The sequence below is a fragment of the Devosia sp. genome (assembly GCF_965229025.1).
GTDB lineage: Bacteria > Pseudomonadota > Alphaproteobacteria > Rhizobiales > Devosiaceae > Devosia_A.
This window is the reverse complement of sequence record NZ_OZ245853.1, coordinates 1,582,078-1,638,203: the sequence shown is the minus strand read 5'-3', so window position 1 is coordinate 1,638,203 and position 56,126 is coordinate 1,582,078. Positions and strand designations below refer to the sequence as shown.

Below are 56,126 nucleotides of genomic sequence, written 5' to 3'. Positions count from 1 at the left end.
CACTCGGCTGCAAGCAGGCGGTGATCGACGGCGAGATCGTCGTCCTCGACGACAAGGGCATCTCCCGCTTCGCCGCACTGCAGGACGCGCTCTCGTCCGGCGCTGGCGAGCAACTGGTGTTCTACGCCTTCGACCTCCTCTACCTCGACGGCTGGGACCTTCGCGCCGCCCCACTCGAACAGCGCAAGCTCCTCCTCGAGCAGTTATTCGCCGGTCACACCACGCCCCGCTCGGCCATCCAGTACAGCGATCATGTAGAAGGCGATGGAGCAGGGCTCTTCGAGCGCGCCTCCGAGATCGGCCTCGAAGGCATCGTCTCGAAGCGCGCATCCTCCACCTATGTCTCAGGCCGAACCACCACCTGGACCAAGACCAAGGCCCTCAACGTCGACGATTTCGTCATCGCTGGCTACACCAGATCCCCCTCCAATGGCGGGCTCGGCGCCCTGGCGCTGGGGGAATGGGTCGATGGCGAGCTGCAGTATCGCGGCAAGGTCGGCACCGGCTTTGACGCCAAAGCCATCCCCATGCTGCTGCAGCGCCTCGAACCCCTGGAAGAAGGGGCCGTGGCGCTCGATGGTGCGCCCAGGGACATCGTCTGGGTCCGCCCTGTCCACAAGGCGCATATCCATTACGCCACCCGCACCACCGATAACGCACTGCGCCACGCCGTGTTCAAGGGCCTGCGCGAGGCAGCGCTCTCAACGCCTGTCGGTCCCGCGCGTAAGCGTCTGGTTACCGATGCCGACCTCGCCTCGATCTTCGTGACCAACCCGAACCGCCGCATTTTCGGCAAATCCGGCCCGACAAAGCTGGATATCGCGGTCTACTACGCGGCCGTCGGCGACTATATGCTGCCGCATCTGTTCAACCGGCCGGTGTCCCTTGTCCGCTGCCCCACCGGCAAACCGGAGGACTGCTTCTTCCAGCGCCACGCCTTCAAGGGCATGCCGCCCACCATCAATGTCTTCGAAACGCAGAACTCCGACGAGGAAGACCGCACCTACCTCACTGTCGAGGACGCCCGCGGCTATCTCGCGCTGGCGCAATTCGGCGTCGTCGAGTTCCACGCCTGGGGCACCCACCTCAAGCACCTCGAAAAGCCCGACCGCGTGACCTTCGATCTCGATCCGGGCGAGGGGATCGCCTGGCGCGAAATCGTCGAGGCGGCGGTCCACATCAAGGCCGGGCTCGAAACCATGGGCCTCGTCCCCTTCATCAAAACCTCGGGCGGCAAGGGCCTGCACCTGGTGGTCCCGATCAAGTCCAAGCTCACCTGGAAGCAGGTGCACGCGGCCACCGGCGATATCGCCACTGCGCTGGCCGCCACGGCGCCCTCGACCTTCGTCACGGTGATCGGCGAGAAGAACCGCAAGCGCCGGATCCTGATCGATATTCACCGCAATGCCCGCAGTGCCACCGCCGTCTCACCCTATTCGCTCAGGGCGCGCACCAACCTGCCGGCCTCCACCCCGCTCGACTGGCGGGACCTTGAATCCATCGACGCTCCGGAAGATTTGAACTATTCTACCCTTCCGGGACTTTTAACCACGTCAGGCGATCCGTGGGCCGAAATTAACCAGTCAGCTCGGGATCTACCTGCATCATCGAAGTCAGGTCGAAGTATCCGCGCGTAGGAGGCGAAGATGGCACCAAGAGCAAGCTGGAAGGGCTATATCAAGCTCAGTCTGGTCAGTTGCCCGGTCAAGATGTTCCCGGCAACCAGCACGTCGGAGCGCATCAGCTTCAATCAGCTCCACAAGGATACGCACAACCGCATCAACATGAAGCCGGTCGATCCCGAACTGGGGTTGGTCGAGCGGTCCGATCTGGTCAAGGGCTACGAGTACGAAGACAAGCAGTACATCATCATTGATGACGCTGATCTTGAGGCCGTGCGGATCGAATCCAGCCACACCATGAACATCGAGGCCTTCGTCAACGAGGACGAGGTCGACGTCATCTACCAGGACGCGCCCTATTATCTCGCGCCCGACGGCGCCATGGCCGAGGAGACCTTCGTGGTCCTCCGCGAGGCGATGCGCCGCTCCGGCAAGCTCGCCATCGCCCGCCTCGTGCTTTCAAGCCGCGAGCGCGTCGTCACCATCGGTGCCCGCGAGAACGGCATGTTCGTCTGCACCCTGCGCAACCCATCTGAAGTGCGCGGCACCGCCGAGTATTTCGGCAATATCCCGGTCGGCAAGCCCGAGGCGGAAATGCTTGAGCTCGCTGAAAAGCTGATCGAGCAGAAGGTCACCAAGTTCGATCCCAAGGCCTATGAGGATCGCTACGAAGTGGCGCTGATGCAGATGATCCGCGAAAAGCTCAAGGGTCACAAGCCGATCATCGCCGCCGCTCCAGAGCGTGGCAATGTCGTCAACCTCATGGATGCGCTGAAGGCGAGCCTCGGCCAGGCCAAGCCCGCCGCCGCCAGCAAGAGCAAGGCCGACGCACCCGCGCCCGCTGCCAAGAAGCCCTCGCTGAAGGAAGCCGTCGAGGCCTCGAAGGCCGCTGCTGCCAAATCCACCGCCAAGCCCGCTGCGGCGAAAAAGAAAGCCTGATCGCCGCGATGCGGAAGCCCGACACCACCTTCGGCATCGTGGGAGCGCTCAGCGCTTTCCCGCGACGTCTGGCGGCGCGGGCTTTGCAATCAAAGGGCGGCCGGCTCCGCCGTGGTATCACCCGTCATACCAAAAACGTCGTGATCGGCCGGACGCTGCTGGACAAGCTGCCCGACGCCGAAATCGAGCACCGCCTGAGAGCGCTCGCCGAGTCCCATGTCACGCTGCTGAGCGAGAACGGCTTCCTCCGCACCCTCGGCCTGCTGCCCGCCGCCGATAGCGCCAACCTCACCCGCCAGGCGCTGCTCGATCAGTCCGGGCTCGATGCCATCACCTTTGATCGCCTGGCACTCTTTGATGCCTTCGAGCGCGATTTCGAACCCTTCTCGTTCCGCGATCTGATCCTCTCCCGCAAATATGCCGGACTTATAGCGGGCGGTGCCAGTTGGGGCGCCATCGTGCGTTCAGTGCATCGCTCCGGGCCCATCGCCTCGCTCACCGCCAAGTCGCTCCATCCGGGCGGACCCAGCCGCATCCATGCCCTCGACGGCGACACACGCCTCGAACTCGATGGCCAGCGGCTCCTGCCGCTCGACGCGGTCAGCGATGAATCCGAAAGCTATTTCGATCTCGCCGAAGCAGCCGAAGCCTCAGAGCTCTTTGCCGAAGCCGCGGTGCTCTACGGCCACTGCCTCGCCATCGATCCCAACGATTCCGTCGCCGCCTTCAACCGCGCCAACTGCCTCAGGCATACGCACGACCTCGCCGAGGCCGCCGCCGCCTACATCCTCGCCATCAAGCGCGACCCCGAATTCGTCGAAGCGTGGTTCAACTATGCGGGCCTCCTGCGCGAAGAGGGCAAGATCGCCGCTGCGCGGAAACACCTCGAAACCGCGCTCCGCATCGATCCCGACTACGCCGACGCGGTCTATAATCTCGCGACCCTCGAATACGACCAGCACGACCTCGCCGCCGCGCGCCGCTGGTGGCTGCGTTATCTCGAGCTCGACCAGACCTCCGAATGGGCCAAGACCGCCACCCGCGGCATTGCCTACGCCGATCGCGAACTCAGGAAATCAGCCGGGTAGGGCGCTATGGTCGACTTTCTCTTTGATGGCCCGGAGGACGCACGCGTCACCCTGCTGCTCGCGCACGGCGCCGGCGCGGCCATGGACTCAGGCACCATGAACGCCGCCACCGCCGCGTTGGCCGCCGAAGGCATCCGCGTCGTCCGCTTCGAGTTCGCCTATATGGCGAGCCGCCGCACTCCGGCCGGGCCGAAGCCGCCGCCCAAGGCCGAAAAAGTGATGCCCGAATTCCTCGCCGCCGTCGCCGCCCTCGGCCCGGTTGCAGGCCCGCTCCTCATCGGCGGCAAGTCCATGGGCGGGCGCGTTGCCAGCATGGTCGCCGATGGTCTTCATGCCCGAGGCGAAATCGCCGGCCTCGTCTGCCTCGGTTACCCCTTCCATCCGCCCGGCAAGCCCGAACAGTTGCGCACGGCACACCTCATCGGCATGACCACACCCGCCCTCATCGTCCAGGGCACCCGCGACCCCTTCGGCACCAGCGACGAGGTGCCGGGCTATGGGCTCTCCGACCAGATCGAGGTCTTGTGGATGGAAGACGGTGACCACGATCTGAAGCCGCGCAAGGCCATTTCAGGCTTCACCGCCGCCCAGCATCTGAAGACCATGGCCCAGGCGGTCGCCGCTTTCGCCGCGCGCATCGCGCCCTGATCCGGTGAAGCTCGCCACCTTCAACGTCAACGGCATCACCCGGCGCCTGCCTAACCTCCTCGCCTGGCTCGCCGCCACCAAGCCCGATATCGTCTGCCTGCAGGAACTCAAAGCCACAGACCGCCAGTTCCCCCGCGCCGCTTTGGCCGACGCGGGCTACGGCGCGGTCTGGAAGGGCCAGACCAGTTGGAACGGCGTCGCCATCCTCGCGCGCGGGCTCGATCCGATCCTCACCAATGACGAACTGCCGGGCGATCCCGCCGATCGCGAAGCGCGCTACATCGAGGCCGCCGTCAACGGCATCCTCGTCGCCTCGCTCTACGCCCCCAACGGCAATCCGCAGCCGGGTCCCAAATTCACCTACAAGCTCGCCTGGACCGAAAGGCTCATCGCCCATGCCGAGAGCCTCGTCGAAACCGAACTCCCCGTGATCCTCGCCGGCGACTACAACATCGTCCCCGAGCCGCGCGACATCTACCCCTCGCGCTCCTACGACGATAACGCGCTCATCCAGCCCGCGAGCCGCGCCCGCTACGCCACGCTGCTCGGACAAGGCTGGACCGACGCCCTGCGCCATAAGCACCCGGATGAAACGCTCTATACCTTCTGGGACTACCGCCGGAACCGCTGGCTCCGCAACGCCGGCCTCCGCCTCGACCACGTCCTGCTCTCCCCCTCGATCGCCAAACGCCTCAAGTCCGCCGGTATCGACCGCGACGTCCGCGGCGAACCCGAAGCCAGCGACCACGCGCCGGTCTGGGTGGATTTGAAGCGGGGGAGGTGAGAGACCAACAGCAACGGTGGCGCGGTGCGGCGCGCTCGCGTCTCAATCTTGGAAAATTGCAGCCTGACTTGGCTTGGTACGCCCTAGGGGAGTCGAACCCCTCTCTGCACCGTGAGAGGGTGCCGTCCTAACCGATAGACGAAGGGCGCATTAAGCCGTCGCAGTCATCAATGTCTTGGGCATTTCTGCCGCTGGCCGAAGCCACAGTCTATCAGCGATCACGCCGACCGCGTCAATCATACCAGCCTATGCTGGGGATTGGTACGCCCTAGGGGAGTCGAACCCCTCTCTGCACCGTGAAAGGGTGCCGTCCTAACCGATAGACGAAGGGCGCTTCGCGGTGCGGACCGTATAGGGGGCTTCCCAAAAGCTGGCAAGTGCAAATCTTGTGCTTTTCAGCACCCGGAAAACAACACCGGCTGGCGCGCCCCGCGCGGACGGTCGCGCACGTCGACATGGATATAGTTGTGGCCCGGATAGCAGCCCAGCCCGCCCACCGCGCCATTTCGCTTGGCGTAGGCGATCAGCTCCTGCTTGCTGACGCCGGGAATGAAGAAATCCGCGGCCATGCAGCGCATGTGGTAGCTGCTCTCCTTGCCGCCCGCGATGATATTGCGGATCGGGTCGCGATAGCCGGAATTGAGCACGATCTTGCGGCCATAGTGCTGCTCGAACGTATTGAGCGCCGACCGCAGCCGGGGCGAAATGCACGAATTGTCGACGTCGGATGACGCGAGATACATCCCCGCCCGCTGTCCATAGCCGCCATAGAGACTGCTGCTGTCGCCGAAAAAGAAACAGCCGCTCAGCAGCGAGGCGCAGCACAGCACCACGATCAGTCGAATCATCCGCAAGGTCCCCGTCCGGCCACAACTGGCCGCGCACCGGCCTTGCCCGGCCGATGCGTGCTGGAGACGCTACAAACTCTTGGCTAATCGCAGCCTAAGCCGCGTGGTGAACGGGGCGTTACCAGGCGCCGATATTGGGCATCGAGAGCCATGGCTCGGCCGGTGCCAGCGCCGCGCCTTCCTGGATGATCTCGACCGAAATGTTGTCCGGGGAGCGCACAAACGCCATCCGCCCATCGCGCGGCGACCGGTTGATCACTACGCCCATGTCCATCAGGTGCTGACAGAACGCGTAGATGTTCTCGACGCCATAGGCGAGGTGGCCGAAATTGCGCCCGCCCGTATAAACCTCGGGGTCCCAGTTATAGGTGAGCTCCACCTGCGCATCGGGCTGCCCCTTGGGCGCGAGGAAGATCAGCGTGTAGCGGCCCTTTTCATTGTCCGAGCGCCGGATCTCTTCAAGTCCCAGTCCGTCGCGATAAAACTTGAGGCTGGCCTCGACATCGGTGACGCGCACCATGGTGTGCAGATACTTCATTGCGCTTCCTCTTGTGCTCTGACGGCGCCTCAACCCCGGGGCGCGAACTGTAGAGCCGGGTTCGCTAACCGGGCAAGGCGCGATGTTTGCTTTCGCAGTGTATAAGAGCTGCGATTTTGGTAACCAGTCCTTAACTTTTGCCCGTGGATCGGCCATTGTGGCATTTCAAGTAGCGTACCCCGACTAGCGGCGGGGCGAGTACGAAGAGGCTGAAAGGCATGGGGGCCAAATACAATCCCGAGGGCGACGGGCCCGGGGCGCTTGCGCACGAGTCCGTTGATCACAACCATCCGGCGGGTGAAGACGCCGGTCTGGACGTCATTGAAATTGTCGGCGCCATCAAGTGGTTCGATGTCGGCAAGGGCTTTGGCTTCATCGTTCCGGACGACGGCCGCCCCGATGTCCTGCTCCACGTGACCTGCCTAAGGCGGGATGGCTACCAGACCGCCTACGAGGGCTCCCGCATCGTAGTCGAGGCTCTGGCCCGTCCAGGGGGCTTGCAAGCCTTCCGCATCGTTTCCATGGATGACTCCACCGCCAAGCACCCGGCCACCATGCCGGCGCCGCGCACACACGTTACCGTGGAGCCGACCTCGAAGCTGGAGCGGCTTGAGGTCAAGTGGTTCAACCGCATCCGCGGCTTCGGCTTCCTTTCAGCGGGCGAGGGCACCCCGGATATCTTCGTCCACATGGAAACCCTGCGCCGCTTCGGCATCACCGAACTGCGCCCCGGCCAGTATGTGCTGGTGCGCTACGGCAATGGCCCGAAGGGCTTGATGGTTGCCGAAATCCGTCCCGACGGCTGGGGCGACGCTCCGTCTTCGCACTGATCGCTGCGGCGGCCGCAAGGCCGCCCTTTGCGCGCCAGAATTGGCGCGCTATCGTTCGGCCACCACCAACCGGGCGAAAGCGCCGCATGCACCTCCTCAAGACCACAGCCAGCGCCCTGCTGCTGCTCCTCATCCTTCCGCTGGCCGCCTGCGCTGATGACAGCCATCTGGTGATCAAGTCCGCTAACGGCGATCACCCCTTCACCGTCGAAGTGGTCGATACGCCGTCAGGACGGGCCAAGGGCCTGATGTTCCGCACCGCGCTCGCCCCAGATGCAGGCATGCTGTTTGATTTTCACGAAATCCGGCCGGTTTCATTCTGGATGCAGAACACCCTGATCCCGCTCGACATGCTGTTCGTCACGCATGAGGGCAAGGTCGCCAACATCCACGTCAACGCCCGCCCACAGGATCCGACCTCGATCCCGTCGGATGGTCCGGTGGAGTTCGTCCTCGAGATCCCCGGCGGCCGTTCGGTCGAACTCGGTATCGCCGCCGGTGACACCGTAGTCCACGACCGGATCACCGGTGCAAAGTAATCTTTAGGTCCGCACCAGCCGCGCAGTCCTCCCCGTCGCGGGGAGGGTAGCGCAGCTTGGGCCATCAGGCCCTTAGCGAAGCTGGGTGGGGGTGATGAGCCCCATTCCAGAAAACGACACGCGCCTCAGACCCGGCTCAGCACCATCACGTCGAGCATAGAAACCAGTTGTAGGCACGACGCCACGACCACGAAGCCATGCCACACCGCATTGTGAAAATTCAGCTTTTCCCAAATGTGGAAAATCACCCCCACGCTGTAAGTCAGCCCGCCGCCGATCAGCAGCCACAGCGCCATCGGTGGCAGGTGCATGGCGAGCGCCGGCAGGATCAGCACGCCGCTCCAGCCGATCGCCAGATACAGCGCCAGCGCGCCACGTCCGAATCGGTGCGGCACAGTCAGCTTCAGCGCCACGCCGGTCAGCGCCGCTGTCCAGATCACGACGCCGAGCCCGATATTGAGCGGGGTAGGGCCCAGAAATACCAGGAACGGCGAATAGGTCCCCGCGATCAAGAGGAAGATCGCCGCCTGGTCGAGCCGCGCCAGCGGCCGCTTCCACCGCGAGGTGATCGGGCAGAGATTGAACGCCATCGAGATCGCCAGCACCGCCAGCAATGTCGTAAGGTAGGTGATCAGCGCCACCATTTCCGGCACCGACGCCGTCGGGCCCGCCCAGCGCAATAGCAGCGCGCCAAGCACCAGCGTCGCCGCAATGCCGATGCCATGCACCACGCCATCGGCCACCAGTTCGGCGAGCGTAAACGGCCGTCCCCTGGTCCACCAACTGCGGGCAATCACCATGTCTGCGGGCACGCGGCACACCTTTTCTGTGAACAAGCCGTGACATTCCCGTCATCTGACTGTCACAGTCAAGCGCCACGGCGCCCGACGGCTTGACAGGTAACGCCGTTGTTACAACTGTGCGCCGGAACCCTTTGTAGAGAATGCGTTATGTCCCCGGTCGATCAGTTTGCCGCGCTTGCCGATCCCACCCGGTTGCGCGTCATCGAACTGCTGAGCGCCAAATCCCGCCCGGTGCACGAACTGGCGGCCGCCTTCTCGATCTCCCGCCCCGCCATCTCCCGCCACCTCAAAGTCCTCAAGGAGGCTGACCTGGTGAAGGAAGAAAAGCGTGGCCGCGAGAACGTCTACGCCCTGCAGCGCAGTCGGTTGAAGCCAGCGATGGATTGGCTCGAAAAACACCGCGCCAAACCCGATAAGCCGGAGAAGACGCCAAAGCGGGCTCCCGTCAACGTCGTCCCGGCGGTCGCCAACGCCCCGGCCGTCATTCCGGAAGCGATCGCTCCACTACCGAAGCTGGCGCCAAAGCTCGCCCGCAAGTTAGCGCCTGCGCCAGTTCCTCAGGCTGCGTCCGCCCCGCCGCAGCTCTCGTTCGACCTATAGATCGGGACTCTCACGGCCCCGGCAGGATCTGGTCGATCTTCCCGCTGAGGTAATACCCCACCAGTCCCGCCCACTCGCGCGCCGCCACGCTCGCCACCGCCAGGTTGTCGCTGGCCGATCCCGGCCTGAAGGCCAGCCAAGCGTCGCCCGCCGTGAAATAATCGGTAGGCCACGGCAGCACATCGAATCCGGCGCGCCGGAACAGTCCCATGGCGCGCGGCATATGGAAGGCCGAGGTCACCAGCACCCAGGTCTCGCCCGGTTGCGGTCTGGCCAAGTCTAGAGAAAACGCCGCATTCTCTTCGGTGTTGCGCGATCGGTCGTCGAGCAGCAGCCGGCTCCGGTCAATGCCAAACGCCTCGAAAAAGCGCGCCCCGGCCGCGGCCTCGGTCTCTTTCGTCTCCGACAGGATACCGATCCCGCCCGCGATTAGCAGCTTGGCCTCGGGGTGCCGCAGAGCCAGTCGCAGCGCTTCGACGAATCGATCGCCAAACTGGTTCAGTTCCCAGCCGCGATTGGCACCATTTAGATCGCTATCCATGCCGCCGCCCAGCACGACGATGCCTGCAATCTGCGCCGGCTCCCCCACGATTGGAAACTGTCGCTCCAGCGGCCGGATCGCCAGCGCGCCTACATTGGTCGCGCATACGGCGAACAGCAGTACGATCGCCAATCCCGTGAGCGAGCGCGACAGCCGCCGAAACCGCGAAAAGCTCAACGCAAACCCTGCCACCAGCAGGATCACGATCACCGACAGCGGGCTGAACAGAACCCAGAACAGCTTGGTGAGATAAGGGAACATCGGGCACCACCATGCACAAAAACGATCGCGCCGAACGCGGGGCAGTGCGCCGCAATGGCGACCTCGGGAGGATTCGAACCTCCGACCAACAGCTTAGAAGGCTGCTGCTCTATCCCCTGAGCTACGAGGCCGTGGGCGCGGTGTAGCGCAATCGGCGCGGCTTGTCAGGTCTTGTGCGTCCGAACATCAGTTGATCCGTCGTGTGCTCTCGCGCACCACCAGTTCGGCCTTGAGCACGATGTGCACTGGGGCGTCGGCAAGCGAGTTGCCCTCGATGATGTTGATCAACGCCCGCGTCGCCACCTCGCCGATCTGCTGGCGCGGTTGCCGCATCGTGGTCAAAGGCGGCGTCATGTATGGCGACATGGGGATGTCGTCGAAACCGATGACCGAAATGTCCCGCGGACAGTCTACGCCATTCTGGCGCAGCCGATGGATCAGGCCCAAAGCCATCTCGTCATTGGCTGCGAAAACGGCCGTCGGCAATTTCGGTGCGGTCAAAAAATACTCTGCCGCCGCCTCGGCAGAGGTCACCCGGTAGTCGCCCTGATAGACCCACTCGTCCAGCACCGGCAGCCCGGCCTCCGCCATCGCCGCGAGAAAGCCCAGGTGCCGCTCGTTGCGATTGGCATTCCGCGAGGGGCCGATGATATGCCCGATATCCCGGTGCCCGAATTCAACCAGATGCCGCACAGCGCGCATTGCAGCCAACCGGTTGTCAGTAATCACCGAGTTGATCTTTTCATCCGGGATTTCGTCATAGGCAGCCACCAGGGGCAAGGTGCCTTCGCCGTCGAGCCCGTGCAGCCTGTTCGTCTCAAGAGAGCCGTCGAACAGCAACATCCCGTCCGCCCGGCTGGAAAGTAGGTAGTCGCCAATCCACCGGTTGGGATCGTCAGCAATACTCGTTGCCACCGTCACGCTGTAATTGCTCACCGCCGCCTCGCGGATCACCGCATCCACGATGGTTGAATAAAACGCATTGCCCAGGTCCGGCACCACGAGCAGCAGGGCTCGCGCGGTTCGTTGCCGCAGTGAACGCGCTGCCTGGTTGATCGTGTAGCCGGTCTCCCGAACTGCCTGATGTACCCGGTCGCGTGTGGATTCACTCACCCGGCCAGGGGCGCTCAGCACGCGGCTAACGGTTGCTGCGGATACCCCGGCCTGCCGTGCAACATCCTGAATCGTAGGAGCTTTTCTGGGTGTGATCATCGTCTTGAACCGCCCCCTCACGGTCGCCGACTGCAATGCCTATGCAGACATAGCGCAAGTGAGAACACATCGGTGCAAGAATCTGCAATCGATTACATTGACTATTTTCTGCGGTGGTGTACCAAAGTAGTAGCTGTCGAAGGTGATGGGGCCCCTAGGGGTCTCAGGAGCGACAAGCGAATTTTCGTTCCCGGCGTCGTGCCGGGACGAATATGGGAGGACTACATTATGAAGCTCTTTACGACGGCCGCTTTCGCGGCCGCGATGCTCTGTTCTACGTCTGCTTTTGCGGCTGACGTTGAAGTTGTTCACTGGTGGACGTCAGGCGGCGAGCAGGCTGCCGTGAAAGTGTTCGCCGACGAATTCGACAAGACTGGCGATCACTGGGTTGACGGTGCAATCGCGCTTGGCGAAACCGCTCGCGCCACCATCATGCAGCGCGCTCTAGGCGGCGATCCCCCGGATGCCGCACAGTTCAACCCTGGCCGTCAGTACGAAGACCTGATCGCTGCCGGCCTGCTGCTCGACCTCACGCCGCTGGCCGAGAAGGAAGGCTGGGACAACTTCATCCGTCCCGACCAGATCAAGGCGCCGTGCAAGATCGACGGCAAGTGGTGGTGCGTCCCCGTCAACATCCACATGCAGAACTGGGCCTGGGCTTCGGTCGCTGCCTTCAAGAAGGCCAGCCTCGATGTTCCCTCGACCTGGGACGAATATCTTGCTGACCTGCCCAAGCTGAAGGACGCTGGCGTCATCCCCTTCGCCGTTGGTGGTGATGGTGGTGGCTGGCAGATCTCGCTGCTCGCGAACCAGCTCATTCTTGCTCAGCTGGGTGCCGAGACCGTCGAGAAGATCTGGAAAGACAAGGACGTCGCTCTGGCCGGTGGCCCGGAAGTCCTGAAGGCCTTCCAGACCCTCAAGACCCTCGGCAGCTATGCCGACTCCGGTTCGCCGAACCGTTCTTGGGCTGATACCGCTGCTCTCGTCATCAAGGGCGACGCGGCACTGCAGGTCATGGGTGACTGGGCTCAGGGCGAGTTCCAGGTTGCTGGTCAGAAGCCGGGCGTCGATTACGCATGCTTGCTCGGGCCTCTGGTTCCCGATGCAAAGTATGTTCGCACCGGTGGCGACATCTTCGTGTTCTTCAAGCAGAAGGACGCTGAAGTCGAACGCGCGCAGCTCTCGCTCGCTTCGCTGATGGTCAACCCCCGCACCCAGGCGCTGTTCAACAACGCCAAGGGCTCGGCTCCCGTGCGTGACGACGTCGATATGTCGCTCGCCAATGACTGCATGAAGAAGGCCATCGGCGTTCTGAAGCAGCCTGGTTCGGTTGTCCCCGACGCCAACCAGTGGCGTAACGAAGCGTTCACCACTGCCCAGAACGCTATCTTCTCCGACCTGATCTACAACGCTGCCACCACTCCGGAAGCAGCGCAGGCCCAGTTCGTCGATCTGATCAAGAACGCCGACTGATAAGTGAAGCGGTAGCCCGGGCAACCGGGCTACCGTTTTCCGCCGTTTCGGCGCTTAATACCTTTCCGAACAGATTAGGGGTGATATCGCGTGACGAGCGTTTTGACGCACGACGAGCGGTCGGAGGCCGCTAGGGTCAAGTCGCGGGCCATGTTCCGCCGTTTCCTGGGGCGCTGGCCGTCCGTAATTGGCACTTTGCCCATGGCAGCCGTGGCCATCGGGGTTTTCGTCATCGGCATCGCGTTCACCGTGGTGCTTTCTTTCACCAACTCCAAACTGTTCCCCACGTTCAATTTCGTCGGCTGGATGCAGTATGACCGTCTCTGGTCCACCCCGCGCTGGGTCGAGTCCGTCAAGCACATCTGGTTCTACGGCTTCGGCCTCATCGGAATCAGCATGGTGCTGGGCTTCCTGCTCGCGGTCGCCATGGATCAGCGCATCCGGGGCGAGGACACGTTCCGCACTATCTTCCTCTATCCCTTCGCGCTCTCGGCGGTGATCACCGGCCTGGTCTGGAATCTCATGCTGGATCCGATCTGGGGCCTGCAGGCTGCCGTGCGCAGCTGGGGCTTCCCCGATTTCACCTTCGCGCCGCTCGCCGATGGCAACACGGCGCTGATCGGCATGGTCATCGCCGCAGTCTGGAACGGCGTCGGCGTCACCATGGCAATCCTGCTCGCAGGCCTCCGCGGCGTCGATGACGAAATCTGGAAGGCGGCCCGCGTCGATGGCATTCCCGCCTGGCGCACCTACGTGTCGATTGTCATCCCGATGATGCGCGGCTCAATCGCCACCGCCCTGGTGCTTCTCACCGTCGGTGCCGTCCGCACCTTCGATATCGTCATCGCTATGACCGGCGGCGGTCCCGGCATCGCCACGCAGATGCCCGCCACCTACGTCATCGATAGCATCAACGCCCGCAACGTCGGGCACGGCATGGCGGCTGCGGTCTGCATGCTGCTCCCAATCCTCACCCTTATCTTGCTGCAGGTCGGCCTGCGTGCCGCCGCCAAGCGCAAGGGAGCCAACGTATGACCTCTCTCGCAAGCACCGTCGCGGTAGTTCCTCGCGGCCCAAAACCCCGCCATGTCACCGCCGGTCGCATCGGCATCTATGCCTTCCTTATCATCGCGGCGATCTTCTTTTTGATCCCGCTCGGGGTCATGCTGATGACCTCCATGAAATCGATGAACGAGATCCGCGGTGGCAACATTTTCGCCCTGCCGACGGAGCCGACCTTCGATTACTGGGTCAAGGCCTGGAGCAGCGCCTGCACCGGCCGTGATTGCTTCGGCCTCGCGCCAGGTTTTTTCAACTCGGTCAAGATCACCGTCATCTCTGTGCCGATCTCGATCATCGTCGCCATGCTCAGCGGCTACTCGCTGAGCTTCTGGAAGTATCGCGGCTCGGAAGTGTTCTTCACCATCCTGCTGTTCGGCGCGTTCGTGCCGTACCAGGTGCTGGTCTACCCGATCATTTTCGGGCTGAGCCGCGTCGGCCTGTTCGGCACCCTGCCGGGCATCGTCATCGTCCACACCATCTTCGGCCTCCCGATCCTGACGCTGCTGTTCCGCAATTTCTTCGGCTCCCTGCCGATCGAACTGTTCAAGGCAGCACGTGTCGATGGGGCAGGGTTCTGGCGCATTTTCATATCGATCATGCTGCCCATGTCCGTGCCGATCACCATCGTCGCGGTCATCCTGCAGGTCACCGGCATCTGGAACGACTTCATCTTCGGTCTGGTCTTTGCTGGCCATGACAATCTGCCGATGACCGTCCAGCTCAACAACATCGTGCGCACCTCGACCGGAACGGTCGAATACAGCACCAACATGGCAGCGACGGTTCTTACCGGCGCGGTGCCGCTCATTGTGTATTTCGTGTCCGGCAAGTGGTTCGTACGCGGCATCGCAGCGGGCGCGGTTAAGGGGTAATCATGACCTACAGCGTAGAAATCAAGGACCTGTCCGTTGCATACGGATCGGTCAAGGTACTCGAGAGCCTCAACATCCAGATCGAGGAGGGCGAGTTCGTCGTCCTGCTCGGGCCATCGGGTTGCGGCAAGTCCACCCTCTTGAGCTGCATCGCCGGCCTGCTCGACGTCACCGACGGCCAGATCTTCATCTCAGGCCGCAACGTCACCTGGGATGAGCCCAAGGACCGCGGCATCGGTATGGTGTTCCAGTCCTACGCGCTCTATCCGCAGATGACGGTCGAACGGAACCTCAGCTTCGGCCTCCGCGTCGCCGGCATGCCAAAGGATCAGATCGAAGCCCGCGTGAAGCGCGCCTCGGAAATCCTGCAGATCGAACCGCTCTTGAAGCGCAAGCCGGTGGAGCTCTCCGGCGGCCAGCGCCAGCGCGTCGCCATCGGCCGCGCCCTGGTGCGGGACGTCGACGTGTTCCTGTTCGATGAGCCGCTTTCCAACCTTGACGCCAAGCTCCGCTCCGATCTCCGCGTCGAGATCAAGCGCCTCCATGCGCGGCTCAAGAACACCATGATCTACGTGACCCACGATCAGATCGAGGCCATGACCCTCGCCGATCGCATCGCCATCATGAAGAACGGCGTGATCCAGCAGCTGGCCGATCCGCACACCATCTATAACAAGCCGGTCAACCTGTTCGTCGCCGGCTTCATCGGCTCCCCCTCGATGAACTTCATCAAGGGCAAGCTCGACGGCACCACGCTCAGCGTCGATGGCGAAGCCAACATCCCGCTTGCCAACTATCCGTTCGTGGCCCAGGCCAATGGCGATGTCGTCCTGGGCGTCCGCCCCGAGCATATCGTGCTCGGCGACGAGGCGCGCAACATGCCGGTTCAGATCGAGAGCGAAATCGAAATCGTCGAACCGATGGGATCGGACACCATCGCCTGGACCAAGATCGCCAGCCAGTCGCTGACCTTCCGCGCCGCCGCCGAAGTGCAGCTGTCGCCCGGCCAGAAGGTGCTGATCGGCTTCGATCCGGGCCGCGGTTCGGTCTTCAACGCCGCCAGCGGCGAACGCATGTAGCATCCTCCGGCATTTGCCGGGGACCCGGATCATTTCAGTGTTTCAACCAAACCGTGAAATGATCTAGTCACTACTGCCGATCGCAACGCCCCGCCTCGGTGCAAAATGCCGGGGCGGGCTGTGGTCGTACTCTTGAGGCAGGTTTTCATGGATTTTTCCTTCCAGCTCTACAGCGCACGCAACTTCCCGCCGCTCGATGGCGTCCTCGCTCGCATTGCCAAACTCGGCTACCGGCAGGTGGAAGGCTTCGGCGGTCTATACGCCGAGGCCGATAGCCTCGCGGCGAGCCTCAAGCAGCACGGGCTCACCATGCCCACCGGCCATTTTGGCCTCACCCAGCTCAAGGACACCGACGCGGCGCTGAAGACTGCCGAAACGCTCGGCATGAAGTTCCTCTACTGCCCGGCGATCCCCAAGGAAGACCGCGTTCAGGACGAGGCCAAGTGGATCGAACTCGGTGAAACCCTTGCCAAACTCGGTGAGGCCTTCCGCAAGCGCGGCTTCGGCTTTGGCTGGCACAACCACGATTTCGAGTTCAGCCCGCTCTCCAACGGCAAGCTGCCCATGGACGTGCTGCTGGAGACCGCCGGCAACAACGAGTGGGAAATGGACGTCGCCTGGGTGGTGAAGGGCGGCCAGGATCCCATCGCCTGGATCAAGAAATACGGCCCGCGCATCAACGCCGTGCACGTCAAGGACCTCGCCCCGGCCGGCCAGAACCTCAATGAGGATGGCTGGGCCGATGTCGGTCACGGTACCCTCGACTGGCAGGCGCTGTCTACCGCCATAAAAACGCACACCAATGCCCGCTATTGGGTGATGGAACATGACAACCCGGCCGACATCGACCGCTTCGCCAGCCGCTCGCTGGCAGCGGTTCAGGCCTGGAAGTAACCCGGCCTCGACCAATCAGCCGCGAATTTACTCGGAGGAGTTTTCATATGGATATCGGTTTCCAGCTTTACAGCGCCCGCAATTACTCGCTGGCGGATGTACTGAAGAAAGTGGCCGCGCTTGGCTACACGCAGGTCGAAGGCTATGGCGCGCTCTACGCCAACCCCGACCCGGCGGCGCTGAAGGCTCTGCTCGACCAGAATGGCCTCACCATGCCGACCGCCCACATCTCGCTGGGCGATCTTGAGGATACGAAGAAGACCCTGAAGCTTGCCGAAACCCTCGGCATCAAGGTCGTCGTCTGCCCCTGGCTCGCCCCCGAGCAGCGCCCGACGTCTGCTGAAGGCTGGACGTCGTTTGGCGAAAAGCTGCAGAAGATCGGTAAGCCCTTCCAGGATGCCGGCCTTGGCTTCGGTTATCACAACCACGATTTCGAGTTCGTCAGCTACAACGGCCGCTACGGCATGGACTACCTGCTTGAGGCGGCTCCGGCTGTCGATTGCGAAGCCGACGTCGCCTGGATCGTCCGCGGCAACGCCGATCCGGCCAAGTGGCTTGAGGCCAATGGCCAGCGCATCATCGCCATCCATGTGAAGGACCTCGCCCCTGCAGGGACCGCCGAGGACGAAGGTGGCTGGGCCGATGCCGGTCATGGCACTGTGCCGTGGAAGGCGCTCTGGCCGATCATCCGCACCAAGACCCGCGCCGGCTACTTCATCGCCGAGCACGACAATCCCAACGACATCGATCGCTTCGCGTCACGCGCGATCGCCACCATCAAAGCCCTCGGAGCCTAAGCTAAAATGGCAAAAACCTATGGCGTCGGCATCATGGGTGCCGGCAATATCTCTGCCGCCTATCTTCGCCTCGCCCCGCTGTTCAAGAACCTCGAAGTCCGCGCCGTCGCGGACATCGTCCCGGCCGCCGCTGAAAAGCGCGCCGCCGAGTTCAACGTCCGGGCCCAGACGCCGGACGAACTGCTGAAGAACTCCGAGCTCGATGTCATCGTCAACCTGACGATCCCGGCGACCCACTACCAGGTCACCACCGATATCCTGTCGGCCGGCAAGCACGCGTATTCGGAAAAGCCGTTCGTCCTCAGCGTCGAAGAGGGCAAGGCCATCAAGAAGCAGGCCGATGAGCGCAAGCTCAAAGTCGGCTCCGCTCCTGATACCTTCCTCGGCGGCGCGCACCAACAGGCCCGCTCGATCATCGATTCCGGCAAGATCGGCCGCATCGCGTCGGGCACCATGCACATCATGAGCCGCGGCATGGAGCACTGGCACCCCAACCCGGATTTCTTCTTCCAGGTCGGCGGCGGCCCCATCCTCGATATGGGCCCGTACTACATCACTGACCTGATCAGCCTCATCGGCCCGATAAAGCGCGTCACCGCCTTCACCGGCATGGCCCGCACTGAGCGTGAAGTCACCGCCGAAGGCCCGTTCAAAGGCACCAAGGTCAAGGTCGGCACGCCCACCACCATCCACGCCGTATTGGAATTCCACAACGGCGCCATCGTCACCCTCGGCGCCAGCTGGGACGTGTCGAGCCATGGCCACCACAATATCGAGCTCTACGGTACAGAAGGCTCGCTCTATGTGCCTGACCCCAACTTCTTCAACGGCGACCTGGTCACCACCAATCGCGCCGGCGACAAGGAAAAGGTCACCCCGTGGGATCATCCGCTGGGCGTCGCCAACCAGGATCTCGACAAGCCCAACCCGCGCGCCAATTACCGCAATGCGGGCCTCGCGGACATGATGGACTCGATCGAAACCGGCAAGAAGGCCCGTTGCGACATCGATGTGGCGCTTCACGCCATCGACGTCATGACCTCGATCCTCAAGGCGGGCGAGACCGGACAGGTGATCACGCTCTCCACCACCTGCGACCGCCCCGCCGCCCTCGGCCCCGACGAAGCCCGCGCCCTGCTGAAGTAAGCGGAAGCATCGCAACGAACTTGAAGGCCCGGGCCAAACCCGGGCCTTTTGCTTTCGCAGGGGAGGGGGCACACCTCTGGCACCGCACGTCACCCCTGCGAAAGCAGGGACCCAACTCGCCGCTTGCGCCCGGGATACTTCGGTCCCTGCTTACGCAGGGATGACATCGAGTTTGCGTTCGCTGTCAGTGACTTGGCACCACTTATCCCCGCCTTCTCCACCCGGTGTATAGTTCCCTCACTCCCTGCATGGACGCGGTCGCGACGAACGGACGGTGGGGAGATCAGGGGCCAGGGAAGTCGTTTCCTGGCGGGCTGAAGGTTTTGGCAACCGACCGACAAGTCAGGATCCGTCTTGGTAACAAGTCGTGATGAGTGCTTGCCAGTACGCTCCCCGAAGCTGGAGGTCTCACCAAGACCCTGATGGTTCCGGCGTGGCGACGGCCATACAAATTGCGGACTACCCGCGTCGGCAATCGCCACGCCGGAACCCGTCCACCACCAAATCCCGAGGGCGCGAGCCAGTCGGGCACCTTTGCACATCTTCTGCTTCCCACCCCTCCAATGCCTTGACAGTTCAGGGCCAAGCGGCAAGGTAAGCCTCTGACATGTCAGCGGCCAACCAGCATCACAGCAGCAAGAGTTTTGCGAGAGATGCCACTGGGCAGGTCGACTGAGGTACGTGCACAATCAGCCGCCTGAGACGGCTAAAGGGAGGACTTTTCATGCGCACCATCAAGGGACCGGCGATCTTCCTCGCCCAGTTTGCGGGCGACAAAGCACCGTTCGATACCCTCGACAACATCTGCAAGTGGGCCGCCGACCTCGGCTACAAGGGCGTCCAGATCCCGACCTGGGTCTCCCATTTCGTCGATGTCGAAAAGGCAGCCAAGTCAAAGACCTACGCTGATGAAGTGAAGGGCACCGTCAACAGCCACGGCCTCGAGATCACCGAGCTCGCCAGCCACATCATTGGCCAGTTGGTCGCCGTGCATCCGGCATACGACACGCTGTCCGACGGCTTTGCCATCCCCGCCGTGCGCGGCAATCCCAAGGCCCGGCAGGAGTGGGCGGTGCAGCACGTCATGCACTGCGCGGCCGCTTCCAAGAACCTCGGCCTCAAGGCCCATGCCACCTTCTCCGGCGCGCTCGCCTGGCCCTTTCTCTACCCGTTCCCGCAGCGCCCGGCAGGCCTTGTCGAAGAAGCCTTCGATGAGCTTGCCCGCCGCTGGACGCCGATCCTCAACGAGTTCGACAAGCAGGGCATCGATGTCTGCTATGAGATCCATCCGTCGGAAGATCTGCACGATGGCGTCACCTACGAGATGTTCCTCGAACGCGTGAAGAACCACCCGCGCGCCAACCTTCTCTACGATCCGAGCCACTTCGTTCTGCAGCAGCTCGACTACCTGCAGTACATCGATTTCTACCACGACCGCATCCGCATGTTCCACGTCAAGGACGCCGAGTTCAATCCGACCGGCAAGCAGGGCGTCTACGGCGGCTTCCAGTCCTGGGTGAACCGGGCAGGGCGCTTCCGCTCGCCCGGCGATGGCCAGGTCGATTTCGCCGGCATCTTCTCAAAGCTCAGCGCCTACGGCTTTGACGGCTGGGCCGTGCTCGAATGGGAATGCGCCATCAAGTCCGCGGAGCAGGGGGCAGCTGAGGGTGCGCCCTTCATCCAGAGCCACATCATCAACGTCACCGAGAAGGCCTTTGACGACTTCGCGTCGTCGGGCACCGATACTGCGGCCAACCGCAAGATTCTTGGGCTCTGAGCAGGCGAGAGGAGAACTAAAATGGCAGAAAATGGCGCACCGCGCATTCGTCTGGGCATGGTCGGCGGCGGCACCGGCGCCTTCATCGGCTACGTGCACCGCATCGCCGCCCGCATCGATGGCGACTACGACCTCGTCGCGGGAGCATTGTCCTCCAACGCGGCGACCGCTCTCGAGTCCGGCAAGAACCTCGGCCTCGCTGAGGACCGCATCTACACCTCCTATGAGGAAATGGCGGCCAAGGAATCCGCCCGCAAGGACGGCATCCAGGCGGTCTCGATCGTCACGCCAAACCACGTCCATTTCGGTCCGGCCAAGGCCTTCCTCGAAGCCGGCATCCACGTCATCTGCGACAAGCCGCTGACTTCGACCATCGAAGATGCCCGTGCGCTCGCCGCGATCAAGCCCAAAAAGGGCGCGAAGTTCCTCCTCACCCACAACTATACCGGCTATCCGCTGATCCGTCAGGCCCGTGAACTGGTGGCGTCCGGCGCACTCGGCAAGATCCGCGTCGTCCAGGCCGAATATGCGCAGGACTGGCTGACTAATGCCGCCGATCCTGGCAACAAGCAGGCCTCATGGCGCACCGATCCGAAACGCTCCGGCGCCGGCGGCGCCATCGGCGATATCGGCACCCACGCCTATAACCTCCTACGCTTCGTCACCGGCCTGAAGACCGAGGCGGTGAGCGCGGACCTTCAGAGCTTCGTCAAGGGCCGCAAGGTCGACGACAACGTCCACATCCTGCTCCGCTTCCAGGGCGGCGCCCGTGGCATGCTCTGGGCCAGCCAGGTCGCGGTCGGCAAAGAAAACGGCCTGCAGCTACGTGTCTATGGCGACAAGGCCGGGCTCGAGTGGAGCCAGGAGAACCCGAACTACATGTGGTTCACCGAATTCGGCAAGCCGCGCCAGTTGCTGACCCGCGGCGGCGCCATCTCCGCTCCGCCCGCCGCCTCGATGAACGTCCGTATCCCGGGCGGCCATCCGGAGGGCTATCTCGAAGCCTTCGCCACGCTCTACAGCCAGTTCGCCCAGGTCATCCGCGGCGAGGGCAAAGCCGTGGCCGGCCTGCTGCCGAGCCTCGCCGATGGCGTTGAAGGCATCGAGTTCATCATGGCCTCCGTCGCCTCCTCGAAGAACGACGGCAAGTGGACCAAGTTCAGCGAGGTCTGACCGGCTCCGGCGCCCGCGGATCCAGCCGCGGCGGCTGCGGTTCAGAGACCGGGTAATCCACCCGCTCCACCTTATACCCACGCGCCGCAAGGAGCGTGGGTACCCCGACCGGCCCGACAAGATGCCCGGCCCCAACGACGATCAGCGCCTCGTCATTGTCGGCGAGAATTTTCTCGATCTGCCCCACCCAGCGGCTGTTGCGCTCGGTGAGCAGCCGGCTGTAGCGCGGGCTGTCCACCCCACCCAGCCCGTCATCAAGAATGGCCTGCAGGGCGACGACGTCCCCCGCCAGCCATGCGCTGGTCAACTGCTCGATCTGGTCGCCGGCCCCAGCCCCCACTTGGCTGACCGACTCCATCAGGTTGTCGATCTGCTCGTCGAGCGGAAGCCCGGAGAAAATCTTCATCTGCTCGTCCATGTTCTCGAACCCGCGTTTCCGCTCCGCCTCAACCTCGGCATCCAGAACCAATTCCACCCCGGCCTTCATGCCAGAGATTGAACCGCCGCTCAGCATGATCTCCGCCATCCAGGGCTGCATCCGCTCGAACGTCGCCGCCGGCGTGCCGGCACCCTCGACCGCAGCCTTGAAGATTTCGGTACGCTCCGGTCCCAGCAGATCCCACAGCGTACTGCCGTCGCGAATCCGCCCGTCGAGGAGCATCAGCTGGGCGATCGTCGAATAGGCCTGGATGTCGAGCACGAGCTCGAAATAAACGTGGTCCGCCTGCGCCAGCACATCATCGAACTGCGGCGTGCGCCAATCGACCTGATGGGAGAAAACGTGGATGGAGCCGAAGAGGTAAACCTCGCTGTCCGCGTCGGAAACCTTCCACATCGCGGGAGCAGCCAGTGCCGGAACAGCAAGCTGCAGCGCAAGGATCGAGGCGAGCGTCAGGCGGCGAAGCATGTTCACCGCCATCGCCTTAGTGCGTCCAGGGCGTCTTGCGATCCGACCGGAAATTGTCCGAATAGTTCGACCGCTTCGGCGTCGACTGGTGCGCCGGCTGCACGATATAAGCGAGCCCGTTCTTCTGGGCGTAGGCCTCGGCTTCTTCCAGCGTCTCGAATGTCAGGCGCACTTGTGCCCGCGTATCCGAACTCGAGGTATAACCCATCAGGGGTTCAATCTCGCGAGGAGTTGCCGGCTCATGGACCAGTACCCAATCCTTGGATTTACCGCGGCCGGACTGCATCGCGTTCGGTGCAGGGCGGAAGATACGTGCCGTCATGAGTGCCTCGTCGGAGCGTGTGCGCAAAAGCTATGAGACTTTTGCCAAGCGATCACGCGAAAAATCAACCGCAGCGCAAACCCCACCGCAAAAACGGGCGAGGGGGTGCACATGGTCGGGGCAGAGTGATTCGAACACTCGACCCCCGGTTCCCAAAACCGGTGCTCTACCAGACTGAGCTATACCCCGAACGTGCGGTACTCCGTTATCGACACTTGGCTCAAAGCGCAAGGCTGCTGGAGAGCGAACGCGGCGCTGTTGACGGATCGCTGCAAATCCACCCAAAACAAGCCCATGCTCGACCTGACCAAGCCCTGGCCCTTCGGCCTCAACCGCCGCACAGCATTTCCCGCGCTCGCAGCCGTCATTTTGCTGCTCTTTGCGCTCTGGTGGGTGGATGCGCCGCTCTCGCGACTCGCCCAGGCCTTGCCGGCGCCCGTCATCCGGTTTTTCGAGTGGCTCACCGATTTCGGCGAGTCGGGCTGGATTCTTTACCCGTCCCTGACGTTCTGGCTGGTCTGCACGCTGCTGGCACGCGTTGGCAACAAGTGGACCGCCCGTCTCGCCCTCAAGCAGATGGCCGCCACCTTTGGCTTCATCCTGCTTGGCGTCGGACTGCCGGGACTCGTCAGCAACCTTCTCAAGAGCCTGATCGGGCGTGCACGTCCGCAACTGATGGACACGGTGGGCACCTTTGCGTTCCAGCCGATTATCAACAGCGCCAAGTACGAGAGCTTTCCCTCGGGTCATTCCACTACGGCGATGGCCTTCTGCCTCGTGGTGAGCTTCCTGTCGCCGCGGACCTTCCCGGTAATGCTGGTCTTCTCAGTCGGGATCGTGCTGTCCCGAGTCATCGTCGGTGCACATTACCCGACCGATGCCCTGTCCGGCGCCATTCTGGGCACGCTCGGCGCCTACTGGATACGCAACCTCTTCGCCAAACGCCGCTGGGCGTTCAAGCGCGCAGCCGACGGCCACATCCGCCCCAGGCCTTTGAGTGCGGTCACAAGGCTGGTGCGCGGCCGTCGGCAGGCTTCCCGCTAAACCGCGAGATACCGGGCGAGGCCGCCCGCCAGGTCCGCCTTCAGGTCTGCCGGGTCCTCAAGACCCACATGCACACGGAACATGTTGCCCTCTGCGGTCCACGGCACGGCCGTACGGGTGCGCTCCGGCTTGATCGGCAGGAACAGGCTTTCGTAGCCGCCCCACGAATAGCCCATGCCAAACAACGTCAGGCCATTGACCATCGCTTCGATCGCTGTGCGTGGCGCTGCCTTGAGCCGCACCGCGAACAGGCTGCCCGAGCCAGTGAAGTCACGCTTCCACATCGTATGATCAGGATGGCTCGGAAGGGCAGGGTGGTACACCTCCAGCACGCCCGCTTGCCCCTGCAGCCAGGTCGCGAGGTCCAGTGCCCTGACCTGATGCTCCTTCATGCGAATCGCAAGTGTGCGCATCCCACGTACCGCGAGGAACGAGTCATCGGGCGATACCGTCACTCCAAGCAGCCGCTGCGTCTGCTGCAATTTTGGCCAATAGGCCTCGTTTGCCGAAGCGGTACCCAGCATCGTGTCAGAGTGACCGACGAACATCTTCGTCCCGGCATGGATGACGATGTCGGCGCCAAGGGCCAACGGCTGATGATAGAGCGGCGTCGCCCAGGAATTGTCGACCAGCACAGCAATGCCGCGCGGTTTCGCTACTGCGGCAATCGCCGGCAGGTCCTGCACCTCGAAAGTCAGCGAACCCGGGCTTTCCACAAAAATCGCCCTGGTCTTTTCACTGATCAGATCGGCAATACCTGCGCCGATCCGTGGATCGTAAAAGCGCGTCGAGATGCCCCAGCGCGACAGCGCATCGCGCGCAAAATTGCGAGTTGGGTCGTATGCGGTGTCGGTTATCAGCACCTCGTCACCAGCCGAAAGGACCGAAAGCAACGCAGTGGTCACGGCAGACAATCCCGACGGGCCGAGAACTGTTCCGGCGGCGCCCTCAAGTTCGCTCACGAGGTCTGCAAGACCTTTGGACGTCGGGCTGTCATTGCGTCCGTAGCGGTAGGGAGCAGTGTAGTCTTCAAGCGCATCGAGGTCCTGAAACAGGATGGTCGAGCCGCGAAAAACTGGAGTATTCACATAGCCCAGATGATTTTGACTATTTCTTCCGGAGTGGGTCAGAAGGGTTTCCGGCGAGGCGGAAGCCCCGCTGCGCCCTGTGTTTTTCAGCATTTGATGTCCTGCTTAAAATCCAGTCAGAGGGCGAAGCTGATCAAAAAACAGTCAGGTTTGCTGCCCCAATTCGGCCATAACGCTTGACGCAAGCGGTAATTGCCGCTTCGATGCATACCAGCATCACTCCCGCAATCAAAGGCGGAGGTGCCGCCGGGCAGGGCTACGACCCTATGTTCGGCAAAAAAATCGGGTCAGGAAACAAAGGCACAAACAATGGCAAAGAAACTTCTCGGGCTTGTTGCGATGGCTGCATTCGCTCTTACAGCGACCAGCGCATTCGCCGACAAGCTCGCTGACGTGCAGGCACGCGGCTTTCTGCAGTGCGGCGTAACCGAAGGTGTCGCCGGCTTCTCGCAGCCGGACGCCAATAATGAATGGTCGGGCATCGACGTCGATTTCTGCCGCGCCGTCGCGTCGGCAATCTTCAACGACCCCAAGGCAGTGCGCTTCACGCCCACCACCTCGACCAACCGTTGGCAGACTCTGACATCGGGCGAAGTCGACGTTCTGGCACGTACCAGCACTTGGACGATGAGCCGTGACACCGATCTCGGCGTCAAATTCGTCGGCACCATCTTCTATGATGGCCAGGGCTTCCTCGTGAAGAAGGCGGCCGGTATCAAGTCCGCCCTCGAACTCTCGGGCGCCTCCCTCTGCATCGAGCAGGGCACCACCACCGAGCTCAACGCAGCTGACTACTTCGCTGCCAACAAGCTCGAATACACCCCGGTGACTTTCGTTGGTCAGGACGAAGTCCTGAAGGCCTTCGAAGACGGCCGTTGCGACGCAATGACCTCGGACTCCTCGCAACTCGCCGCCAACCGCAGCGAATTTGCGAACCCGGCCGATTACGACATTCTGCCGGAAATCATCTCCAAGGAGCCGTTGGCTGCTCTCGTCGCCCAGGGTGACGACAAGTGGTTCAACGTCGTTCGCTGGACCTATTTCGCTCTGCTCGACGCTGAAGAACTGGGCGTCACCCAGTCGAACGTCGACGAAATGGTCGGTTCCGACAATCCGGAAATCAAGCGTCTGCTCGGCGTTGAAGGCGACTTCGGCACCCCGATGGGCCTGACCAAGGACTGGGCGCTCCAGATCATCAAGGGCGTTGGTAACTACGGCGAAATGTACGACCGCAACGTTGGTCCGGCGACCCCGATCGGGCTCGCTCGCGGCCTGAACGCCCTCTGGAAGGACGGCGGCATCCAGTACGCTCCGCCGATCCGCTAAAACCCAACCTCAACCCCGGCATCGCAAGATGCCGGGGCTCGATTGCTCCGTTGGCATGGGGGTGCTGGCGGGTAGATGGGCAGGGTTTATCCGGCTTCGGCCGACGGAGTGAACTGAATGGCAATGCAGGACGCGGTGCGGCAGGCACCACCCCGGACCTCGCTTTTCAACGATCCCGCCATACGCGGTATTATCTACCAGGTTGTCGTCATTGCCCTTGTCGTTGGCGGCGGTGCCTGGCTCGTTCTCAACGCCATCCAGAATCTTGCCGCGCAGGGCAAGAACATGGGGTTCGAGTTCCTTACCCGCACGTCGGGCTTCGATATCGGCTTTTCGGTTATCGACTTCGATCGTACCTCGACCTATTGGGAGGTGTTCGTCGTCGGGCTGCTGAACACGCTGCTCGCCTCTTTCATAAGCATCATCCTCGCCACCATTCTCGGCTTCTTCCTCGGTATCGCGCGCCTGTCCAAGAACTGGATCGTCGCCAAGATGGCCATGGTCTACGTCGAGGTCACGCGCAACATTCCGCTGCTGCTGTGGCTGTTCGTGATCTACTTTGCGGTGCTCAAGACGCTGCCACCGGTTAAGACCAGCATGGTCGTGTGGAACGATTTCTATCTCAACCAGCGCGGCATCTTCGTACCGAAGCTGGTGTTCGACGAGCGCTTCGTTTGGGTGCTGGGGTCAGTGCTCGTTGCGATCGTCGCGGCCTTCGGCGTGCGCCAGTGGGCCAAGCAACGACTGTTCGCCACCGGCAAGCGCTTCCCCACGCTGATCGTTGCCATCCTCATCCTGATAGCCATTCCGGCGATTACCTTCCTCGCCTCGGGCTCAGTGATCAATGTCGACCCGCCTGTCCTCTCCGGCTTCAACTTCAAGGGTGGCATCGACATACCACCCGAACTGGCCGCGATGATCGTGGGTCTGACGCTCTACACGGCAACATTCATCGGCGAGATCGTTCGCTCCGGCATCCAAGCAGTCAGCCACGGCCAGACTGAGGCGGCGCAGTCTCTTGGCCTTCGTGACGGTGACCGGTTGCGGCTAGTGGTCTTGCCGCAGGCCATGCGCGTGGTCATCCCGCCGCTGACCAGCGAGTATCTCAGCCTCACCAAGAATTCCTCGCTCGGCGCTGCCATCGGTTACCCCGAACTGGTGAACGTCTTCGCCGGTACCGCGCTCAATCAGACCGGCAAGGCCTTCGAGATCATTGGCATGACCATGCTCGTCTACCTGATCTTCTCGCTCGTCACCTCCGCCTTCATGAACTGGTTCAACGCCCGCGTGGCGTTGGTAGAAAGATAAGGGGCGGCGCCGTGACCGATACAGCTTTCGTCCGCAGTGAACTCGTCCAGCCCATGGGCCCACCCCCCGGTGGCGTGGGCCTGACTGGCTGGCTGAAGAAGAACCTGTTTTCGAGCTTTGGCAGTTCAGTGCTGACCGTGCTCTCAGTGTTGTTCCTCGCCTGGCTCTTGCCCGCGCTGTTTGGCTTCCTGTTTCAACGCGCTGTTTGGGCGGGAACGCCCGATGACTGTCGCGTGGAAAACGTGGGCGCCTGCTGGGCCTTCATTTCGGCGCGCGGCACGTTCCTGATCTATGGGCCTTACCCCACCGACCAGTACTGGCGCGTCAACGTGTTCTTCGCGCTGTCACTGGCCCTGCTGGTGCCGCTGCTTTGGCCCTCAGCGCCGTTCAAGCGCACCAATGCCGCACTGTTTTTCATCGTCTACCCGATCGTCTCCTTCTTCCTTTTGCACGGCGGTGTTTTCGGGCTCAGCGAGATCGCGACCGATCAGTGGGGCGGCCTGCTGATTACCTTCTTGCTGTCGGTGGTGGGGATCACCGGGTCGTTCCCCATCGGTGTGCTTCTCGCTCTCGGTCGACGGTCCAAGCTCCCGATCGTCAAGGCGTTCTGCATCCTTTTCATCGAGCTCTGGCGGGCAGTGCCCTTGATTACCGTGCTCTTCATGGCCTCGGTGATGCTGCCGCTGTTCATGCCCGAGGGCACTAACGTCGACCGCCTGCTGCGTGCCATGATTGGTCTCACACTGTTCTACAGTGCCTATATGGCCGAGGTGATCCGTGGTGGCCTCCAGGCGCTGCCACGCGGTCAATATGAAGCTGCTTCTGCCCTTGGCCTCAGTTACTGGAAATCGATGACCTTCATCATCATGCCGCAGGCGCTCACTCTGGTGATCCCCGGTATCGTGGGCAACTTCATCTCGCTGCTCAAGGACACGTCGCTGGTGGCGATCATCGGCATCTTCGACCTACTGAACGCGGTCAAGGCCATCAACTCCGACGCGGCTTGGGCGACACCGACCAAGGCAGTCACCAGCTACGTCTTCGCCGCGCTACTATTCTTCGTTCTCTGCTTCGCCATTTCGCGCTATTCGCTTTTCCTCGAAAAGCGCCTGCGCGTCGGCCACAAGAGGTAATCCCGTGCACGACTCCGTTGCCCCCGATCATCAGATCGACCGCTCCCACATGCAGGTCTCCAAGACCGATGTGGCGGTTGAAATCATCAACATGAACAAGTGGTACGCTGACTTTCACGTGCTGCGTGACATTAACCTGAAGGTGATGCGTGGCGAGCGTATCGTCATCGCCGGTCCTTCAGGGTCGGGCAAGTCGACGCTGATCCGCTGCATCAACCGCCTTGAGGAGCACCAGAAGGGGCAGTTGATCGTCAACGGTACAGAACTCACCTCCGACCTCAAGCGGGTGGATGAGGTCCGCCGTGAAGTCGGCATGGTGTTCCAGCACTTCAACCTGTTCCCGCACCTGACGATCCTCCAGAACCTGACGCTCGCGCCGATCTGGGTCCGCGGTATCCCCAAGGCGCAGGCCGAAGATACGGCTATGACTTACCTCAAGCGCGTCAAGATCCCCGAGCAGGCCAACAAGTATCCCGGCCAGCTCTCTGGCGGCCAGCAGCAACGTGTCGCCATTGCGCGTTCGCTCTGCATGAACCCGCAGATCATGCTGTTCGACGAACCGACCTCCGCCCTCGACCCCGAGATGGTCAAGGAAGTGCTGGACGTGATGATCAGCCTCGCCGAAGAAGGCATGACCATGCTTTGCGTCACCCACGAAATGGGCTTTGCTCGGCAGGTTGCCAACCGCGTGATCTTCATGGACCAGGGCCAGATCATCGAGCAGAACGAGCCGGAGCCGTTCTTCTCCAATCCGCAACATGAGCGTACCAAGCTCTTCCTCAGCCAGATCCTGCACTAGCGGCTGCGCGCTTTTCGCGCCTTGACCCTGGGCATCCGCGTCACGATAGTGCCGCGGGGCCAACGGGAGTGAGTGATTTGACTTCGGCTTTTGGTGCCACCCGGACCTTGCTGGGAACTATTGCGGCCGCCTTGTGCCTCCTGCTCCCGACCGTTGCATACGGTCAACAAGCTGCAGTTGCGGGCCGCACGCTGCAGGCGGTGCGCGACCGGGGTCACCTCATCTGCGCTTCGGCCGATCCCTTGCCGGGCTTCGCCCAACCCGGCGCCGACGGCCGCTGGACCGGGTTCGACGTGGATTTCTGCCGCGCCGTCGCCGTCGCCATCTTCGACGATCCCAGCAAGATGGAGTTCGTTGCCCTCACCGGCGACAGCCGCTTTGCGCAATTGCAGACCGGCGACATCGACCTGATCGCCCGCAATGCATCATGGACCATGCGTCGAGACATCGGCTTCGGTGCCAGCTATGTCGCGACGTCGTTCTTCGATGGCCAGGCGATCATGGTGCCGCAATCGCTTGGCTTCGTCTCAGCCTATGAGCTCGACAAAGTCTCGGTTTGCGTCGTCGACGACCCCGAACTTCTAGCAAACCTGCGCGAGTTCTTCTTCACCACGCAGGCGGCTTACACCGAGGTGCTCTATGAGGACCGCGAGGACCTGTCGTATGCCTATCGCTCCGGCATCTGCAACGCGGTATCCGGCCCGGCCAGTTGGCTCAACGCCATGCGTCGCGGGTTCCCCGACCCGGCAACCCACCGCATCCTACCCGAGCGCATTTCGAAGGGCGCCTTTGGCCCGGTTGTCCGCGCCGGTGACGATCAGTGGTTCGACATTGTCCAGTGGACGCTGTTCGCCCTGATCGACGCTGAAGAGGCGGGAGTGACCTCGCTCAACATCGGCTCGCTTGCGGCCGCCAAGACCCACCGTATCCGGCGGCTCCTCGGGCTCGAGGGAGATTTCGGCAGCCCGTTGAGCCTCGATTCGAAATTCATCGCCAACGTCATCAAGGCTGTGGGCAACTATGGAGAGATCTTCGAGCGGAGCTTCGGACCTGAAACCGGTGCTGCGGTGGTCCGTGGCCAGAACGCACTGTGGGTCAATGGCGGCCTGCTCTACGCGCCGCCGGTAGAATAGCCCCGTCAGGCAGCCGGTTCGGGCTCCAGCACGGTACGCCAGTCTATGGACGGCGTTTCCTCAAGCCAGTGCGGAACGGGCAGGTTCTTGGACCTCAGGAACTCGGGATTGTAGAGCTTGCTCTGGTACCGGTTGCCATAGTCGCAAAGGATGGTCACGATGGTCTTGCCCGGCCCGAGGTCGCGGGCCAGCCGCACCGCGCCGGCAATGTTGATCCCCGACGAACCGCCGAGACACAGCCCTTCGTGCTCCAGCAGGTCAAAGACGTAGGGCAGGGCCTCGCTGTCCGAAATCTGGTAGGCCCGGTCGACGACCACGTCCTGGAGGTTGGCCGTGATACGTCCCTGGCCAATCCCCTCGGTGATCGAGCCGCCGGAAGATTTGAGTTCGCCGGTGCTATAGTAGCTGTAGAGCGCTGCGCCCTCTGGGTCTGCAATGCCGATCTGAACATCGCTATTGCGTGCCTTGAGGGCCATGGAGATGCCGCCGAGCGTGCCTCCTGAACCTACAGCGCACACAAAACCATCGACCTTGCCGCCAGTCTGCTCCCAGATTTCCGGGCCTGTCGTTTCAATATGCGCCTGCCGGTTCGCCACATTATCAAACTGGTTGGCCCAGACCGCGCCCTGGGGCAGCTCGCGAGCCAGTTTCTCGGCCAACCGGCCGCTCAGCTTCACGTAGTTGTTCGGATTCTTGTAGGGTTTAGCCGGCACCTGGATCAGCGTCGCGCCCAACAACGTCAGCGCGTCCTTCTTCTCCTGGCTTTGCGTCTCGGGAATGACGATGACGGATTTGTAGCCCAGAGCATTAGCGACCATGCTTAGCCCGATTCCGGTATTCCCCGCCGTTCCCTCGACGATGGTCCCGCCCGGCCGTAGCAGGCCACGTCGTTCTGCGTCCCTGATGATGTAGAGCGCCGCCCGATCCTTGACCGACTGGCCCGGATTAAGAAACTCGGCCTTGCCCCAGATATCGCACCCTGTCGCGTCTGAAACGCGATTGAGCCGGATGAGGGGTGTGTTGCCAATCGCAGAGATTACGTCGAGGTGCTTGGTCATGAGCCAGAACTGGGTGAACTGAATCTGAAAGTAAGACCACCCCTTGGCGATGCCAAGGGATAAGTCCCGGAATGGTAAGGCGTTTCGATGTAGCACCCAGTCTTGGAAGATGGCCGCGTTGCGGTGCTACAATCGAGCAAAACTACCCAATTGTCCCCTGCCGCGCAGGTTCGGCAACTAGCCGTCCGACCGGAGATTTGCTGGCACGACCCTTATCCAGGCGTCGGGGTAGAAACCTCGCGCATCGACGGGCCAACTGGAAGCGTCCGGCAGACGCGGTATCCCGCCCTCGCAAGCCCAGACGCCATGCGGCGCCACCAGGCGCTTCACCTCCGGGTTGCGCGAGCAGAATTCCTGCATCTGCGCAACAGTCGGCGTCACATCGCAGGCCGGCCATCCAAAAGCGCTACAGGCATACACCGCGCCATCGACGCAACGCCATTTCACCTTGTCGGGCGTCGAGGTCGCCGGCACTTTCAGCGCAGCAGCAATCTCCGGCGTGAAGCTGGGGCCAGTGTACCGGCTATCTACAAAGTCGATGTTCTTGACAGCACTGCAATAGTCATAGGGGTTCGACAACTGCGCAGCTGAAGCCGATAGCGCTGGCTGCAACGTCATCGCGCCGGGCGAAGTGGCAGGGTTGTTCTTTCCAATGTCCTGTGGTGCTGCCGAAGCAACCTCGGTGGTGGTCTTGCTGAAGAGGGGCAGAACTTCCGGATATGCGCGGATCAACAGCGCTCCCACCGCCACCGCCACGATCAGCAAGGCAACCGAGTTGATGATCGACAGCCACATCACATGGCCTGAGTTCGAAGGCTCGATTTCCGGTGCCACCAATCGGCGATCGCGGTCCACGCTCTCAATCTCTGCCACAATTGGTCCCGGCGAGAGCGCCGCTTTGCGCGTCAGGTCAGGTCCGGACTGCGGTCGGGCACCGATCGATGGTTCAAACGCCATACCAGGAGCGGGTTGAGCGCTGCGACGAGTTGAAAATCCCGAGCCGGGCGGTGACAGGTCGTCAAGAGTCAGAGGAATTTCTCGCAGCGGCGTTCCTCTGCTGGGAGTGGAGCGCACCATGTGCGGTGCCAGCTTCAGCGCGGCCTCCCGCGCCGCTACGTTGTCACTTTCCTCCGCTTCCCACTCCACAGTCGACTTCTGGTCAGCCCGCCGTGCTACTCTGCGGCGGCGTATTGCGAGTTCACCGCCGATAAACGCCAGCACTGCTCCAAGCAGCGCCAATCCAGCAGGCGCCAGGAGTTCGTATCGCAGCAGTTCGGCGTCGCCGACGCCGATTGCAATCCATGCGAAACCGGCAATCGTCAGCAGCAGCGTCCCTAGCCCGGGGATCACCAGTGTCAGCAGCCCGCCAAGGACAGCCGCTATCGGGACCGCGAACCAGATCGCCGTGCCAATCGATGATGGTAGCCGGGTGGTGCTCCAGAACTTAAGAAACGGAGAGAGGAGGTCGATGCCCAGGCCGTAAGGCGCGAGCAGTACAAACAGCCCGGCGATCAAACCGCAGAGCACGGCGGCAATTCTCACAGCGCAACTCCGTCGTCAGCCCAATTCTGAAAGCGGCAGGCCGCGATTTCCAAGTTTGCACATAGCACGTCAATAGCGGTGAGCGGCAGTCTTGGAATTCGGCACTGCAGGACAATTTTGCTGCAGCAACGGTGAGTGTCGTGGGATCAGAGCTGTTTGAGCGCCTCGAGTGCCCGCTCGCGAGACATTTTCAGATCGACGATCGGTGCGGGGTAGTTCGCTTCAAGGTCTACGCCCGCTGCGCGGAGTACCGCCGGCGGGGCTTCGAACGGCTCGTGCAGCCACTCGTTGGGAAGCAGCGCCAATTCTGGGACCCATCGGCGGACGTACCGACCATCCGCGTCAAACCGCTCACCCTGGGTGACGGGATTGAAAATGCGGAAGAACGGTGAAGCATCGAGGCCTGAACCAGCCACCCATTGCCAGTTGCCAGGGTTGCTCGCCGGGTCGGCATCAACCAGCGTATCCCAGAACCACTGCTCGCCAAGGCGCCAGTCAAGCAGCAGGTTCTTGCAAACCAGCGACGCCACCAGCATCCGCACCCGGTTATGCATCGTGCCCGTTGCCCACAACTCCCGCATCCCCGCATCAACGATGGGGAACCCCGTTCGCCCCTGTTTCCAGGCAGCAAGGGCTGCATCGTCTTCTCGCCAGGAAAGCCGGGAGAACCGCTCCTGCATCGGCACATTGGCTATGTCCGTGCGATGGAAATACTGCGTGTAGTTGAAATCGCGCCAAGCCAGTTCAGACAGGAACTTGTCCACGGCCGCTGCAGCCTCGGGCCGCGAGTGGGCCACTGACTGCGCGCTGTGCCAGATCTGGCGCGGGCTAATCTCTCCGAACGCCAGGTGAGGCGATAGCTGCGATGTGACGCTGTGGGTCGGAAAATCCCGCTGGTCGGCATACCCAGCGAGTTGGTGTTCAAGAAAGCTATGCAGTCGGGCCAGCGCAGCCCGCTCCCCCGGCTGCCAATGCTCGTCAAATTTGGTGGCCCAGGTTGGCGTTCTGTAGCCGGTATCGACGGCATCTGGGCTGATCGGAGGCGCAGCGCTCGGCGCTGACCTTGGTGCCGCAATGTTTCGGGTGCGCAGCGTCTTCCAGAATGGGGTGAACACGGAATAGGGGCCACCGGAACCGGTCGCTATGTCGAAGGGCTCGACGAGGACACTACCGGGAAAGCTCTCGACCGCTATTCCCTCGCTCCGCCCACGCAGCTTGATTGCCGCGTCGATTTCGCGCTCTGCGGGGCCGTATCGCCGGTTCCAGAACAGTGCGTCGGCCCCATGCGCCCGTAAGGTCTCGAACGCGATCTCTTCGCTCTCGCCTTCCGCAGTAACGAGCCTGACACCAATGTCGGCCAGATCGACAGCGAGCGCGCGAAGGCTCCGGTTCAGCCACCAGCGGGAGGCACTACCTCGGCGGCGCAAGGTTTCGTCGGTGGCTTCGACATGTAGCGCTACCACCCTCCCGTGTGCCAGACCGGCCACAAGTGCCGGGTTGTCAGCGATCCGGAGGTCATTTCGCAGCCAAACGAGTGCAGTTGAAGCCATGGAATGCTTTTTCCTTTTCGCGCCGTCTGGGGCGCTCTCATTCTGGTCCGAACGAGCCGCGCACAAGCACCGCCTTTTGATGGGGTCATACGCGAAAATCAGGGGAATGGTTCAGCTTTTGCAATGCTCTGATGACCTTGCCGGGGGCCAACCAAGCGCGTATCTGACAGCAAACACACAGGGTACCGCCTTCGCATGACCGCAATCGGCCCGCGCGCACTCAGCCACCTAAAGTCCCTCGAATCCGAGAGCATTGAAATCTTCCGCGAAGTGGCGGCGAGTTTCGAGCGCCCGGTGATGATGTATTCGATTGGCAAGGACTCCTCCGTCCTGCTGCATCTCGCCCGCAAGGCGTTCTACCCCAGCCGCATTCCCTTCCCGCTGCTGCACATCGATACCACCTGGAAGTTCCGCGAGATGATCGCTTTTCGCGATCGGATGGCGCGTGAGCACGGCTTCGAGCTCATCGTCCACACCAACGCCGAGGGCAAGGCGAACAATATCAATCCGTTCGACCACGGCTCGTCGCGCTATACCGATATCATGAAGACGCAGGCCCTGCGGCAGGCGCTGACGGCAGGGGGCTACGACGCTGCCATCGGCGGTGCTCGTCGCGACGAAGAGAAGTCGCGTGCCAAGGAACGTATCTTTTCGCACCGCAACGCCCAGCATGCCTGGGACCCGAAGAACCAGCGCCCTGAGCTTTGGCGCATCTTCAATACCCGCCTCAACCCCGGTGAGAGCATGCGGGTGTTCCCGATCTCGAACTGGACCGAGCTCGACATCTGGACCTACATCTATTCGGAAAACATCGAGATCGTGCCGCTCTACTTCGCAAAGCCGCGGCCCGTGGTTGAGCGCCAGGGCACGCTGATCATGGTGGACGATGATCGCATGCCGTTAGCGCCGGGTGAAAAACCGCGCGAGGAGGTCGTCCGCTTCCGCACCCTCGGTTGCTATCCGCTGACCGGTGCTATCCAGTCCGACGCAGGCGATCTGCCATCGATCATTATGGAAATGCAGGCCTCTCGGACGTCTGAGCGGGAGGGCCGGCTGATTGACAGCGATCAGGTCGGCTCGATGGAGAAGAAGAAACAGGAGGGGTACTTCTGATGTCGGCCCCCCTGATGAATGCTTCAACCGCCACCACGCTCGACGCCTGGCTCTCCGAGCAGACTGAGAAGGGCCTGCTCCGGTTCATGACCTGCGGGTCTGTGGACGACGGCAAGTCGACGCTGATCGGCCGGCTGCTTTATGACAGCCAGCTCATTCTTGATGACCAATTGGCCAGCCTCCGCAAGGAGAGTCGCAACCGGACCACGGGCGACGAGGGGATCGATTTCTCGCTGCTGGTGGATGGGCTGACCGCCGAGCGCGAACAGGGCATCACCATTGATGTCGCTTACCGGTTCTTCTCCACCGCACGGCGCAAATTCATCGTCGCCGATACTCCCGGCCACGAGCAGTACACCCGCAACATGGCGACAGGCGCCTCGAACGCCGAACTGGGCATCGTCCTGATCGATGCGCGCAAGGGTGTCCTGACGCAGACCCGTCGTCACAGCTTTATCCTGTCGCTGATCGGCGTGAAGCACGTGGTTCTGGCGGTCAACAAGATCGATCTGGTCAACTACGACCAGAAGGTATTCGACGCCATCGAGGCAGAGTACCGCGCCTTCGCCAAGGATCTTGGCTTTGAGACTCTAGTCGCCATCCCGCTATCTGCGCTCAGGGGCGACAATATCCTGACGCCTAGCCCGGCGACGCCCTGGTACAACGGCCCGCAGCTGGTGCCCTACCTCGAGACCATCGAGGTCGCGACCGACCGAAGCAGCAAAACGTTGCGTTTTCCCGTGCAATGGGTGAATCGGCCTAATCTCGATTTCCGCGGCTTTTCGGGCACGGTCGCGTCGGGGCTGGTGAAGGTCGGCGACGAACTCCTCGTCGCTGCCTCGCGGACGCCTGCTGTTGTCACCCGCATCGTCACGATGGATGGTGACCGCGATGAAGCCATCGCGGGGGAGGCCGTGACGCTCGTCCTCGACCGCGAGGTCGATATCTCTCGTGGCGACGTTCTTGTCCATCCTGGCGAGACGCCAGACTATTCGAACCAGTTCCAGGCGCGCCTTGTCTGGATGAACGAAGAGCAGGCGCTGCCGGGTCGGTCCTACCTGCTGAAGATGGGCGCCCAGACCATTCCCGCCTCGATCACCGCGCTGAAGTTCAGAACCAACGTCAATACGCTCGAACAAACCGCTGCCAAGACTCTCGAATTGAACGAGGTCGGCACCGTGACGATCGCCACGGATAAGCCGGTGGCGTTCGACGCCTACACCGACAATCCGCTGACCGGCAGCTTCATCCTCATCGATCGCATCACCAACGCGACCTTGGGCGCAGGCGTGATCGACTTCGGCCTCCGCCGGGCGCAGAACCTCAGCTACCAGTCGTTCGACGTGAACCGCAGGGTGCGCGCCGAAATGAAGGGGCAGACGCCGCAGGTTGTTTGGTTCACCGGGCTCTCGGGCTCGGGCAAATCCACCGTCGCCAACCTCGTCGAGAAGCGTCTCACTGCCGAGGGGCGCCACGCCTACATTCTCGATGGCGACAACGTCAGGCACGGCCTCAACAAGGACCTCGGTTTCACCGATGAGGACCGCGTTGAGAACATCCGGCGTGTTGCCGAAGTCGCGCGACTGATGGCGGATTCCGGGCTGGTCGTGCTCGTTTCGTTCATCTCCCCGTTCCAGAACGAGCGCCGCCTGGCTCGCGAGATCGCCGGGGACATCAAGTTCACCGAGGTCCACGTCAACACACCGCTTGAGGTCTGCGAAGCGCGCGATCCGAAGGGACTCTATGCCCGAGCCCGGCGTGGCGAGATCAAGAACTTCACCGGCATTTCGAGCCCATATGAAGCTCCCGAGCACGCCGATGTGGTGCTGCACGGTGCGCTGTATGACCCGGTACAGATGGCTGATGAACTCTACGCGCGCATCTTCGATTGGGACTCCGGCTACTCGATTTGAGATTGTGGACGGGCGCCGCTTCCATTGTGCGGCGCCCCGTTTGGTGGCAGGGTGAATCGGCGGATCGACCACCGGTTTTCCCTCCATGCGTACGGCCCTTCGGCTCACTATCTGGCTGCTGCTTGCCTGTTTTCAAGCGCAGCCAGTGCTTGCCGCGTTCGATGATAGCCAAGCCTGGTTCGACGATCTCAGCATTGATGACCGCGAGGCGACGCAGGCGGATCTCCTCCTTCTCGGCCACTGCGATTTCCTCGTCGATGGCCAGTTTGGTCGAGGCACATTCGACGCCATCACATCCTTTCAGCGCAGCCAGGGCAGACCCGATACCGGGGTTCTGACCGCCCCTGAGCGGGCGTCGCTCAATGAGCTTGCGGCCAAGGTCAACGACAGGCTCGGCATCGCGCCGGTCAACGACGCCGCCGGGCACGTCGACATGTTCATTCCGACCGCGCTGCTGACTAAGCGCGAGCCGACCGACGCCGGCACGTCCTATGCCAGCAATGATGGCGAGTTTTCGCTCGAGACCATGCACGCGAGCCTGACCGAGCAGTCCTTTGCGGACCTCTACGCATCGGTTCTGAAGCCTGATGCGGATCGTGTCATCAGCTATCAGAGTTTCAGCGACACGCGCTTTGTGGTCACCGGCACCGTCGGCAAGTATTCGTTCTACACCATGTTCCTCGCCGCGGGCGGCGAGGCGGTTGGGTATTCGCTGGCGTGGGGCAAGGGCTACTCCAACGAGGGGGCGATCACCTCGGTCTATCTTGCTTCGCATTTCTCGCCGGTTGGCAGCATCGCGCCGGGCGAGGGCGACAAGACCTCGGCTACCGATTTGCCTCCCGACCAGCAGAGCGCCTTCCGCCTGCCCAAGGACGAGCGCGACGTCATTATCCTCAATGCCGATATCACGGCGGCGACGCCGGCCGAGTTCGACAAGGCGCTGAAGGCGCGGCCCCAGGCACGCATCGTCGTTCTCAACAGTCCCGGAGGCGCCGTGGACAGCGCCCTCGCCATGGCCCGCCAGATCCGGCGGCTGGGGCTCTCGACCTACGTGCCTCGCGACATGGGGTGCTATTCGGCGTGCAGCTACATCTTCTTTGCAGGCGTCGATCGTGAGGCTGATGGCGAGCTCGGCGTGCACCAGATCTCGGCGGATGTCGCTGACCTTGTGCTGGCGCAGACGACACTCGGCGATCTGCTCGATGCGCTTGAGGAGTTTGGGGTCAAGCATCAGGTGATTTCGCACATGCTGCGCACCCCGCCGGAGGACATGTACGTGTTCTCGCCGCATGAACTGCGGGAATACGGCATCAATCACGGCCCGCCGATCACTGTGAAGGTGGCGATGGATGACCCGGCCGAGTCGGTTCCTTCGGTTGCACGTACTGACGGCCCGGCCTTCGTGCAGTTGTCGAGCCTGACTTCTGTGGCAGAGGCGACCAGGTCGCTCGGCTATGCCCAGAACCATTGGGGCAGCCTGTTTGGCGGTGCGAGGCTGGAGATCGAGACGGACGACCTCGGCGCAAAGGGGGTGGTCTACCGCGTCCGGCTACCAACGGAATCGGTGGAGCGCGCCAACACGATCTGTACCGCGATCAAGTCGGGCGGTGGCGGCTGCTACGTCATGAGCACCGGTTCATAGCAGCAAAAAGTGCCCGCCAGCCATCTGGTTTCGGGTTTCTGGTCAGTCTTGCCGCCCTTGGGTGCGGCATGGGCGGGACTTCGTCCCGGTGCGGGTAGACCCGCGAACTTGATACGGTGGGACTATCGCCCCGCCCATTGCGAACGGTCTTTTGGCCCGGGGTTACCGCTGAAGCGTGCAGAGTCCCGAAACCCTGGGAGCAACGGCTCGCCCCCAGCCCGATCCCCCTCCGCGATGCCCCGTCGGCACCTCGCATCGGAAAGGTGAGCGCATCATACACGAGGCCCAGGACACGGGGATAAGTGGTGCCAAGCCGTTGATCTAGAGGCCAATTATCTGCCGAACTTCAGTGCCCAAGCATCAGCCTGATGCCATAGCCCACGATGCCAACGGCCAGCACCCCGGCGAACCAGAGTCCGACGAACCACAGCAATTGCGAGGAGAGCCGGGGCATCAGTGATAGCCCTCCTCGGGGTCGACTTTGCCGCGGAACACCCAGTAGGCGTAGCCGGTATAAGCAAGGATGATCGGGATCAGGAACACCGCTCCGACGAGGAGGAACGACAGCGAGCTGTCCGGCGCTGCCGCCTCGGCGATGGTGAGCGCGCCGGGGACGATATAGGGGTAAAAGCTGATCCCCAGCCCGATAAAGCTCAGGACGAACAGGCCAAGAGCAGCGAGGAACGGCTGCAAGTGCTTGTCTGTTGTCAGCCCGTGCCAGAGCGCGAAAGCGCAGGCAGCGAGGAGCAGAGGGACAAAGGCCGAAAAGAAGGCCGTCGGGAACCCGAACCAGCGCTGGAAATAGACCGTGTCGAGGAACGGCGTCCATATGCTGACAGCGCCAATCAGGGCCAAGGTGCCGACACCAGCAATCATGGCATAGCGCCGCGCCTGCGCCTGCAGGGCGCCCGACGTCTTCAGGTTCAGCCAGGTCGCGCCGAGCAGCGCATAGCCAACCACCAGCGCCACGCCGGTCAGGATGCTGAACGGCGTCAGCCAGTCCCACCAGCCGCCGGCATATTGCCGGTCGGCGATGCGAATGCCCTGCACGAGTGCGCCGAGCGCAATGCCCTGCATGGCTGCAGCGATGATCGAACCTGCTGCAAACCCCCAATCCCACACCGGACGCCACCGCGTCGTACGGAAGCGGAACTCAAATGCCACGCCGCGAAAGATCAGCCCCAGAAGCATCAGGATGATCGGGATATAGAGCGCTGGCAGCACGGTGGCATAGGCGAGCGGAAACACCGCCATCAACCCGCCACCGCCCAGCACCAGCCAGGTCTCGTTGCCATCCCATACCGGCGCAACCGAATTGGTCATCACGTCGCGGTCGTGCCGGTCGGGAAACAGCGGGAACAATATGCCGATGCCAAGGTCGAACCCGTCGAGTACTACATAGGCGAGCACGGCAAAGGCGATCAGCCCGGCCCAGATGAAGCTCAGATCAAACGGCATTGTCGCCTCCTGTGGCTTCCATCTGGATGGCGGGCGTGATGCCGCCGGCACGCACGGGTGCCTGTTCGAGTTCGCCGTCATCGCCCAGCGGCGCCTTCCACATCAGGCGCAGGATGTAGAATGTCCCAGCGCCGAAGACGAGGAAGTAGACCAATATGAAGGCGATCAGCGAGGCGCCGATGGCCTGCGCATCGACATTGGAGAGACTGTCGGATGTGCGCAGCAGGCCATAGACCGTATAGGGCTGCCGACCCACTTCCGTCGTGTACCAGCCCGCGAGCACGGCGATGAACCCGGATGGTCCCATGACCAGCGCGGCGCGATGCAGCCACGTGCTCTCGTAGAGCCTCTTGCGGAACCGCGCCCACAGCGACCAGAGCCCGACCCCCAGCATCAGGAACCCCAGCCCCACCATGATGCGGAAGGTGAAGAAGGGGATCAGCGCATTGGGGCGCTGGTCGGCCGGGAAGGCGTTGAGACCCTTGATCTCGCCGTCCACGGAGTGGGTGAGGATGAGCGAGCCGAGCACCGGGATTTCGATCGCGAAGTTCGTGACGCCGGCCTTGTCGTCGGGAATGCCAAACAGGATCAGCGGCGCGCCCTTGTGGGTTTCGTAATGGCCTTCCATCGCCGCGATCTTGGCCGGCTGGTGCTCAAGCGTGTTGAGCCCGTGGAGGTCACCGGCGGCGATCTGCAGTGGGGTGACGATGGCTGCCATCCACATCGCCATCGAGAACATGATGCGCGCCTGGCGGTTCGTTTTGTCACGCAAGAGGTGGAGAGCGCCAACCGCGCCGACGGTGAACGCGGTGGTGAGGAACGCGGCGAGCACCGTGTGCACCAGCCGGTACGGGAAGGACGCGTTGAAGATGATCTGCCACCAGTCAGCGGGCAGGAACTGGCCATTGGCGCCGATTGTGTATCCGGCCGGCGTCTGCATCCAGCTGTTGGCTGCAAGGATCCATGTGGCTGAAACGAGCGTGCCGACCGCCACCATGGCAACGGCAAACATGTGCAGCCCCTCGCCGACGCGCTTGCGACCGAACAGCGCGATGCCTAGGAACCCGGCTTCGAGGAAGAACGCCGTCAGCACCTCGTAGCCCATTAACGGTCCGATGATGGGGCCGGCCTTGTCGGAAAATTTCGCCCAGTTTGTGCCAAACTGGTAGCTCATGACGATGCCCGATACGACGCCCATGCCGAATGTCACTGCAAAGATGGTCTTCCAGTAGTCGAACAGCCGCAGATAGGCGGCGTCGCGCTTCATCAACCACAGCCAGTTGAGCACGGCGAGATAGCTCGCGAGCCCGATCGAGAACGCTGGAAAGATGAAGTGGAACGAGACAGTGAACGCGAACTGAAAGCGCGCCAGCAGTTCGGCACTAAGTCCAAAAAACATTTCGGCCTCCGATTGGCTGGCTGAGACTTAGGCGACTCGGTCACATATTACGACCAGACTACGCTGCGGTGGTTGGACGCGCGATCTGCCGTCGCGCGACGTTGTGACGCCTTGGGTATTGACCGGCAAAAATGTTCGTGATTTGTTCTTAAGAATGGAGCAGTGTCATGGACTCTTTGACGAAGTTTAGCGGCTTGAAGCGGCAAATCTACGACGTGCCGGAGGATATTCAATCGGCTCTCGCAGCGCACGGCATGGTCGCAGCGTACGCCGCCCGGCCGGCCTACCAGCAGAACGACTATATCGGCTGGATCACCCGGGCAAAGCGCGCCGAGACGCGGCAGAAGCGGCTGGACCAGATGCTTGAGGAACTGAAGGCTGGCGGCGTTTATATGCGGATGAAGTGGAGCGGGGAGGTCAGCTAGCGCCGGCGCTTGGCAGGAGGCTGAGGGCGAGGCCAATGCCGCCACAGATGGAGAGTGTAAGAGGCACGCCCAGCTTCAGGCGGAATAGGCACAGCGTCGCCACGAGGCTGAGGGCAAGAGCTGCCAGGTTAAGGGTCGGCCACTCGGGCCACGCGACGACAAACGGGCCGGCATTGAAAGTCCCGACTGTCCCGAACAGGACATGCAGTCCAAACCAGATCGCAAGGTTCAGGATCACGCCGACGACAGCAGCGGTGATTGCGGTCAGCGCTCCAGACAGTGCCTTATTGGAGCGCAGCCGCTCGATGTGTGGTGCGCCGAGGAATATCCAAAGAAAGCAGGGGACGAACGTGACCCAGGCGGTCAGCGTCGCGCCCAGCACCCCGGCGAGCAGGGGGTCGAGCCCCGATGACGCGCGGAAGGCGGCAAGGAAGCCGACGAAGTTGAGCACCAGCACCAGTGGCCCGGGCGTCGTTTCTGCCAGCGCCAGCCCGTCGATCATCTCCCCGGGGTTGAGCCATCCGAACTGCTGCACCGCCTGTTGCGCCACGTAGGCGAGCACCGCGTAGGCTCCGCCAAAGGTGACGACCGCCATCTGCGAAAAGAACAGCCACAGGGCTGCGAAGGTGTTGTTGAGGCCCGCCATCGGCACGATGAGGAGCAAGGGTGCGGCCCAGAGTAGCGACCAGATGGCGATGGTGCGCACCGTACTCAAAACTCCAGGACGCGGGCCGGCGTCGCCGTCGCCGATGACTGAGGGAAGGTCGGGCTCCGCTGCACGGTGCGCCCCGGCGGCAAAGATATCCGGCCGCGCGCGTGCGCCGAAATAGCCAAACACACCGGCACCGATTACCACCAGCGGGAAAGGCACGTTGCCAGCAAACAAGGCAACGAAAGCGAGCGCCGCCAGGCCGACCAGCATCTTGTTCTTGAGGGTGCGTTTAGCCACGCGAAGGACCGCGTCAATGACGATCGCCAGCACCGCGGCCTTCAATCCGAAGAACAGGCTCTCCAGCCAGTGCGCCTCGTGCAGCAGGGCGTAGGCTATCGACAGTGCGAGGATGACGCAGAAGCCGGGCAAGACGAACAGCGTGCCGGCAATCACCCCGCCACGCGTCCCATGCAGCAGCCAGCCGACATATGTGGCCAGTTGCTGGGCCTCGGGGCCGGGCAGCAGCATGCAGAAGTTGAGCGCGTGGAGGAACCGGCTTTCCGATATCCAGCGGCGCTCTTCGACCAGTTCGCGATGCATCAGCGCGATCTGCCCCGCAGGGCCGCCAAAGCTCAGCAGCCCGATCCGCGCCCAGACCGCGGTGGCCTCGCGGAGGGTGGGGTGCGGCGGGACTGTGAGGGCGGGTTCGAGGGGCAATAGGATGACCTTTGGAAGAAGCCTCGCCTATATCGGGCAGCCGACACTCTCGTGAACGTGAGGGCTGGGAGTCGTCAAGCGCTGGCAGGGCCCGAACCTGATTGCGTCGGCCTTGCCCTCCAGCCTCTGTCGCGCCATCGTGCGGCGTGATTTGGAGTTCGGTATGAGCAACCCGTTTTTTGAGACCTGGACGACGCCATTTGGAGCGCCGCCGTTTGATGCGATTTCCACGGCAGATTTCAAGCCGGCTTATTCAGAGGCGCTGGCCATACACCGGGGCGAAGTGTCCGCGATTGCAACGCAGCCAGGCGTGCCAAATTTTGACAACACCATCATTGCGATGGAGTTGAGCGGGCAGGCGCTACGGCGGGTCGATGCGGTGTTTTCGCAGCTGGCGTCGGCCAATACCAACGATGAGTTACAGGCCGTCGAGCGCGACATGGCGCCCCTCGTGGCGCGGCACTGGAACGCGATCTTTCTAGATCCGGCGCTGTTCGCCAGGATCGACGCGCTGTTCCAGCAGCGCGCGAGCCTTGGCCTGACGCCCGAAGCGCTGCGCGTACTGGAGCGGTACCACCTCGATTTCGTGCGCGCTGGCGCCAAACTCTCCGCCGACGAGCGGCTGCGATTTGCGGCGATCGTTGAGCAACTGGCGGTGCTGGGCACGCAGTTTGGCCAAAACGTGCTGGGCGACGAGCAGTCGACCGCGTTTGGCCTCACCGAGGCGGAAGTCGACGGGCTGCCGGACTTTGCGCGCGCGGCAGCCTCGGAGACGGCGCGGGACCGCAAGCTCAATGCGCCATATGCTGTCACGCCTTCCCGCTCGAGCGTCGAGCCGGTGCTGCACTTTGCCACCAATCGCGCTGTGCGCGAGAAGGTCTGGCGAGCCTTCGTCAAGCGCGGGGCCAATGGCAACGCCTTCGACAACACCAAGACCATTGCCGAGATTGTCGCGCTGCGCACCGAACTCGCGCAGCTGCTCGGTTACGAGACCTACGCGCATTTCAAGCTCGCTGACAGCATGGCGGGCAACCCGGCGGCAGCGCGCGATCTGCTCGATGCGGTATGGCAGCCGGGCGTCAGACGAGCCGGGGAAGACCGGGACGCGCTGCAAAAGCTGGCAGCAGAGGAGGGGGCAGATATCACCCTCGAAGCCTGGGACTGGCGCTACTACGCCGAAAAGCTCCGGCTCGCGCGCTACGACTTCGACGAGAATGAGCTGAAGCCCTATTTCGAACTCGGCAAGGTGGTGGATGCCGCCTTCTACACGGCTAACCGCCTGTTCGGCGTCAGCTTTGTGCCGCGTCCGGATATCCCAGGCTACCACCCAGATGTGCAGGTCTGGACCGTCGAGCGTCAGGACAAGACCATTGGCGTGTTCTACGGCGATTTCTTCGCCCGCGCCGGCAAGCGCAGCGGCGCCTGGATGACCTCGTTCCGCGAACAGTCCAAGCTTGGCGGCGAGGTGCTGCCGCTGGTGGTCAACACCTGCAACTTCAACAAGCCGCCCGCGGGCGAACCGGCGCTGCTCTCGCTGGACGAAGCGCGCACCGTGTTCCACGAGTTCGGCCACGGGCTGCATGGTCTGCTGTCGAACGTCACCTATCCGCGCATTTCCGGCACCAGCGTCGTACGGGACTTTGTGGAGCTGCCGTCGCAACTCTATGAGCACTGGCTGGAACAGCCGCCCGTGTTGGAGCGCCTGACCCACTACAAGACCGGGGCAGCAATCCCTTCAGACCTGCTGGAGCGGATGAAGGCTGCGCGCAAGGCGGGCAAGGGGTTTGAGACGGTGGAGTTCACCGCGTCAGCGTTGCTTGATCTCGACTATCACTCGGGTTCTGGCGGCGACGTGGCGACTGTCGAGGGCACGACGTTGGCGCGGATCGGCATGCCGCGCGAAATCGTGCTTCGGCACGCCAGCACGCATTTCCTGCATATATTCGCTGGAGACGGCTATGCGGGTGGCTACTACAGCTACCTGTGGTCGGAAGTGCTTGACGCGGACGGGTTTGGGGCGTTCACCGACGCGGGTGACCCGTTCGATACTGCCACGGCGGACCGACTGTACAAATATATCTACTCGGCTGGCGGCTCCCGTGACTATTCGGAGGCCTATCGACTGTTTCGTGGCCGTGACCCGCAGATCAACGGGCTGCTGGAGCAGCGCGGATTTGCAACGCCTGCAGTCTAGAAAGGGTTAGTGGCTGTCTTCGCTCTCGGCGGTGACGGGCTGTTCCTGGGTGTCGACAATCTTGGCGTCGATGCCCTGGTCCATGCCCCAGTCGAGAGCCTCAAGCTTCAGCGTCTCAAACAGGGCGTCGGCGCCGACTTCGCGATTGTTGAGGCCATTCAGAACGGACGCAAAGCGCCCCGTCAAATCAGCAGGTGCGCTCACAGATGTTTGGGAAATCACGGCAACACTCTCACTACGCTCAGGTGACAGCCGGGTAAGCCCCCGGCGTGTTGGGCGCGGACTATTTTGCGATTTTCTGGATTTTGTCTGTTTCGACAACATGAATATCGCTTTTCTTCTGGAAAGCGGTTGTTGCGTATCGCAACAACCCAAACGCAGCTTTCTACCGCGCGAGCAACCTAGCGATAGTCATGGCCCAAAAACAAGCGCCGCCCGCAGTGTAGACGGGCGGCGTAGCGTGATTCGGCAGGGAGGGTTAAGGAGTTGGTATCGCCAATAGTGCAACCCAATCGCCAAGTTCAGTAAGATTGCCACCAAGCTTGGCATGCGACAGCGGCCGCATGGGCTCCACGTAGGCGTCGATAGCGGGGTCAGGCGCGTGGCGAAGATAGGGCTCGACCCAGGCCAGCATGTAGGGCTGGAGGGGTTGTTCACCGGTAGTGAACGTCTGCACTTTCCCTGTAATGGCCTCAACGATTAACGGATCCTGAACAGCTTTCAGGCTGAAAGCCGCGATCTTCGACAGCTTTCCATCGCACGCCGCATAGCCATCGTAGCCGGTGGCTTTCAGAAGGTCGGCGAGCACCACCAGCGGAGCGGTGGCGTGGAGCTGGTAGTTGAGCGCCCGGTCAGCGCGACCCATCTCGAGCGGCAGGCTGCCATCGTCGGCGGCCTGGCAGGTGACGAGCTCAAACGTCGACCTGGCCCAATCCATCAGCCCCGGCGTGCCGTTGAGCCGGGCGGTTGCCGCGACGGCAAGTCCGGCCCAGGCCCTCAGGTTGTTCCTGCTGGCGTTCTTGGGCGCGTCGTTGTCGAAAAAGCTCATCGTCGCCTCGGCCGCTTGGTCGAGCCAGGCGACCACGCGGGTGCGCTTTTCTGGTTCGAGCTCGGTCGTCGTCTCGGCCTGCAGCAGGGCCATCGCCAAGCCCGAGAAACGGGCAGGGATGGCGAGTTGCACATTGATGGTTTCAAGCTTGGCGAGGGCCCCCGCTTGGGCCCAAGTATCGAGCCAATCGAGGACGCAACTGGCCTTGGCAGCGTCCTTGTCGAGAAGCGCCGAGTTGGCCATCTTGGACAGCGCGTTGATGAACTTTTCGACCGGCTGCAGGGCCTTGTCGACTTCGGCGTTGGAGGCTTCGTCGATGTCCGACCGGGTCTTGCTGTTGTCGGTATAGCGGCTGCCGAAGGTGAGGGTGACGACGGGCTCAGGTGCCGCGGGGCAGCTGAACGAGGTCTCCGCGGCGCGCAAGGGAACTGGCGCGCCGAGGAGAGCGGTCATCGCGAGGGCGATGCCAAGGGGGACCCGCATCTAGTTCTCCACCGGCGCGGCGGCCATGGTGACGAGGAGGTGCCGGGCTTCTTCGTTGCCCAGCCCTGCAGCATCCTTGAGGAGCAATTGCGCCTGCTTGATGGACGGAGCGAGGCCAATGCCCATCGCGTATGCCTTGGCGAGCTCAACCATGGCGGTCGCATCCCCGCCGTCGGCGGCACGGATCAGCCACTGGCTGGCGGTCTTGGCGTCATCGGCGGTGGTTCCGGTTTCCCGCAGATAGAGTGCCAGCTCACGCATTGCGATGACATCTCCGGTTGCGGCGGAAGCGGCGTACCGGGCGGTCCAGTCGATCTCCTCGCTAAGGGCGGTACGGATGGCGGTCGGTGCCTTCTGCACCTTCTCGCGCAGCTCGGCGAGCTTCGCCACCGGGGCATCATCGATCATGCGCTTGAACATGGCGACGGCCTTGGTGGGTGCATAGTCCTGGCTATCGGGATCGGAGTAGATCTTCACCAGACGGCTGACTGCCGTGTCGTCTCCAAGCTCGACGCCCTTTTCATAGAGGGCGATTGCCGTCTTGGCCCGCTCTGGCCCACCCATGGCCATGTAGCGATCGCCGATCGCAACCTGGCGCCAGCCATCGTCACCGGCAAGCCGCAGGCTGACCTGCAACCAGTGCTCGGTTTCGGCGTCGTCGGCGGTGGCGACGAACGCCCCGGCAAGCTTGACCGTGTTCTGGAACGTGCAGTCCACCACGCTGGCGGCGCGATAGAGGTAGTCACGCTTCTTGGCCGCGTCACCAGTGACGCCTGCCGCGAAGATCAGGGCGTCGGCGTCGCCGCGATCTTCGATCGCCTGAGCATACTGCTCGAACAGCTTCTCGGGTCCGATCCCCTGTTCCTGCATCATCGGCAGCAGACGCAGGATCGCCGCACCGTTGCCGTTCGCAGCGGCCTGTTCGAGGTAAGCGATGGCCTCGTTGCGCTTGTCGGCATCGTTGGGGAAATAATCCAGCAGAGCCGTTGCAAGGTCGACAGGAGCACGGGGCAGCCCGGCTGCATTGGCCTTCTTGAGAGCCTCGAGCGTCGCTTCGATCGCCTCGGGCGTCGGCGAGGCCATGACGGAGAACCGGGCAACGGCATCAATCGTGGCGGGAACCGGGTCCACGCGGGACTGCCAGAAGTCGATGATGTCCTGCGAGGCACCGTTCTTCTTGAGATAGTCCAGATAATAGGCGACGGAGTTCGGCCGGCCGTAGAGGGCGTGGGTCTGCAACCGCGCCAGTTCGAGCGGCTTCGACTCAATATCGAGCCCATCCACATCTTCAGGCGTCATGAACACGGTGGAATTGCCGGCCGCGTCTTCCGTGCGCTGCCAGAAGCTCGCGAGACGCATGTCGGCGCCCTTGGGAGCGCGGCAGAGATAGGCCTGGCGGAGATCAGTCATGGGGTCGATCTTGCCCGCATAGGTCACGGCAAAGCCGAGCAGTTCGGTTGCGCGTTCGAAAATGCCCGGCTCGTCACGGTGGCGCAGCAGGATCGAAGCCAGCTCCTGAGCCGAGTCAGCATCTTCCAGTTGCACGCCACGTTCGAGCAGCGCCTGCGCTTCCTTCTCGCCGGCCCAGCGGCCCCTTTCGGCCAGCACGACGTCGGCGAGTTTTGAAAAGGCCCAGCCCGGAGGTTGGGGCAGCGAGGTCAATTGCGTGAGCGTCTCCTTGTAACGGCTTGCGGTTTTGGCCTCAGCAGGCTGCTCTTCCAGCATGGTCGCCAGACGGAACAGCGCATTGCGGCTGCCGGTCTTTGACGCTTCGGCGTAGAGTTCCTCGGCCTTGCCCATATCGAGCGGCAGGAGCGCGCCGGCTTCGTAGAGCTTGCCTAGCTCCACTTCCGCAGCGGCGACGCCGCGATCGGAGGCGAGCTTCAGGTACTTGAGCAGGATGTCGTTGTTCTTGACGATCAGTTCGCTCTCGAGATGAAGCTGCGCCACTTTCCAGGCGGCGCTGGCATCACCAAGATCGGCGGCAAGCCGCATCCATTTTTCAGCAATCGCGTGGTCCTGCTGGACCACCTCGCCCTTCGAATATTCGCGGGCGATGCGGCCGATGCGGTCGCAGATCTCGGGATCGAGCTTTCCCACCAGGGCGCCGAACGCCATCGTGACGGAGAGCTTGGGATCGAGATCCCAGCCCTCGATGGTTTCTCCAGCGAGGTTGATGGAAGCGAGACGGAGCAAGGCGTCCGCGTTGCCGCCCATGGCGGAGCGCGTGAGGAATCCGAGGCCCTTGGCCTTGTCCTTTTTTACCACGATGCCGTCGAGGTAGAGCGTCGCAAGCAGGTTTAGCGCCTTGGGCGCAAGGCTCGCCTCCGAGGCTTCCATCTGGTCAAGGATGCCGGTCTGCCGCAGCTGCGGGATCTTGCCCGCCTTGAGGTAGAGATTGATCCGGTCGATCGAGGTGTCGGGGACCTTGGGCGCAGGCATCTTGGCGACGATCGCCAGCATTTTGTCCACCAGCTCGAAATTACCGGTGGGGTTCAGGTCGCGAAGCCGCCTTGCGTCACGCAGCACGACGTCTGGATCCCCCTCCGGCACGCTGGTGCCATCCCAGGCGTTCCAGCGGGCGACGACGTCCGGATCGGCTTTCTTGGCCACGCACACGTCCTGCGACGGGATGTCGGGGGGCAGGAAGGTGACGGTCACAGGAGCCGCGTAGGCGGCCGGCATGCTCAGGGCGGCGCCCAACAGGAAGGTTCCGATAAACCGTCCTTGGGTCCGGGAAAGGGGAAGCGGCATCTTGGCTTCCTTTCTTGGTTACTGGGCCCGAAAAAACTGGTTCTGCACGGCAGAGGCGGTGTAGTTGCCGGCAGTCCCCGTAAACACAATCGACACGCCGCCGCGGCGCTTGAGATCAAGCGCTGCGACCTTGGCGACCGAGGTGCCGTCCGACTGGACTTCAAAGTCCAGCGTCAACGGCGCCTTCAGCGCCACTGACTTCGTGGTGTCACCGGCGACGCCTTCGATGGCCTTCACCTTGGCCGACGGCACGAACAGGTCGACGCTGGGCAGGTCCGAGAAATTGTAGAAGTAGACGGTCGCCTTGGATGGGTCGTTGGCGGGCTGGTCGGTCAGGACGACAGGCTCGCCTGCGGCGCTCCAGGCATAGGTGTAGTAGGCGCCAGGCTGGGCAGAGACCGAGCCTGAGACGTCGCCGGCGGCAACATCGATATCGCCGGGCTGCACGTTGACATAGGCCGAGAGGCCATCGGTCACCTGATCGACAGTGGTGCCGTTGACCACGGCCACTGCGGCGCCTGGTGACAGCACGCGGATGAACGCGGTGTTGGGATCGACCGGTGCGTCATAGAGACCATCGTCCTGTGCGAAAATGGCGGTGCTGGAAGCAAGCACGGCAAGCAGCGAGAGCGTGGCGAGGGGGCGGGAGGGACGGAACATGATGAGGGGTCTCCTAGATGTTGCAGAGCGAAACCGCTGCCGTGTCTTTGGTCAGCCGGTCGTATTGGATCGAGACCTTCGCCAGATCGAGGCTGTCGAGGGATTCGAGGGGGATGAAGAAGCGCCCGGTGGCGCGGAAACGGTCGCCGCGATGGATCTCGCGCTGGAACACGCGGCCATCCTTGCTGGTGAACTTGAGCACCACATCGCGGCTGCCGTCGTCGCCGGCATCGGCGAGCAGCACCTGCTTTTCGCCGATGGCGACGCCGGAGAGATCCATCTCGTAAAGGCTCTTGGCGGCGTCGATCGTCGGGGTGCCAGTGAGTGGGGTGCAGTCGTTGCGCGCCGCGGCGATGAGCTCGGTCATTGAGCCTGTGCCGAACTGGGCGAGGTTGTTGTAGATCGGGTTTTCCCAGACCATGAAGCGGGGCCGGGTGGTCGCGAACTCGCGGGACGTCAGGTACGACGTGATGGCGCCGAACTGGTTGCCGCCCGTGATGGCCATGTTGGCGACCGGCAGGCTGGCATACTGCGCGAGGAAGCCGCCGAAATTGGGCACCTGGGCATCGGAAAAGCTGGTGCCGACCAGGGCCACTTCATCTGCCGGGCCTTCCTTGGCCTTGCCATCACCGAAAATGTCGAGGCTGGCATCGGCGCTCGCGACTTCGACGGTCTCGAATGCATCGCTGACCACCGGCGGCAGGTTGAGGACGCAGAACGCCTGCAGAGTGCGGCGCATGCCCGAGACGGCGAGCTCTGTGCCGAGCGGCTTGCTCTCATATTGCACCGGGGTGACATCGGCATAGTCGGGCAGCGACTGGATGAGCTTGCCGATGGTCTGTGCCGCGAGGCGCGCGCCGGATGAGGTCCAGTGGAAATCCGACTTGAAGAACGGCGGGTGCTCGCCATCGGTCGTCTTCAGCACTGACAACAAATCGACCGCCATGACGCCCTTGGCCTTGAGGCGCGCGATCTGGTCCTCGTAGACGTCGGACGCGACGGTCTCGTCGAAGCCGAAGAGCTTGGCCTCGTCTGGCAGGAATGTCGGCAGCGTCACGCTCTTGGTGGGGATCGGCACATACATCAGCGTTGTGCCGTGTGCCTTCAGGGCAGCGGACAGGTCGCTCATCTGCGACACGGTCTCTTCCGTGAATGGATGCTGCATGCGGAGGTCGGCAAAGATACGGAAGAAGAAACCGTCCTTACCCTCGACGGACGGTAGGGTCGGGTTGTCTTCGAGATGCTTGCAGCCAAAGGCGGAGTCGGCGAAGGCGGGAGCGGTGGAGGCAGCGAGCGCCGCGAAGGCTGCTCCAAGGATCAGGGAACGGGTCATTGCACGGTCTCCGTCGCAACGGTGATGGGCTGGGAATTGAGGTCACGGAGCAGGTTTTCCGCGACAGTGCGGATACTGAGCGTTTCCGAGAGAGCGGCGATCTGGAGGTAGCCCTTGGCTTCCTCGACCTGCTCCGGTTCGGGCACGCCAGTGAGGAGCGCATAGGCCAGATCGAGCGCCGCCTTGGTGTCGCCGGCCTTTGCGGCATCGGCAATCAGCGTGTCGGCCCGAGCAGTATCGAGGCCGAAAGGCTTGCCCGAACGGTAGTAGCGAACCAGGGCATCGCGGTAGAGCGGATCCTTGAGCGCCTTCTTTTCGAGCAGCGCCTGCACGTCGGTCATCAGCGCCAGATCGTCCATGCCGATTCCGACATCGAGCAGGCGGATCATCGGCCGCAGGGCGAAGGCGCGGCCGCCTTTGACCGCCTTGAAGTAGTACTGCAGCGCGGTAGGCAACTGTGCCGGATCGGCGGCTTCGGTGAGGCGCTTGGCGTAGTTGTACGCCCCCAGGGAGTCGCCGGAATCGGCGAGTTTTTTGAGCTGCGTGTCGGTGACCTTGGCGCCGGTCACCATCTTGTGGCGGAGCACTTCCATCGGCGACAGGACCTTCGGGGCCTTGGGAACGCGGGGCTCGCGATAGTGCCTGCCGGCATGGCGTCCGGGGGCATCCATGATGCCCTTGAGCCAGGCGTCGAAGCCGTTTTCCGCTGCCGCGGCCGAGCTCACATCAGTGGCGAGAAGGACCGCAAGCGAGAGGCCGAGGAGGAGACGCCGGATCATTTGGCCGCCTCCGTCGCCGGGGGAGCATCCCAGAGCTTCTGGTTGCCGAGATAGCGCACCGGAAACTCCCAGATGACGGTCTGGGGCGGGGTGTCGCGCAGCGTGTCGCTGGCGAGGAACGCCCGCATCGGTGCCACCGGGCCCTTGCCTTCTTCGGCGAGGTTGAGGACGTCCGCGCCAAGCTGGACCTTGAGGTCTTCGCCAAAACTCCACAGCGGATTGGCGCTGTAGCTGGTGCCGGTGAGGACGTAGGGAATGTTGGAGGGCCCGAAGATATCCGCTGTGCCCGCGCCGCCCTCGGGGGCAATGGCTTCGCGTGCGACAACGGTCTCCGGGCCCAGACCGACGAGCGGTGCGATCTCGCCGGTAACGATGAATTTCGAGAGGTCGCCGTCGCGCGGGGCGGGGGCGAGGTCCTTGATGGTGTAGGCGGTGTCGCCGTGGCCTAGCGCCCGGCCCACGGCATCGGCGACGATCGAGGCGCCGAGTGGCGTCCAGTGCGTGTCGGTATTGAGGAACAGTGCGCCCTGATCCTTGGCCGCCAGCAGCGGGCCGCGCGCATCGATATGCCGGATGCCGGCGGTATCGAGCACGGTGTCGAAATCGGCATAGAGCTTGGTGAGGTCATCCGAGATCGCCGGAGCACCGGCATGCTCGCGGTAGATATCGGCCTTGGCCGGGAGGGGCACGACGACGAGCTCGATACCCTGCGACTTGAGCGTGTCGCGGATAGCGGCGATGCCTTTTGCTGCCTCGCCGAGATCGGGCGAGCGGCGGAGCGAGGCATCGAACTCTTCTTTGGAGAACAGCCAGCCGTCAGTGCCGACCACGACGCCAGAGCGGCCCTCGCGGAACAGCAGGTAACGGGCCGCGCCCATCGCATCAATCGAGGGCAGGCGGTGCGGCATGATCTTCTTGTAGTAGGCGTCGATCTGCACCGCCGCCTGGCCATCGAGATAGGCCGAGGCCGACTTCGGCATTTCGGCGATGTCGCGGCCGAGCCCGGTGACGAACTCGTAGTTGGCGACCACGGCATAGCCGAGGAACAGCACCGGGAGGGCAAAGGCGGGAGCCGCGGCGGCGAAGGACTTGGTGTTCATGGCTTTGACTTGCATCTGGGCCTCCTCAGAACTGGAAGTAGAGGAATGGGGAATAGGTCTGCTCGGCGAGGCGCATCAGGCAGAACACGGCGAGGGCGCTAAGGGCGGTGGCCTTGACGAGGCTGGTCGAAATGACTGCCGCGCCATCCGGGCCAACGCCGATCTGGGGCTCCCACATGTGGCGCATGCGGGGCTCGGCGATGGTTACGGCGACCGCGACGACCAGCATGGTCAGCGCCTCGCGGCTCACCATCCACGCCGTCTCGGGGCGGATACCGATGCCGTTAAAGCCGAACATGCCCGCATACATCTGCAGCGCATCGGTGACGTGGGGGGCGCGGAACATCACCCAGCCGAGGACAACCGCAATGAAGGTGACCGGCAGCGACCACCACAGGGTCGGGGCGCGCTTGTCCTGGCCGGTGAGGCGCTCGACGACGAGGATCCCGCCATGCCACACACCCCACAGGATGAAGGTGAAGTTGGCGCCGTGCCACAGCCCGCCAAGCAGCATGACGAGGAACAGGTTGACGTAGGTCCGCGCCACGCCCTTCCGGTTGCCGCCGAGCGGAATGTAGAGGTAGTCGCGCAGCCAGACGCTGAGCGAGATATGCCAGCGGCGCCAGAATTCGGTGATCGAGCGGCTGATATAGGGCATGTTGAAGTTTTCGGCGAAGCGGAAGCCAAGCATCAGGGCGAGGCCGATTGCCATCGCAGAGTAGCCGGCGAAATCGAAGTAGAGCTGCATCGAGTAGGCCAGCGCACCGAGCCAGGATTCGACCAGCGTCGGCTGCGGCACCGAGAACATGGCGTCAGCGAGCGGCGCTACGGGATCAGCGATCAGCACCTTGAGCGACAGCCCGATCAGGAAGCGCTGCCAGCCGGCGTTGAACAGCTCCCACGAATGGACCCGGTGGGCGAACTGCGGGGCGAGATCCTTGTAGCGCAGGATCGGCCCGGCAACGAGCTGAGGGAACAGTGCAAGAAACGCCGCGAAGTCGATGATATTGCGTGAGGGCTTGGCATCGCCGCGGTAGACGTCGACAAGGTAGCTGATCGAGTGGAAGACGTAGAACGAGATGCCGATCGGCAGCAGTAGCTGCCAGTGGATCCCGAGGTGCTCCGGCGTCGTGCCCCAGAGGGTCGCGAAGCTGTCGACGAAGAAGTTTAGGTACTTGAAGGTGCCGAGCACGGCGAGGTGGCCGGCGACGCCGATCCCCACCATCAACTTGGCGCGCGGGGTGCCCTGGTACTTGCCCACCAGCATGCTGAACACATAGGCCCAGAGCGTGTTGGCGACGAGCAGCACCAGGAAGTCGAACCGCCACCAGCCATAGAACAGGTAGGATTCAACCAGCAGCGTGATGTTCCGATACTTGACCGGCGTCAGGTAGTAGGCGCCGAGGAACATCGGCAGGAACAGAAACAGGAACGTTTCAGACGAAAAAACCATCACGCATCCCCTGGGAATGAGCACGATGTCGGGCGCAGGGCGCCGGACGGGGTGAGTTTGGGGGTCGACTTGAGATCGAGGCCATCAATGACCGTCGGCGCGCCGAGACCCTTGAGATTGAGGAACTTGTCGGTGAACTGCACCAGTTCACCATCGAGTAGGCGCGGGGCTTGGCCCGAGAAGTCGTTGGCGGCAAAGCTGAGCCGTGCCGTGGTCGAGCCCTTGATGCCGACCTGGTTGCCATCGAGCTCGTTGCTGGCGATGGCG

General features: G+C 62.7%; 51 protein-coding genes and 4 tRNA genes (2 of these 55 only partly in view). 28 read left to right on the top strand and 27 right to left on the bottom strand.

From position 1 onward, the window contains the following. The 5 genes in view from ligD to ACO06J_RS08140 are tightly spaced (at most 9 nt apart) and all read left to right on the top strand, a layout consistent with a single transcriptional unit that may run on beyond the window. Positions 1 to 1,637: the 3' portion of a DNA ligase D gene (gene ligD, locus ACO06J_RS08160; protein WP_421760202.1), read on the top strand. It extends 820 nt beyond the left edge of the window; only the last 1,637 of its 2,457 coding nucleotides appear in the window; its start codon lies beyond the left edge, outside the window; the stop codon is at positions 1,635 to 1,637. A 9-nt stretch (positions 1,638 to 1,646) separates the two neighbouring features. Beyond that, complete coding sequence (locus ACO06J_RS08155; RefSeq protein WP_421760201.1) at positions 1,647 to 2,561, top strand: Ku protein; 915 nt, start codon at positions 1,647 to 1,649, stop codon at positions 2,559 to 2,561. Between the two features lie 8 nt (positions 2,562 to 2,569). Then, entirely contained in the window at positions 2,570 to 3,649 is a 1,080-nt protein-coding gene (locus ACO06J_RS08150; protein WP_421760200.1) for a tetratricopeptide repeat protein, read from the top strand. Between the two features lie 6 nt (positions 3,650 to 3,655). Continuing rightward, a complete protein-coding gene (locus ACO06J_RS08145) occupies positions 3,656 to 4,297 on the top strand; it encodes an alpha/beta family hydrolase (RefSeq protein WP_421760199.1) in 642 nt (213 codons plus the stop codon). Positions 4,298 to 4,301: 4 nt separating this feature from the next. Beyond that, complete coding sequence (locus ACO06J_RS08140; RefSeq protein ID WP_421760198.1) at positions 4,302 to 5,081, top strand: exodeoxyribonuclease III; 780 nt, start codon at positions 4,302 to 4,304, stop codon at positions 5,079 to 5,081. Positions 5,082 to 5,155: 74 nt separating this feature from the next. On the opposite strand, the gene ACO06J_RS08135 is transcribed toward ACO06J_RS08140, so the two are convergent. The 4 genes from ACO06J_RS08135 to ACO06J_RS08120 all read right to left on the bottom strand — a co-directional run bounded on the left by ACO06J_RS08135 (position 5,156) and on the right by ACO06J_RS08120 (position 6,467). Next, a tRNA-Glu gene (locus ACO06J_RS08135) sits at positions 5,156 to 5,230 on the bottom strand. Positions 5,231 to 5,340: 110 nt separating this feature from the next. Then, positions 5,341 to 5,415, bottom strand: a tRNA-Glu gene (locus ACO06J_RS08130). A gap of 61 nt (positions 5,416 to 5,476) precedes the next feature. After that, positions 5,477 to 5,929 (bottom strand): YcbK family protein, encoded by a 453-nt coding sequence (locus ACO06J_RS08125; RefSeq protein WP_421760197.1) that lies wholly within the window; start codon positions 5,927 to 5,929, stop codon positions 5,477 to 5,479. Between the two features lie 118 nt (positions 5,930 to 6,047). After that, on the bottom strand, positions 6,048 to 6,467 hold the full coding sequence (locus ACO06J_RS08120) for a VOC family protein (protein ID WP_421760196.1): 420 nt from the start codon (positions 6,465 to 6,467) through the stop codon (positions 6,048 to 6,050). 218 nt (positions 6,468 to 6,685) lie between these two features. On the opposite strand from ACO06J_RS08120, the gene ACO06J_RS08115 reads away from it, so the two are divergent. Both ACO06J_RS08115 and ACO06J_RS08110 read left to right on the top strand, forming a co-directional pair. Beyond that, the gene (locus tag ACO06J_RS08115; RefSeq protein WP_421760195.1) at positions 6,686 to 7,297 is read left to right on the top strand and encodes a cold-shock protein; all 612 of its coding nucleotides are present in this window, start codon (positions 6,686 to 6,688) and stop codon (positions 7,295 to 7,297) included. Between the two features lie 86 nt (positions 7,298 to 7,383). After that, positions 7,384 to 7,836, top strand: a complete 453-nt coding sequence (locus tag ACO06J_RS08110) for a DUF192 domain-containing protein (RefSeq protein WP_421760194.1) — start codon at positions 7,384 to 7,386, stop codon at positions 7,834 to 7,836. Positions 7,837 to 7,961: 125 nt separating this feature from the next. Here ACO06J_RS08110 and trhA read toward each other — a convergent pair whose 3' ends face one another. Beyond that, the gene (gene trhA / locus ACO06J_RS08105; protein WP_421760193.1) at positions 7,962 to 8,648 is read right to left on the bottom strand and encodes a PAQR family membrane homeostasis protein TrhA; all 687 of its coding nucleotides are present in this window, start codon (positions 8,646 to 8,648) and stop codon (positions 7,962 to 7,964) included. A 138-nt stretch (positions 8,649 to 8,786) separates the two neighbouring features. On the opposite strand from trhA, the gene ACO06J_RS08100 reads away from it, so the two are divergent. Beyond that, positions 8,787 to 9,239 carry a metalloregulator ArsR/SmtB family transcription factor gene (locus ACO06J_RS08100; protein WP_421760192.1) on the top strand — a complete coding sequence of 151 codons (453 nt, stop codon included), beginning with the start codon at positions 8,787 to 8,789 and terminating at the stop codon, positions 9,237 to 9,239. A gap of 10 nt (positions 9,240 to 9,249) precedes the next feature. Here ACO06J_RS08100 and ACO06J_RS08095 read toward each other — a convergent pair whose 3' ends face one another. From ACO06J_RS08095 to ACO06J_RS08085, 3 genes are all read right to left on the bottom strand, one after another. After that, positions 9,250 to 10,041, bottom strand: coding sequence for an ElyC/SanA/YdcF family protein (locus ACO06J_RS08095; RefSeq protein ID WP_421760191.1), 792 nt, complete (start codon positions 10,039 to 10,041; stop codon positions 9,250 to 9,252). Positions 10,042 to 10,096: 55 nt separating this feature from the next. Further along, positions 10,097 to 10,172 (bottom strand) — tRNA-Arg (locus ACO06J_RS08090). 55 nt (positions 10,173 to 10,227) lie between these two features. Then, positions 10,228 to 11,289, bottom strand: a complete 1,062-nt coding sequence (locus tag ACO06J_RS08085; RefSeq protein ID WP_421760190.1) for a LacI family DNA-binding transcriptional regulator — start codon at positions 11,287 to 11,289, stop codon at positions 10,228 to 10,230. A gap of 192 nt (positions 11,290 to 11,481) precedes the next feature. On the opposite strand from ACO06J_RS08085, the gene ACO06J_RS08080 reads away from it, so the two are divergent. The 9 genes from ACO06J_RS08080 (at position 11,482) to ACO06J_RS08040 (ending at position 21,526) form a co-directional block, all read left to right on the top strand. Next, complete coding sequence (locus ACO06J_RS08080; RefSeq protein WP_421760189.1) at positions 11,482 to 12,726, top strand: ABC transporter substrate-binding protein; 1,245 nt, start codon at positions 11,482 to 11,484, stop codon at positions 12,724 to 12,726. 90 nt (positions 12,727 to 12,816) lie between these two features. After that, on the top strand, positions 12,817 to 13,761 hold the full coding sequence (locus tag ACO06J_RS08075; protein ID WP_421760188.1) for a carbohydrate ABC transporter permease: 945 nt from the start codon (positions 12,817 to 12,819) through the stop codon (positions 13,759 to 13,761). Beyond that, on the top strand, positions 13,758 to 14,660 hold the full coding sequence (locus ACO06J_RS08070) for a carbohydrate ABC transporter permease (protein WP_421760187.1): 903 nt from the start codon (positions 13,758 to 13,760) through the stop codon (positions 14,658 to 14,660). The genes ACO06J_RS08075 and ACO06J_RS08070 overlap by 4 nt, the downstream gene beginning before the upstream one ends. A 2-nt stretch (positions 14,661 to 14,662) precedes the next feature. Then, positions 14,663 to 15,739 carry an ABC transporter ATP-binding protein gene (locus tag ACO06J_RS08065; protein ID WP_421760186.1) on the top strand — a complete coding sequence of 359 codons (1,077 nt, stop codon included), beginning with the start codon at positions 14,663 to 14,665 and terminating at the stop codon, positions 15,737 to 15,739. Between the two features lie 147 nt (positions 15,740 to 15,886). Then, on the top strand, positions 15,887 to 16,633 hold the full coding sequence (locus tag ACO06J_RS08060; protein WP_421760185.1) for a sugar phosphate isomerase/epimerase family protein: 747 nt from the start codon (positions 15,887 to 15,889) through the stop codon (positions 16,631 to 16,633). 47 nt (positions 16,634 to 16,680) lie between these two features. Beyond that, positions 16,681 to 17,430: a sugar phosphate isomerase/epimerase family protein gene (locus tag ACO06J_RS08055; RefSeq protein ID WP_421760184.1), complete on the top strand. Its 750-nt coding sequence runs from the start codon at positions 16,681 to 16,683 to the stop codon at positions 17,428 to 17,430. A 6-nt stretch (positions 17,431 to 17,436) separates the two neighbouring features. Then, on the top strand, positions 17,437 to 18,576 hold the full coding sequence (locus ACO06J_RS08050) for a Gfo/Idh/MocA family protein (protein ID WP_421760183.1): 1,140 nt from the start codon (positions 17,437 to 17,439) through the stop codon (positions 18,574 to 18,576). Positions 18,577 to 19,300: 724 nt separating this feature from the next. Next, positions 19,301 to 20,353 carry a sugar phosphate isomerase/epimerase family protein gene (locus ACO06J_RS08045; protein ID WP_421760182.1) on the top strand — a complete coding sequence of 351 codons (1,053 nt, stop codon included), beginning with the start codon at positions 19,301 to 19,303 and terminating at the stop codon, positions 20,351 to 20,353. A 21-nt stretch (positions 20,354 to 20,374) separates the two neighbouring features. Beyond that, positions 20,375 to 21,526, top strand: a complete 1,152-nt coding sequence (locus tag ACO06J_RS08040; RefSeq protein ID WP_421760181.1) for a Gfo/Idh/MocA family protein — start codon at positions 20,375 to 20,377, stop codon at positions 21,524 to 21,526. Here the strand turns inward: ACO06J_RS08040 and ACO06J_RS08035 are convergent. The 3 genes from ACO06J_RS08035 to ACO06J_RS08025 form a co-directional block, all read right to left on the bottom strand. Beyond that, the gene (locus ACO06J_RS08035) at positions 21,513 to 22,433 is read right to left on the bottom strand and encodes a TraB/GumN family protein (RefSeq protein WP_421762470.1); all 921 of its coding nucleotides are present in this window, start codon (positions 22,431 to 22,433) and stop codon (positions 21,513 to 21,515) included. The two genes, ACO06J_RS08040 and ACO06J_RS08035, sit on opposite strands and share 14 nt — an antisense overlap. A 16-nt stretch (positions 22,434 to 22,449) precedes the next feature. Further along, the gene (locus ACO06J_RS08030) at positions 22,450 to 22,755 is read right to left on the bottom strand and encodes an ETC complex I subunit (RefSeq protein WP_421760180.1); all 306 of its coding nucleotides are present in this window, start codon (positions 22,753 to 22,755) and stop codon (positions 22,450 to 22,452) included. Positions 22,756 to 22,867: 112 nt separating this feature from the next. Continuing rightward, positions 22,868 to 22,944, bottom strand: a tRNA-Pro gene (locus tag ACO06J_RS08025). A 105-nt stretch (positions 22,945 to 23,049) separates the two neighbouring features. On the opposite strand from ACO06J_RS08025, the gene ACO06J_RS08020 reads away from it, so the two are divergent. Next, positions 23,050 to 23,799 carry a phosphatase PAP2 family protein gene (locus ACO06J_RS08020; RefSeq protein WP_421760179.1) on the top strand — a complete coding sequence of 250 codons (750 nt, stop codon included), beginning with the start codon at positions 23,050 to 23,052 and terminating at the stop codon, positions 23,797 to 23,799. On the opposite strand, the gene metC is transcribed toward ACO06J_RS08020, so the two are convergent. After that, positions 23,796 to 24,980, bottom strand: a complete 1,185-nt coding sequence (metC, locus tag ACO06J_RS08015) for a cystathionine beta-lyase (protein WP_421760178.1) — start codon at positions 24,978 to 24,980, stop codon at positions 23,796 to 23,798. The genes ACO06J_RS08020 and metC overlap by 4 nt on opposite strands. Before the next feature lie 216 nt (positions 24,981 to 25,196). On the opposite strand from metC, the gene ACO06J_RS08010 reads away from it, so the two are divergent. The 5 genes from ACO06J_RS08010 (at position 25,197) to ACO06J_RS07990 (ending at position 30,586) form a co-directional block, all read left to right on the top strand. Beyond that, positions 25,197 to 26,213, top strand: coding sequence for an amino acid ABC transporter substrate-binding protein (locus tag ACO06J_RS08010; RefSeq protein WP_421760177.1), 1,017 nt, complete (start codon positions 25,197 to 25,199; stop codon positions 26,211 to 26,213). Positions 26,214 to 26,330: 117 nt separating this feature from the next. After that, entirely contained in the window at positions 26,331 to 27,521 is a 1,191-nt protein-coding gene (locus ACO06J_RS08005) for an amino acid ABC transporter permease (RefSeq protein WP_421760176.1), read from the top strand. A gap of 53 nt (positions 27,522 to 27,574) precedes the next feature. Then, positions 27,575 to 28,654: an amino acid ABC transporter permease gene (locus tag ACO06J_RS08000; protein WP_421762469.1), complete on the top strand. Its 1,080-nt coding sequence runs from the start codon at positions 27,575 to 27,577 to the stop codon at positions 28,652 to 28,654. Between the two features lie 49 nt (positions 28,655 to 28,703). Next, on the top strand, positions 28,704 to 29,453 hold the full coding sequence (locus ACO06J_RS07995) for an amino acid ABC transporter ATP-binding protein (protein WP_421762468.1): 750 nt from the start codon (positions 28,704 to 28,706) through the stop codon (positions 29,451 to 29,453). 68 nt (positions 29,454 to 29,521) lie between these two features. Continuing rightward, a complete protein-coding gene (locus ACO06J_RS07990) occupies positions 29,522 to 30,586 on the top strand; it encodes a transporter substrate-binding domain-containing protein (RefSeq protein WP_421760175.1) in 1,065 nt (354 codons plus the stop codon). 5 nt (positions 30,587 to 30,591) lie between these two features. Here ACO06J_RS07990 and ACO06J_RS07985 read toward each other — a convergent pair whose 3' ends face one another. The 3 genes from ACO06J_RS07985 to ACO06J_RS07975 all read right to left on the bottom strand — a co-directional run bounded on the left by ACO06J_RS07985 (position 30,592) and on the right by ACO06J_RS07975 (position 34,736). After that, a complete protein-coding gene (locus ACO06J_RS07985) occupies positions 30,592 to 31,644 on the bottom strand; it encodes a cysteine synthase A (RefSeq protein ID WP_421760174.1) in 1,053 nt (350 codons plus the stop codon). A gap of 177 nt (positions 31,645 to 31,821) precedes the next feature. After that, complete coding sequence (locus ACO06J_RS07980) at positions 31,822 to 33,159, bottom strand: hypothetical protein (protein WP_421760173.1); 1,338 nt, start codon at positions 33,157 to 33,159, stop codon at positions 31,822 to 31,824. A gap of 173 nt (positions 33,160 to 33,332) precedes the next feature. Next, complete coding sequence (locus ACO06J_RS07975) at positions 33,333 to 34,736, bottom strand: cryptochrome/photolyase family protein (protein WP_421760172.1); 1,404 nt, start codon at positions 34,734 to 34,736, stop codon at positions 33,333 to 33,335. A gap of 195 nt (positions 34,737 to 34,931) precedes the next feature. Between ACO06J_RS07975 and cysD the strand changes: the two genes are divergently transcribed. The 3 genes from cysD (at position 34,932) to ACO06J_RS07960 (ending at position 39,404) form a co-directional block, all read left to right on the top strand. Then, positions 34,932 to 35,849 carry a sulfate adenylyltransferase subunit CysD gene (cysD, locus tag ACO06J_RS07970; RefSeq protein WP_421760171.1) on the top strand — a complete coding sequence of 306 codons (918 nt, stop codon included), beginning with the start codon at positions 34,932 to 34,934 and terminating at the stop codon, positions 35,847 to 35,849. Then, positions 35,849 to 37,762, top strand: a complete 1,914-nt coding sequence (gene cysN / locus ACO06J_RS07965) for a sulfate adenylyltransferase subunit CysN (RefSeq protein WP_421760170.1) — start codon at positions 35,849 to 35,851, stop codon at positions 37,760 to 37,762. The genes cysD and cysN overlap by 1 nt, the downstream gene beginning before the upstream one ends. An 85-nt stretch (positions 37,763 to 37,847) precedes the next feature. Next, positions 37,848 to 39,404, top strand: a complete 1,557-nt coding sequence (locus tag ACO06J_RS07960; RefSeq protein ID WP_421760169.1) for a peptidoglycan-binding protein — start codon at positions 37,848 to 37,850, stop codon at positions 39,402 to 39,404. A gap of 453 nt (positions 39,405 to 39,857) precedes the next feature. On the opposite strand, the gene cydB is transcribed toward ACO06J_RS07960, so the two are convergent. Both cydB and ACO06J_RS07950 read right to left on the bottom strand, forming a co-directional pair. Beyond that, complete coding sequence (cydB, locus tag ACO06J_RS07955) at positions 39,858 to 40,862, bottom strand: cytochrome d ubiquinol oxidase subunit II (protein WP_421760168.1); 1,005 nt, start codon at positions 40,860 to 40,862, stop codon at positions 39,858 to 39,860. Beyond that, a complete protein-coding gene (locus tag ACO06J_RS07950) occupies positions 40,852 to 42,261 on the bottom strand; it encodes a cytochrome ubiquinol oxidase subunit I (protein WP_421760167.1) in 1,410 nt (469 codons plus the stop codon). Before ACO06J_RS07950 ends, cydB begins: the two co-directional genes overlap by 11 nt. Positions 42,262 to 42,428: 167 nt before the next feature. On the opposite strand from ACO06J_RS07950, the gene ACO06J_RS07945 reads away from it, so the two are divergent. Continuing rightward, on the top strand, positions 42,429 to 42,686 hold the full coding sequence (locus ACO06J_RS07945; protein WP_421760166.1) for a YdeI/OmpD-associated family protein: 258 nt from the start codon (positions 42,429 to 42,431) through the stop codon (positions 42,684 to 42,686). Here the strand turns inward: ACO06J_RS07945 and chrA are convergent. Beyond that, on the bottom strand, positions 42,679 to 44,055 hold the full coding sequence (gene chrA / locus ACO06J_RS07940; protein WP_421760165.1) for a chromate efflux transporter: 1,377 nt from the start codon (positions 44,053 to 44,055) through the stop codon (positions 42,679 to 42,681). The two genes, ACO06J_RS07945 and chrA, sit on opposite strands and share 8 nt — an antisense overlap. 163 nt (positions 44,056 to 44,218) lie before the next feature. On the opposite strand from chrA, the gene ACO06J_RS07935 reads away from it, so the two are divergent. Continuing rightward, the gene (locus ACO06J_RS07935) at positions 44,219 to 46,249 is read left to right on the top strand and encodes a M3 family metallopeptidase (protein WP_421760164.1); all 2,031 of its coding nucleotides are present in this window, start codon (positions 44,219 to 44,221) and stop codon (positions 46,247 to 46,249) included. Between the two features lie 6 nt (positions 46,250 to 46,255). Here the strand turns inward: ACO06J_RS07935 and ACO06J_RS07930 are convergent, their stop codons facing one another. The 9 genes from ACO06J_RS07930 to ACO06J_RS07890 all read right to left on the bottom strand — a co-directional run. Continuing rightward, positions 46,256 to 46,453, bottom strand: coding sequence for a hypothetical protein (locus tag ACO06J_RS07930; protein WP_421760163.1), 198 nt, complete (start codon positions 46,451 to 46,453; stop codon positions 46,256 to 46,258). A 274-nt stretch (positions 46,454 to 46,727) separates the two neighbouring features. Further along, entirely contained in the window at positions 46,728 to 47,780 is a 1,053-nt protein-coding gene (locus ACO06J_RS07925; protein WP_421760162.1) for an alginate lyase family protein, read from the bottom strand. Next, complete coding sequence (locus tag ACO06J_RS07920; protein ID WP_421760161.1) at positions 47,781 to 50,534, bottom strand: tetratricopeptide repeat protein; 2,754 nt, start codon at positions 50,532 to 50,534, stop codon at positions 47,781 to 47,783. 18 nt (positions 50,535 to 50,552) lie between these two features. Continuing rightward, positions 50,553 to 51,194, bottom strand: coding sequence for an alginate O-acetyltransferase AlgF (locus tag ACO06J_RS07915; RefSeq protein ID WP_421760160.1), 642 nt, complete (start codon positions 51,192 to 51,194; stop codon positions 50,553 to 50,555). Between the two features lie 13 nt (positions 51,195 to 51,207). Further along, positions 51,208 to 52,527: an alginate O-acetyltransferase AlgX-related protein gene (locus ACO06J_RS07910; protein ID WP_421760159.1), complete on the bottom strand. Its 1,320-nt coding sequence runs from the start codon at positions 52,525 to 52,527 to the stop codon at positions 51,208 to 51,210. Next, positions 52,524 to 53,306, bottom strand: a complete 783-nt coding sequence (locus tag ACO06J_RS07905; protein WP_421760158.1) for a hypothetical protein — start codon at positions 53,304 to 53,306, stop codon at positions 52,524 to 52,526. Before ACO06J_RS07905 ends, ACO06J_RS07910 begins: the two co-directional genes overlap by 4 nt. Further along, positions 53,303 to 54,421, bottom strand: coding sequence for an alginate O-acetyltransferase AlgX-related protein (locus tag ACO06J_RS07900; protein ID WP_421760157.1), 1,119 nt, complete (start codon positions 54,419 to 54,421; stop codon positions 53,303 to 53,305). Before ACO06J_RS07900 ends, ACO06J_RS07905 begins: the two co-directional genes overlap by 4 nt. Before the next feature lie 10 nt (positions 54,422 to 54,431). Then, entirely contained in the window at positions 54,432 to 55,859 is a 1,428-nt protein-coding gene (locus tag ACO06J_RS07895) for an MBOAT family O-acyltransferase (RefSeq protein WP_421760156.1), read from the bottom strand. Then, a protein-coding gene (locus ACO06J_RS07890; RefSeq protein WP_421760155.1) for a right-handed parallel beta-helix repeat-containing protein crosses the window boundary here: on the bottom strand, positions 55,859 to 56,126 show its 3' portion. It continues 1,250 nt past the right edge of the window; only the last 268 of its 1,518 coding nucleotides appear in the window; the start codon falls outside the window, past its right edge; its stop codon occupies positions 55,859 to 55,861. Before ACO06J_RS07890 ends, ACO06J_RS07895 begins: the two co-directional genes overlap by 1 nt.

What these genes read in the sequence shown, in the direction of transcription:
- ACO06J_RS08155 (WP_421760201.1), top strand. Translation starts at nt 1,647, where the DNA reads ATGGCACCAAGAGCAAGCTGGAAGGGCTATATCAAGCTCAGTCTGGTC.
- ACO06J_RS08150 (WP_421760200.1), top strand. Translation starts at nt 2,570, where the DNA reads ATGCGGAAGCCCGACACCACCTTCGGCATCGTGGGAGCGCTCAGCGCT.
- ACO06J_RS08145 (WP_421760199.1), top strand. Translation starts at nt 3,656, where the DNA reads ATGGTCGACTTTCTCTTTGATGGCCCGGAGGACGCACGCGTCACCCTG.
- ACO06J_RS08125 (WP_421760197.1), bottom strand. Translation starts at nt 5,929, where the DNA reads ATGATTCGACTGATCGTGGTGCTGTGCTGCGCCTCGCTGCTGAGCGGC.
- ACO06J_RS08120 (WP_421760196.1), bottom strand. Translation starts at nt 6,467, where the DNA reads ATGAAGTATCTGCACACCATGGTGCGCGTCACCGATGTCGAGGCCAGC.
- ACO06J_RS08115 (WP_421760195.1), top strand. Translation starts at nt 6,686, where the DNA reads ATGGGGGCCAAATACAATCCCGAGGGCGACGGGCCCGGGGCGCTTGCG.
- ACO06J_RS08110 (WP_421760194.1), top strand. Translation starts at nt 7,384, where the DNA reads ATGCACCTCCTCAAGACCACAGCCAGCGCCCTGCTGCTGCTCCTCATC.
- ACO06J_RS08100 (WP_421760192.1), top strand. Translation starts at nt 8,787, where the DNA reads ATGTCCCCGGTCGATCAGTTTGCCGCGCTTGCCGATCCCACCCGGTTG.
- ACO06J_RS08095 (WP_421760191.1), bottom strand. Translation starts at nt 10,041, where the DNA reads ATGTTCCCTTATCTCACCAAGCTGTTCTGGGTTCTGTTCAGCCCGCTG.
- ACO06J_RS08080 (WP_421760189.1), top strand. Translation starts at nt 11,482, where the DNA reads ATGAAGCTCTTTACGACGGCCGCTTTCGCGGCCGCGATGCTCTGTTCT.
- ACO06J_RS08070 (WP_421760187.1), top strand. Translation starts at nt 13,758, where the DNA reads ATGACCTCTCTCGCAAGCACCGTCGCGGTAGTTCCTCGCGGCCCAAAA.
- ACO06J_RS08065 (WP_421760186.1), top strand. Translation starts at nt 14,663, where the DNA reads ATGACCTACAGCGTAGAAATCAAGGACCTGTCCGTTGCATACGGATCG.
- ACO06J_RS08060 (WP_421760185.1), top strand. Translation starts at nt 15,887, where the DNA reads ATGGATTTTTCCTTCCAGCTCTACAGCGCACGCAACTTCCCGCCGCTC.
- ACO06J_RS08055 (WP_421760184.1), top strand. Translation starts at nt 16,681, where the DNA reads ATGGATATCGGTTTCCAGCTTTACAGCGCCCGCAATTACTCGCTGGCG.
- ACO06J_RS08050 (WP_421760183.1), top strand. Translation starts at nt 17,437, where the DNA reads ATGGCAAAAACCTATGGCGTCGGCATCATGGGTGCCGGCAATATCTCT.
- ACO06J_RS08045 (WP_421760182.1), top strand. Translation starts at nt 19,301, where the DNA reads ATGCGCACCATCAAGGGACCGGCGATCTTCCTCGCCCAGTTTGCGGGC.
- ACO06J_RS08040 (WP_421760181.1), top strand. Translation starts at nt 20,375, where the DNA reads ATGGCAGAAAATGGCGCACCGCGCATTCGTCTGGGCATGGTCGGCGGC.
- ACO06J_RS08035 (WP_421762470.1), bottom strand. Translation starts at nt 22,433, where the DNA reads ATGCTTCGCCGCCTGACGCTCGCCTCGATCCTTGCGCTGCAGCTTGCT.
- ACO06J_RS08030 (WP_421760180.1), bottom strand. Translation starts at nt 22,755, where the DNA reads ATGACGGCACGTATCTTCCGCCCTGCACCGAACGCGATGCAGTCCGGC.
- ACO06J_RS08020 (WP_421760179.1), top strand. Translation starts at nt 23,050, where the DNA reads ATGCTCGACCTGACCAAGCCCTGGCCCTTCGGCCTCAACCGCCGCACA.
- metC (WP_421760178.1), bottom strand. Translation starts at nt 24,980, where the DNA reads ATGCTGAAAAACACAGGGCGCAGCGGGGCTTCCGCCTCGCCGGAAACC.
- ACO06J_RS08010 (WP_421760177.1), top strand. Translation starts at nt 25,197, where the DNA reads ATGGCAAAGAAACTTCTCGGGCTTGTTGCGATGGCTGCATTCGCTCTT.
- ACO06J_RS08005 (WP_421760176.1), top strand. Translation starts at nt 26,331, where the DNA reads ATGGCAATGCAGGACGCGGTGCGGCAGGCACCACCCCGGACCTCGCTT.
- ACO06J_RS08000 (WP_421762469.1), top strand. Translation starts at nt 27,575, where the DNA reads ATGGGCCCACCCCCCGGTGGCGTGGGCCTGACTGGCTGGCTGAAGAAG.
- ACO06J_RS07995 (WP_421762468.1), top strand. Translation starts at nt 28,704, where the DNA reads ATGCAGGTCTCCAAGACCGATGTGGCGGTTGAAATCATCAACATGAAC.
- ACO06J_RS07985 (WP_421760174.1), bottom strand. Translation starts at nt 31,644, where the DNA reads ATGACCAAGCACCTCGACGTAATCTCTGCGATTGGCAACACACCCCTC.
- ACO06J_RS07975 (WP_421760172.1), bottom strand. Translation starts at nt 34,736, where the DNA reads ATGGCTTCAACTGCACTCGTTTGGCTGCGAAATGACCTCCGGATCGCT.
- cysD (WP_421760171.1), top strand. Translation starts at nt 34,932, where the DNA reads ATGACCGCAATCGGCCCGCGCGCACTCAGCCACCTAAAGTCCCTCGAA.
- cysN (WP_421760170.1), top strand. Translation starts at nt 35,849, where the DNA reads ATGTCGGCCCCCCTGATGAATGCTTCAACCGCCACCACGCTCGACGCC.
- ACO06J_RS07960 (WP_421760169.1), top strand. Translation starts at nt 37,848, where the DNA reads ATGCGTACGGCCCTTCGGCTCACTATCTGGCTGCTGCTTGCCTGTTTT.
- cydB (WP_421760168.1), bottom strand. Translation starts at nt 40,862, where the DNA reads ATGCCGTTTGATCTGAGCTTCATCTGGGCCGGGCTGATCGCCTTTGCC.
- ACO06J_RS07950 (WP_421760167.1), bottom strand. Translation starts at nt 42,261, where the DNA reads ATGTTTTTTGGACTTAGTGCCGAACTGCTGGCGCGCTTTCAGTTCGCG.
- ACO06J_RS07945 (WP_421760166.1), top strand. Translation starts at nt 42,429, where the DNA reads ATGGACTCTTTGACGAAGTTTAGCGGCTTGAAGCGGCAAATCTACGAC.
- ACO06J_RS07935 (WP_421760164.1), top strand. Translation starts at nt 44,219, where the DNA reads ATGAGCAACCCGTTTTTTGAGACCTGGACGACGCCATTTGGAGCGCCG.
- ACO06J_RS07925 (WP_421760162.1), bottom strand. Translation starts at nt 47,780, where the DNA reads ATGCGGGTCCCCCTTGGCATCGCCCTCGCGATGACCGCTCTCCTCGGC.
- ACO06J_RS07920 (WP_421760161.1), bottom strand. Translation starts at nt 50,534, where the DNA reads ATGCCGCTTCCCCTTTCCCGGACCCAAGGACGGTTTATCGGAACCTTC.
- ACO06J_RS07915 (WP_421760160.1), bottom strand. Translation starts at nt 51,194, where the DNA reads ATGTTCCGTCCCTCCCGCCCCCTCGCCACGCTCTCGCTGCTTGCCGTG.
- ACO06J_RS07910 (WP_421760159.1), bottom strand. Translation starts at nt 52,527, where the DNA reads ATGACCCGTTCCCTGATCCTTGGAGCAGCCTTCGCGGCGCTCGCTGCC.
- ACO06J_RS07905 (WP_421760158.1), bottom strand. Translation starts at nt 53,306, where the DNA reads ATGATCCGGCGTCTCCTCCTCGGCCTCTCGCTTGCGGTCCTTCTCGCC.
- ACO06J_RS07900 (WP_421760157.1), bottom strand. Translation starts at nt 54,421, where the DNA reads ATGCAAGTCAAAGCCATGAACACCAAGTCCTTCGCCGCCGCGGCTCCC.
- ACO06J_RS07895 (WP_421760156.1), bottom strand. Translation starts at nt 55,859, where the DNA reads ATGGTTTTTTCGTCTGAAACGTTCCTGTTTCTGTTCCTGCCGATGTTC.